The 57,671-nt window shown below is 66.8% G+C and carries 46 protein-coding genes (2 of these 46 running past the window's edge); 20 read left to right on the top strand and 26 right to left on the bottom strand.

What is annotated here, in order from left to right; translation table 11 throughout:
• Window positions 1–945 carry the 5' portion of a lipopolysaccharide biosynthesis protein gene (locus tag QE360_RS13945; protein WP_309702401.1) on the bottom strand. The gene continues 360 nt to the left of window position 1, outside the view, so 945 of the gene's 1,305 nt are visible here — the first part of the coding sequence; it begins with the start codon at window positions 943–945; its stop codon lies beyond the left edge, outside the window.
• A gap of 323 nt (window positions 946–1,268) precedes the next feature.
• On the opposite strand from QE360_RS13945, the gene QE360_RS13940 reads away from it, so the two are divergent.
• From QE360_RS13940 to QE360_RS13930, 3 genes are read left to right on the top strand one after another with little or no spacing between them, the layout of a single operon-like run.
• Window positions 1,269–2,390, top strand: coding sequence for an acyltransferase (locus QE360_RS13940; RefSeq protein WP_309702399.1), 1,122 nt, complete (start codon window positions 1,269–1,271; stop codon window positions 2,388–2,390).
• A complete protein-coding gene (locus QE360_RS13935; protein ID WP_309702396.1) occupies window positions 2,391–3,737 on the top strand; it encodes a hypothetical protein in 1,347 nt (448 codons plus the stop codon).
• A 27-nt stretch (window positions 3,738–3,764) separates the two neighbouring features.
• Window positions 3,765–4,826: an acyltransferase gene (locus tag QE360_RS13930; RefSeq protein ID WP_309702395.1), complete on the top strand. Its 1,062-nt coding sequence runs from the start codon at window positions 3,765–3,767 to the stop codon at window positions 4,824–4,826.
• A 16-nt stretch (window positions 4,827–4,842) separates the two neighbouring features.
• On the opposite strand, the gene QE360_RS13925 is transcribed toward QE360_RS13930, so the two are convergent.
• The 10 genes from QE360_RS13925 to QE360_RS13880 form a co-directional block, all read right to left on the bottom strand.
• A complete protein-coding gene (locus QE360_RS13925; RefSeq protein ID WP_309702393.1) occupies window positions 4,843–6,234 on the bottom strand; it encodes an HlyD family type I secretion periplasmic adaptor subunit in 1,392 nt (463 codons plus the stop codon).
• The gene (locus tag QE360_RS13920; RefSeq protein WP_309702391.1) at window positions 6,231–8,366 is read right to left on the bottom strand and encodes a type I secretion system permease/ATPase; all 2,136 of its coding nucleotides are present in this window, start codon (window positions 8,364–8,366) and stop codon (window positions 6,231–6,233) included. Before QE360_RS13920 ends, QE360_RS13925 begins: the two co-directional genes overlap by 4 nt.
• Window positions 8,367–8,616: 250 nt before the next feature.
• Window positions 8,617–13,668, bottom strand: a complete 5,052-nt coding sequence (locus QE360_RS13915; RefSeq protein ID WP_309702388.1) for a hypothetical protein — start codon at window positions 13,666–13,668, stop codon at window positions 8,617–8,619.
• A 294-nt stretch (window positions 13,669–13,962) separates the two neighbouring features.
• Window positions 13,963–15,132 (bottom strand): acyltransferase, encoded by a 1,170-nt coding sequence (locus QE360_RS13910; protein ID WP_309702387.1) that lies wholly within the window; start codon window positions 15,130–15,132, stop codon window positions 13,963–13,965.
• A 174-nt stretch (window positions 15,133–15,306) separates the two neighbouring features.
• Window positions 15,307–16,422 carry a glycosyltransferase gene (locus QE360_RS13905; protein WP_309702386.1) on the bottom strand — a complete coding sequence of 372 codons (1,116 nt, stop codon included), beginning with the start codon at window positions 16,420–16,422 and terminating at the stop codon, window positions 15,307–15,309.
• 8 nt (window positions 16,423–16,430) lie between these two features.
• A complete protein-coding gene (locus QE360_RS13900; RefSeq protein ID WP_307099059.1) occupies window positions 16,431–17,099 on the bottom strand; it encodes a hypothetical protein in 669 nt (222 codons plus the stop codon).
• The gene (locus tag QE360_RS13895) at window positions 17,096–18,463 is read right to left on the bottom strand and encodes a GNVR domain-containing protein (RefSeq protein WP_307099061.1); all 1,368 of its coding nucleotides are present in this window, start codon (window positions 18,461–18,463) and stop codon (window positions 17,096–17,098) included. The genes QE360_RS13900 and QE360_RS13895 overlap by 4 nt, the downstream gene beginning before the upstream one ends.
• On the bottom strand, window positions 18,460–19,827 hold the full coding sequence (locus QE360_RS13890; protein WP_309702383.1) for an ATP-binding protein: 1,368 nt from the start codon (window positions 19,825–19,827) through the stop codon (window positions 18,460–18,462). Before QE360_RS13890 ends, QE360_RS13895 begins: the two co-directional genes overlap by 4 nt.
• Window positions 19,828–19,871: 44 nt before the next feature.
• Window positions 19,872–20,702, bottom strand: a complete 831-nt coding sequence (locus QE360_RS13885; protein WP_307099065.1) for a polysaccharide biosynthesis/export family protein — start codon at window positions 20,700–20,702, stop codon at window positions 19,872–19,874.
• Between the two features lie 51 nt (window positions 20,703–20,753).
• Window positions 20,754–21,947 carry a hypothetical protein gene (locus QE360_RS13880; protein ID WP_309702380.1) on the bottom strand — a complete coding sequence of 398 codons (1,194 nt, stop codon included), beginning with the start codon at window positions 21,945–21,947 and terminating at the stop codon, window positions 20,754–20,756.
• Window positions 21,948–22,267: 320 nt separating this feature from the next.
• Between QE360_RS13880 and QE360_RS13875 the strand changes: the two genes are divergently transcribed.
• Window positions 22,268–23,728, top strand: coding sequence for a hypothetical protein (locus QE360_RS13875; RefSeq protein WP_309702378.1), 1,461 nt, complete (start codon window positions 22,268–22,270; stop codon window positions 23,726–23,728).
• Window positions 23,729–23,753: 25 nt separating this feature from the next.
• Here QE360_RS13875 and QE360_RS13870 read toward each other — a convergent pair whose 3' ends face one another.
• The gene (locus tag QE360_RS13870) at window positions 23,754–24,974 is read right to left on the bottom strand and encodes a glycosyltransferase family 4 protein (protein ID WP_309702376.1); all 1,221 of its coding nucleotides are present in this window, start codon (window positions 24,972–24,974) and stop codon (window positions 23,754–23,756) included.
• Between the two features lie 40 nt (window positions 24,975–25,014).
• Window positions 25,015–25,548, bottom strand: a complete 534-nt coding sequence (locus QE360_RS13865) for a hypothetical protein (protein WP_309702374.1) — start codon at window positions 25,546–25,548, stop codon at window positions 25,015–25,017.
• A gap of 246 nt (window positions 25,549–25,794) precedes the next feature.
• On the opposite strand from QE360_RS13865, the gene QE360_RS13860 reads away from it, so the two are divergent.
• Both QE360_RS13860 and QE360_RS13855 read left to right on the top strand, forming a co-directional pair.
• A complete protein-coding gene (locus QE360_RS13860; RefSeq protein ID WP_309702372.1) occupies window positions 25,795–26,058 on the top strand; it encodes a hypothetical protein in 264 nt (87 codons plus the stop codon).
• A 3-nt stretch (window positions 26,059–26,061) separates the two neighbouring features.
• Window positions 26,062–27,423, top strand: coding sequence for a GDSL-type esterase/lipase family protein (locus tag QE360_RS13855; protein WP_309702370.1), 1,362 nt, complete (start codon window positions 26,062–26,064; stop codon window positions 27,421–27,423).
• Here QE360_RS13855 and QE360_RS13850 read toward each other — a convergent pair.
• Entirely contained in the window at window positions 27,420–28,493 is a 1,074-nt protein-coding gene (locus QE360_RS13850) for a glycosyltransferase family 1 protein (RefSeq protein ID WP_309702369.1), read from the bottom strand. The genes QE360_RS13855 and QE360_RS13850 overlap by 4 nt on opposite strands.
• Before the next feature lie 199 nt (window positions 28,494–28,692).
• On the opposite strand from QE360_RS13850, the gene QE360_RS13845 reads away from it, so the two are divergent.
• Together QE360_RS13845 and QE360_RS13840 are read left to right on the top strand one after the other, a co-directional pair.
• Entirely contained in the window at window positions 28,693–30,081 is a 1,389-nt protein-coding gene (locus QE360_RS13845) for an exopolysaccharide biosynthesis polyprenyl glycosylphosphotransferase (RefSeq protein ID WP_309702367.1), read from the top strand.
• A 53-nt stretch (window positions 30,082–30,134) separates the two neighbouring features.
• Complete coding sequence (locus QE360_RS13840) at window positions 30,135–31,502, top strand: cellulase family glycosylhydrolase (protein WP_309702366.1); 1,368 nt, start codon at window positions 30,135–30,137, stop codon at window positions 31,500–31,502.
• 1 nt (window position 31,503) lies between these two features.
• Here QE360_RS13840 and QE360_RS13835 read toward each other — a convergent pair whose 3' ends face one another.
• From QE360_RS13835 to QE360_RS13825, 3 genes are all read right to left on the bottom strand, one after another.
• The gene (locus QE360_RS13835) at window positions 31,504–32,007 is read right to left on the bottom strand and encodes a hypothetical protein (RefSeq protein ID WP_309702364.1); all 504 of its coding nucleotides are present in this window, start codon (window positions 32,005–32,007) and stop codon (window positions 31,504–31,506) included.
• A gap of 132 nt (window positions 32,008–32,139) precedes the next feature.
• Window positions 32,140–33,123 carry an NAD-dependent epimerase/dehydratase family protein gene (locus QE360_RS13830; RefSeq protein ID WP_309702362.1) on the bottom strand — a complete coding sequence of 328 codons (984 nt, stop codon included), beginning with the start codon at window positions 33,121–33,123 and terminating at the stop codon, window positions 32,140–32,142.
• 13 nt (window positions 33,124–33,136) lie between these two features.
• Window positions 33,137–33,907, bottom strand: coding sequence for a molybdopterin-binding protein (locus QE360_RS13825; protein WP_309702360.1), 771 nt, complete (start codon window positions 33,905–33,907; stop codon window positions 33,137–33,139).
• 51 nt (window positions 33,908–33,958) lie between these two features.
• Between QE360_RS13825 and map the strand changes: the two genes are divergently transcribed.
• Both map and QE360_RS13815 read left to right on the top strand, forming a co-directional pair.
• Window positions 33,959–34,786, top strand: coding sequence for a type I methionyl aminopeptidase (map, locus tag QE360_RS13820; protein WP_307104535.1), 828 nt, complete (start codon window positions 33,959–33,961; stop codon window positions 34,784–34,786).
• A gap of 7 nt (window positions 34,787–34,793) precedes the next feature.
• Window positions 34,794–36,305, top strand: coding sequence for an AarF/UbiB family protein (locus tag QE360_RS13815; RefSeq protein WP_309702358.1), 1,512 nt, complete (start codon window positions 34,794–34,796; stop codon window positions 36,303–36,305).
• Here QE360_RS13815 and QE360_RS13810 read toward each other — a convergent pair.
• Entirely contained in the window at window positions 36,302–37,240 is a 939-nt protein-coding gene (locus QE360_RS13810; RefSeq protein WP_309702356.1) for a hypothetical protein, read from the bottom strand. The two genes, QE360_RS13815 and QE360_RS13810, sit on opposite strands and share 4 nt — an antisense overlap.
• A 98-nt stretch (window positions 37,241–37,338) precedes the next feature.
• Here QE360_RS13810 and purL point away from each other — a divergent pair, with 98 nt between their 5' ends.
• Window positions 37,339–39,564 carry a phosphoribosylformylglycinamidine synthase subunit PurL gene (gene purL, locus QE360_RS13805; RefSeq protein WP_309702353.1) on the top strand — a complete coding sequence of 742 codons (2,226 nt, stop codon included), beginning with the start codon at window positions 37,339–37,341 and terminating at the stop codon, window positions 39,562–39,564.
• Here the strand turns inward: purL and nhaA are convergent.
• The gene (gene nhaA / locus QE360_RS13800; RefSeq protein ID WP_309702351.1) at window positions 39,561–40,967 is read right to left on the bottom strand and encodes a Na+/H+ antiporter NhaA; all 1,407 of its coding nucleotides are present in this window, start codon (window positions 40,965–40,967) and stop codon (window positions 39,561–39,563) included. The genes purL and nhaA overlap by 4 nt on opposite strands.
• 82 nt (window positions 40,968–41,049) lie before the next feature.
• On the opposite strand from nhaA, the gene QE360_RS13795 reads away from it, so the two are divergent.
• From QE360_RS13795 to katG, 4 genes are all read left to right on the top strand, one after another.
• Complete coding sequence (locus QE360_RS13795) at window positions 41,050–42,288, top strand: DUF418 domain-containing protein (RefSeq protein WP_309702349.1); 1,239 nt, start codon at window positions 41,050–41,052, stop codon at window positions 42,286–42,288.
• A gap of 82 nt (window positions 42,289–42,370) precedes the next feature.
• Window positions 42,371–42,541, top strand: a complete 171-nt coding sequence (locus QE360_RS13790) for a (2Fe-2S)-binding protein (RefSeq protein ID WP_309695797.1) — start codon at window positions 42,371–42,373, stop codon at window positions 42,539–42,541.
• A gap of 132 nt (window positions 42,542–42,673) precedes the next feature.
• Window positions 42,674–43,669 (top strand): SDR family oxidoreductase, encoded by a 996-nt coding sequence (locus QE360_RS13785; RefSeq protein ID WP_309702346.1) that lies wholly within the window; start codon window positions 42,674–42,676, stop codon window positions 43,667–43,669.
• Between the two features lie 133 nt (window positions 43,670–43,802).
• Window positions 43,803–46,067 carry a catalase/peroxidase HPI gene (gene katG / locus QE360_RS13780; protein ID WP_309702343.1) on the top strand — a complete coding sequence of 755 codons (2,265 nt, stop codon included), beginning with the start codon at window positions 43,803–43,805 and terminating at the stop codon, window positions 46,065–46,067.
• Window positions 46,068–46,091: 24 nt separating this feature from the next.
• Here the strand turns inward: katG and QE360_RS13775 are convergent, their stop codons facing one another.
• The 7 genes from QE360_RS13775 to QE360_RS13745 all read right to left on the bottom strand — a co-directional run bounded on the left by QE360_RS13775 (window position 46,092) and on the right by QE360_RS13745 (window position 51,834).
• Complete coding sequence (locus QE360_RS13775; protein ID WP_309702341.1) at window positions 46,092–48,143, bottom strand: EAL domain-containing protein; 2,052 nt, start codon at window positions 48,141–48,143, stop codon at window positions 46,092–46,094.
• Window positions 48,140–48,652 (bottom strand): GAF domain-containing protein, encoded by a 513-nt coding sequence (locus QE360_RS13770; protein ID WP_309702339.1) that lies wholly within the window; start codon window positions 48,650–48,652, stop codon window positions 48,140–48,142. The genes QE360_RS13775 and QE360_RS13770 overlap by 4 nt, the downstream gene beginning before the upstream one ends.
• Window positions 48,653–48,755: 103 nt before the next feature.
• A complete protein-coding gene (lysA, locus tag QE360_RS13765) occupies window positions 48,756–49,988 on the bottom strand; it encodes a diaminopimelate decarboxylase (protein WP_309702337.1) in 1,233 nt (410 codons plus the stop codon).
• A gap of 26 nt (window positions 49,989–50,014) precedes the next feature.
• Window positions 50,015–50,281 carry a hypothetical protein gene (locus QE360_RS13760; protein WP_309702336.1) on the bottom strand — a complete coding sequence of 89 codons (267 nt, stop codon included), beginning with the start codon at window positions 50,279–50,281 and terminating at the stop codon, window positions 50,015–50,017.
• Entirely contained in the window at window positions 50,278–50,685 is a 408-nt protein-coding gene (locus QE360_RS13755; protein ID WP_309702335.1) for an SAM-dependent methyltransferase, read from the bottom strand. Before QE360_RS13755 ends, QE360_RS13760 begins: the two co-directional genes overlap by 4 nt.
• Before the next feature lie 13 nt (window positions 50,686–50,698).
• Window positions 50,699–50,959, bottom strand: coding sequence for a hypothetical protein (locus tag QE360_RS13750; protein WP_309702333.1), 261 nt, complete (start codon window positions 50,957–50,959; stop codon window positions 50,699–50,701).
• 137 nt (window positions 50,960–51,096) lie between these two features.
• A complete protein-coding gene (locus QE360_RS13745) occupies window positions 51,097–51,834 on the bottom strand; it encodes an arylesterase (protein ID WP_309702331.1) in 738 nt (245 codons plus the stop codon).
• Window positions 51,835–51,858: 24 nt separating this feature from the next.
• Here QE360_RS13745 and QE360_RS13740 point away from each other — a divergent pair, with 24 nt between their 5' ends.
• From QE360_RS13740 to QE360_RS13720, 5 genes are all read left to right on the top strand, one after another.
• Window positions 51,859–52,533 (top strand): ABC transporter ATP-binding protein, encoded by a 675-nt coding sequence (locus QE360_RS13740; RefSeq protein WP_309702330.1) that lies wholly within the window; start codon window positions 51,859–51,861, stop codon window positions 52,531–52,533.
• Window positions 52,530–55,025, top strand: coding sequence for an FtsX-like permease family protein (locus QE360_RS13735; RefSeq protein WP_309702328.1), 2,496 nt, complete (start codon window positions 52,530–52,532; stop codon window positions 55,023–55,025). Before QE360_RS13740 ends, QE360_RS13735 begins: the two co-directional genes overlap by 4 nt.
• Before the next feature lie 322 nt (window positions 55,026–55,347).
• Window positions 55,348–56,223, top strand: a complete 876-nt coding sequence (locus tag QE360_RS13730; RefSeq protein WP_309702326.1) for an alpha/beta hydrolase — start codon at window positions 55,348–55,350, stop codon at window positions 56,221–56,223.
• Between the two features lie 338 nt (window positions 56,224–56,561).
• Window positions 56,562–57,236, top strand: a complete 675-nt coding sequence (locus tag QE360_RS13725; RefSeq protein ID WP_309704182.1) for a response regulator transcription factor — start codon at window positions 56,562–56,564, stop codon at window positions 57,234–57,236.
• A 52-nt stretch (window positions 57,237–57,288) separates the two neighbouring features.
• Window positions 57,289–57,671, top strand: the start of a protein-coding gene (locus QE360_RS13720; protein WP_309702324.1) for a HAMP domain-containing sensor histidine kinase. Its footprint extends 904 nt past the window's final position; the window shows 383 of its 1,287 coding nt (coding positions 1–383); its start codon is at window positions 57,289–57,291; its stop codon lies beyond the right edge, outside the window.

The following is a 57,671-nucleotide window of genomic DNA, read 5'->3' as shown; positions in this document are numbered from 1 at the left end:
CAGGAAGATCACGACGCTCAGGACGGCCGCGAACGCCAGGACCTTGAGAACCTCGCGACGCAACGCCGCCAGCCACTCCTCCATTCCGCGCTGGCGCAGCACCAGTACCATCCGGGGCAGTGCCAGCTGGACGACCGCGGTGCTCAACAGCGTGTAGAGCGCATTGGTGATCGACCAGTAGAAGCTGTAGATGCCGGTCGCCGCGAGCCCCAGCATGGCGTTCAGGATGAAACGATCGGCATAGCTGAGGCCGACGAGCCCCAAGTCGCTGAGATAGATATACCATCCGTTACGAATGCGCAGCCACATCCCGGCGCGGTCGAGCCGCTTGGAAAGCGCGGCGCGCACCGGCCAGTGGCGCAGAAAGACGAACAGCAGGGCGATCGCCATGAAATGACTGACGATCCAGCTCGCGAACACGGTTTCCAGATTGCGGAACGTCGGCGACACCATGCCCAGCCCCACCGCCACCGGAATCCAAAGGGCGGACCGCACAAGGACCAGAATATTGGCCTGCAAGGCCATCTGAAGCCCGACCAGCGGCATATACACGTCAAGCGCCAAGGTTTCGAGCCACAGGAGCGCGAGGATCAGCATATAGACGGTCGAAACCCCGCCGGTCTGCGCGACGATCACGGGAATGGCGACGGCCGTGCCCAGGGCCAGCGACACCAAGGTCACGGTCAGGCGATCGCGCACCAGCGGCGCGGCCCCATCCGGGGTCATGCCGACGACATCGCGCGACACGAAATAGTTCAGTCCCCAGCCCAGCAAGGCCGGCACGATGCCGATCGCACCGATCGCCAGGCCATAGACGCCGGCCGCCTCCAGTCCGAGATAGCTGACCACGTAGAAGGACAGCGCAAAGCGGAAGAACAGCGTTGCCGCACGGATTCCCATGCTGACGAAACCGCTGCGCATCAGGCGAGAAAGGAGTGCGGCCATTCGTTCGGGACCTATCCTGTTTCTGCCGTCCTGACCACGGGCATTGCACTCCGGGACATGACGTTCGGGCGTGAAGGGCCACCGTCTCGCAGACGGGCCGCTGGCCGGACCGGGACGTTGATGCAGCGCAGCATGATGTCCCAATGCGGGAAGAGGGTGCCGCTGCGCAAGGGTTAAAAAAGGGACAATCTGTCCCTCAAATAATGGCGATCGGCATATACCCCGGCATATTGCATGCGCTAAGGCATTTGACGGAATGGGTTTCGTCGCACAGCGGAGGCAGGCCCGTCTTGTGGTGTTACGAAGCGGGAGAGTGAACTCTGATGCGTTCCCAACGGGTCGATTCACTACAGGTCCTGCGCTTCGTCGCAGCATTCCTGGTCTTGTGCGGTCACGCGCAGCAGGCGCTGGTCAAGCTGACCGGCGGCGCCCCCCGCCCCTGGTCGATCATTCCCCTCGATTGGGGTCTGGGCGTCGACATCTTCTTTGTCATCTCGGGTTTCGTCATGTATTATATGATGCATGATCGGTTCGGGGTGCCGGGCGTCGCCGCCGACTTCTTGCGCCGCCGGGTCATTCGGGTGGTGCCGCTCTATTATCTGTTCACCACGCTGACCCTGGTCATGGGTCTGGTGCTGCACGTGCCGCTGCCCAGCACAATACGGATCGTCTTCTCCTATCTGTTCCTGCCGGGGCCGACCTGCGACCTCTATTGCACGCCGCTGCTGACGCTGGGCTGGACGCTCAATTACGAGATGATGTTCTACCTGGTGTTTGCCGCGGGATTGCTGCTGCCCTATCGACGGGGATTGATGCTGATCGTCGGCATTCTGCTGCTGCTGATCGCAATCGCCGCGCCCACGCCGCCCGATTGGCGCATGATCCGCTTCTGGGGCCTGCCGATCACCCTGGAGTTCGTGGCGGGCATGGGAGTGGCGCATATGTTCCTGCGCGGCATGACGATTCCGCGCGCCTTGGCATGGACGATCGTCGGCGCCGGATTTGCACTGGCGGTGCTGTTCTACCAGATCGGGGCCTATGACACGATCGGCCGCCCCTTTACCGGGGGGCTGCCCGCCGTGATGATCGTCACCGCTTCGGTCCTGGGGCTCGAGCCACGGCGGCGGACGCGTTGGATAGGCTGGCTGATCGCGGGCGGGAACGCGTCCTATGCGCTGTATCTTTCCCACCCGTTCGCGATCCATGCCGGCGAGATCCTGGACGCGCGGCTGGGACTGTCGGCGCGGTCGCCGGCGCTGTTCCTGGCGATGGTCATTCTCGGCGCCTTGATCGGATCGGCGATCGTTCATGTCGGTATCGAAAAACCGATGCTGCGATGGCTGAACCGTCGGTGGAGCCGCGAAGGCAGCACCGGGCGCGGCGACGGCCAGCCTGCCCCCGGCCGATCGGGCATCATCGTAAAAGCTGAAACGGGAGTTCGGTAAATGGCGACGACCATCGGCGAAATCCTGCCAGTACGGCGCTGGCGTTCCGCCCCATCGCGCAAGACGACCGAAGCGCCGACCATCGGCGAGCGCGCCTATCTGCTGATCCTGGCGGTGGCGTTCATGTTCTTCTTCCGGGATACGCTGACCAGCTCGCTACGCTATTACCTGTCGCTGGTTCACCTGAGCGCGGCCTGGTTCATCCCCGACCTGTTAAGCCTGTTCATCTTCTTCTATTTCGCATGGCGTGTCGCATGGCAGCGCCGGTCGTCCTATGCGATCCTGCTCACCTGCTCCTTCCTGTTCTCGACGATCGTCGGCCTCGTGTTCATGCAGTCGACGGTGTTCGCCTTTGTGTCGTCGATCAAGCTGTTCCTGCCCTTCTTCGTGGGGGCGGTCATGGTCGATCGATCGCTGACGGCAACATGGCCCGCGCGGTGGGCGCTGACCGCCCTGTTCGTCGCGTCCACCATCGGCCTGCTGATATCCCCCTATGTGGATTTTCCCTGGCTGGGACAGAATCTCGACAATTTCGGCGCGGTCAAACAGGTCGGCAAAATCTGGTGGACGGGCGGCAAAATCCGGTACGGGGGATTCGCCGGAGAATCGACCATGGCCGCCTATATGGCGGTGATCCCCTATATCGTCATGCACCGCCATTTTCCGCGGATGGTCAACTTCGCGCTGTGGATCCCGCTCTATATCGCGGTGGAGCTTTCGACGAGCAAAACCGCTCTGTTGACCCTCATCGCTTTCTCTGCGATTTATATTGCGGTAGAAATTCAAAGGGATCGCGAACTGCGGGTCGCCCAGTTTCTGGCTCGCGCCTCCTATCTGACCATTCCAATCCCGTTCATCCTGATGCCGCTGATGGGCGGCATGGACCTGACGAAGATCAGCCCCGTCCTTTTCAGCATGCAGGACCGGATCAGCCGCACATGGATCTTCCCCTTCACCTGGCTGGCGGAAAACGCACCGGCGGCGATCTTCGCCGGGTGCGGCCTGGGCTGTTTCACCTATCCGATGGAATATACCAAATTAGGTTATCTTATTGTTCCAGTTGACAATTTCTACGTAGCAACCTTTATCATGATGGGGCTGCCGTTTTTGGTTTTCGTCATCGGGTCCTATTTCACGATCGGCAAGAACCAAAGTATCGAAAAGCTTTTGTTGCTCACCACGCTGAATTTTTATGCGGTCACGGTGCAATGTTACGGCCCTTCGACTGCAACCTTGTTCCTGGGATATGCGTTTAGCAATATGTTCATCAGCGGTGACAGATGGAAAAGGAGTTGGCGTGGTTCTGGTAAGGCTGATACCTCTTCGGATTTTGCCGGACAGACGTAGTATGTATTTCCGGCAGAGAACCGATTGATGCAAAAGCCGCGACTTGACTGGATCGACGCCGGGCGTGGATTTTGCGGCGTGGGCGTGGTTTTATACCATGTCTGTGACTGGTTTTCCGAATTCTCGCCCGACCGTTTCCTGCTGCAAGATGTCGCGCTGGCATTGGCGCCTCTTCGGATGCCCTTGTTCTTCCTGATCTCGGGCATCCTGTCGCAGAACATCCACAAGGCTCCGGTCGAGAAGCGCGACGCCCGCATCGTCGGCCTGTTGTTCATCTACCTCTTCTGGTCCTGCATATTATTCTCGCGCAGCTTCCTGATCACGCTGGCGACCGGGGAGACGGCCCCGACGGTCGGTGAGTTCCTCACCGCCCTGGCCATTCCGACCATCTACTGGTTTCTGCTGTGCCTGCCGCTGTTCAACGTGCTGATCATCCTGTGCAAGAACCGGATCGGGCCTCATCCCTGGCCGGTGCTCCTCGTCGCCCTGGCGATGGCGCTGCTATCCAATGTCGCGCAACAGCGTGTCGAGCCGATGGTGACGAACACGTTCGGCCACGTCCAGGTCGGACCGATCCTGTTCAATTTCATCTGGTTCGCGCTGGGGGCCTATTTCGGCGAGATCTACAAGCGGATCGTTCAGCAGGCGAACGGGATGCGGTTGCTCGTGACGGGCCTGTTGTGCGCGCTCGTCATCTGGGCGAGCTGGGGGTCCGACGCCGCCGGCGTTCGGCTTATCAAGTCCGTACTATTGCTGTGGTTCTTCGCCAATTTGCTGGGCATGATCCCCGGCCGACTGGCGATCATGCGGATTTTCAAATCGGTCGGCAAACAGACCCTGCCGCTCTACATCTTCCACATTCTGATCATCGCCGGGGTCGGCGGACTGATCCGCATCATGGCGCCGCCGCTGGACGCGATCCATCAATCGTCGATCGTGGCGAATGGAGTCATCCTCGGGGTCACCGTCTTCCTCACGGTGATATGCGTCGTGGCTGGCCAGTGGTTGAGCAACAGCCGATTTTCCTGGCTGATCGTGCCGCGCTATTGGGGGCGGGCGCCGCGAGCGGAAAGGCGGGAAGCCGTTTAGGCCCCCGCCCCATCCCCTACCGCTCCCGCGCCGCTTCGGATACGTCGCGGCTGACCGGGTCGATCAGATATTCGATCAGGCGCCGCTGACCGGTGCGAATGTCCGCCGTGGCGCTCAGGCCCGGGGTCAGCGGCACCTGCCGCCCGTCCACCCCGATCGTCCGCCGGTCGAGCGCGATGCGGGCCAGATAATAGGGCGCGCTTTTCTCCTCGGTCACCGCATCGCGGCTGACCGACAGGATATGGCCCGGCACCGTGCCGTAGCGGGTGAAGGGATAGGCCTCCAGCTTCACCGCGACCGACTGGCCCGCCCGGACGAAGCCGATGTCGCGGTTGAGGAGCTTGGCCTCCACCGTGACCTGTCCGTTGGGCACCACGACCATTAATGGCCGGACCGATTCGACCACGCCGCCCAGCGTATGGACGCTCAGCTGCTGCACCGTGCCGTCGACCGGCGCGGTCAGCCGCTGCATCCGGCTGTGCTGGCGCGCCTTGGTCAGTTCCTCACGGCGCTGCATCGCCTCGGTCTGCGCCTTGGACAGGTCGGACAGCGCGATCTGGCGCGCCTGCTCGCGCGAACGGGCCAGTTCCTCGGCATAGCGCCCGGCTTCCGACAGGCCGCGCGTGCGCTGGGCGGCGGCGACGTTGCGGTTGCCCGCCTCGGCCCGCTGCTGGCGTTGCATCTCCAGCACGCGCATGCCCGACGCATAGCCGCGCTGGGCCAGCGTCTCGACCGCCTGGACCTGTCGGTCGAGCAGCGGTTGGTTGGCGGCATAGGTGCGCATCTGTTGCGCCGCCGCCTCGGCATCCGACAAAGCGGAGCGCCGCGCCGCCGCCAGGCCCGCCTCGGTCGCGCGGGCACCGGCGATCTGCGCGGCGACCAGGCGGCGCTGGGTCGCCGCGACATCGGCGGGCGTCCCCTCGGGCGCGGTGAAGGCCCCTGCCCCGCCGCTCAGGCCGTCGACGATCGCGGCGTTGCGCGCGACATCGATCTCGGCCGCGAGCAGCGCCTGACGCGCCTGTGCCTCGTCGGCGCTCGACAGGGTCGGGTCCAGATCGACGAGCGGCTGGCCGCGCCGGACCACATCGCCCTCATGCACCCAGATGCGCCGGACGATGCCACCGGTCGCCGACTGAACGAGCTTGACCGACTCCGCCGGGACCGTCCGCCCCTGTGCCGAGGCGACGACATCGACCTTGCCCAGCACCAGCCAGCCGCCGGTCAGCGCCAGACCGCCCATCAGCAGCCAGGCGGTGATCCGGGCGGTCGGCGATACCGGCCGCTCGATCACCTCCAGCGCGGCGGGAAGGAAGCTGTGTTCGAGAGGACGGGCCGCCCCGCGCCGCTCGGCGCGGTCCTCGGACCATGCGGTGCGAAAGAGCGCCCAGTTCTGCGCCAGCGTGCTCATGATGCAATTCCATACAGGACGCCCATCTGGCGTCGGTGAAGATCGGCATAGCGCCCGCCGGTGGCGAGCAGTTCGTCATGCGAGCCCGTCTCGACCAGCCGCCCGCGTTCCAGCGCGACGATGCGGTCGCATTGGCGGATCGCGGACAGGCGGTGGGCGATGATGATGACGGTACGCCCCGCCGCCATGCGCTTGAGATTGGTCTGGATGATCTCCTCGCTCTCGGCGTCGAGCGCTGAGGTCGCCTCGTCGAAGATCAGGATGCGCGGGCGGTTGATGAGCGCGCGGGCGATGGCGAGCCGCTGACGCTGGCCGCCCGACAGGTTGGCGCCGCGTTCCTCGATCATCGTGTCATAGCCTTGCGGCAGCCGCGTGATGAACTCATGCGCCCCCGCCAGCTCGGCGGCCTCCATCACCCGCTCCATCGGCAGCGCGGGATTGGCGAGCGCGATATTCTCGCGCACCGTACGGTTGAACAGGATATTCTCCTGCAACACCACGCCGATCTGCCGCCGCAACCAGGCCGGATCGATCTGCGCGACGTCGGTGCCGTCGATCAGGACGCGCCCCCCCGCCGGGACATAGAGGCGCTGGAGCAGCTTGGTCAGCGTCGACTTGCCCGACCCCGACGACCCGACGATGCCCAGCGTCGAGCCCGCCGGAATGGCAAGGTCAATATCCTCCAGCGTCCAGGGGCCGTCATCGCCATAGCGGAAGCGAACCCGCTCGAACCGGACATCGCCACGGATCGACGGAAGCGCGGTCTGGCTGCCGCTGCCCGGCTCGACCCGGTGGTTGAGCACGTCGCCCAGCCGGTCGACCGCGATGCGGACCTGCTGGAACTCCTGCCACAGCTGCGCCATGCGGATGACCGGACCCGACACGCGCTGCGCGAACATGTTGAAGGCGACGAGCGCGCCGACCGTCATGTCCTGCGCAATCACCGCCTGCGCCCCGAAATAGAGGATGGCGGCCAGGTTCAGCTTGGAGATCAGCTGGATCGCCTGCGACCCGCTATTGCCCAGGTCGATGACGCGCTGGTTGGCGGCGGAATAGCCCGCCAGCTTGCGTTCCCAATTGTCCTGCCATTGCGGCTCGACCGCAGCGGCCTTGACCGTCTGGATGCCCGCGATCGTCTCGACCAGAAGGGCGTTGTTCGCCGCGCCGCGCTCGAACTTATCGTCCAGCCGGTTGCGCAGCGGACCCGTGACCAGCACCGCGACCGCGATATAGGCGGGGATGGCGATGATGCTGATCAGGAACAGCTTGATCGAATAGAGCGCCATCACCGCCAGGAAAACCAGCGCAAAGGCCGGGTCGATCAGCACGGTCAACGAGGCGTTGGTCAGGAATTCGCGGATCGTCTCCAGCTGGCGGACGCGCGCGGCGGTGTCGCCGACCCGGCGCTGCTCGAAATAGCCGAGCGGCAGGCGCAGCAGATGGCGGAACAGCCGCGCGCCCAGCTCGACATCGATCTTTTGGCTGGTTTCGGAATAGAGGCGGGTGCGCAGCCAGCCGAACGCGGTTTCCCAGAAGGATACCGCGACGAATCCGATCGCCAGCACCGCCAGCGTCGACATGGTGCCATGGACCAGCACCTTGTCCACCACCGTCTGGAAGAACAAGGGCGCCGCCAGGCCCAGCAGGTTGAGCGCCAGCGTCAGCAGCAGCACCTCGCCGATCAGCCGACGATAGCGGACGATCTGCGGGATGAACCAGGAAATGTCGAAACCGCGCTGGTTGAGGCGTGCGCTCTCACGCGTGGCGATCAGGACCAGTTCGCCCGACCACATCGCCTCGAACTCGGCGCGGCCGATCTTCACGACCGGAGCCCCGGCCCGCTGGACCAACAGCTCGTCGCCCTGCATCCGGCCGATCAGGAACCAGCCCTCCGGGCCGTTGCCCAGCACGGGCAAGGGCATGCGACCCAGTTCCGCCCAGTCGGCATGGCGCGTCTTGGCGCGAACCCCGTCCATGCCATTGGCCAGACGGACCAGATCGTCCCCGGTCAGGCTGTGGAAATGCCCCAGGCCGTGGCGAAGCTGCTCGGGCTCGACCGCGATGCGATGGATGGCCAATAGCGCGGCGAGCGCCGTCAGCCCGCTATCGTCACGAATAGTTTTGAAATCCACTGTCGACCGTCCACCCGCTCATGGCTTGCCGGAACCGGCGGGCGGCGGGGTGCCGCCCTGTCCGGGCTTCCGACGGTCGGATCGTGGCGGCCTGCACCCCGCTCGGCACCACCATCCGATGCGACCGCAATAGCGTGAAATCCCTACATTTTCGTTGTCACGACAGCAGTTGGTCGATGGGCCGAACAAAAATAAGGCCCGGACGACGGAACTTCGTCGTCCGGGCCTCGTTCTGGCCGCCCAGCCGCGATCAGCCGAGCTGGAACAGCCCCGATGCCGCCTGATTCGTGTTCAGCTTGTCCGGCGTGACACCGACCAGCGTGACCGATTCCCCTCCGGCATAACGGAGCAGCGTATTGCCGCCCTCCAGCGAGATCATCGGCTGATAACCCGACTTGGCAAAGGCGCTGAGGTCGAGCAGGTCATGGCCCGCGCCGAAGTCGCGGATCGTGGCACTGGCCCCCAGCGTGACCAGGAACCGGTCGCTGCCGCTGCCGCCCGTCAGCACCATGTCCCTCCGGTCGGCGAGCAGGATATCGTCGGTCGCGCCGCCGTTGATCCACCCCTTCGAGTCCGAAACCATCACACCGAAACCGGGCTGGGCCGCGACCCTCGTCGTATCGTGACCGCTGGCCGAGAAGGTCTCGGTCGTCGCGCTGCCGCCCGCCGGCTGGGTCACGCGGCGGACCAGAACGCCGCCCGTATAGGTCGACACGACGCTCGTCCCATCGGCCAGCTTCGCGGTGGCCGACAACGGCGTGCCGGTGGCGGCATCGAGCTGCGTCTCGATCCGGTCGCCATTGGTTCGGACCTGCAACTGGGTCGTCGCTCGCCCCTGCGCATCGCGGTACAGCTCGGTCCGGCCATCGGTGCCCGTCTGGCTGGTGAAGGACAGGGTGCCGTCGCTGCGATAGCGGAACACTGCCACAGTCTTGCCGTTCGCATCGACCACCTGCCGCTGCTCGGCATAAGGTTGACCCGAGGCATAATATTGGGTGTTCTCGCCCGTACCGTCGGCATGGGTCACATACTTGGTCGTCAGCGTGCCGCCGGCATCATATTTCAGCGTGGTCCATTCCCCGGCCGCCGTCTTGGTGACGTCGGAGACCAAGACGCCGGTCACGCCATAGTCGCGGACCCGCTTAGCTCCGTCGGTGCCCGTGAAGTCGATCCTGTTGACCTTGCCGCCGGCATAGGTGGTAGCAGTCACGCCATCGGCCTGCTCGGACACCATGTTCAGCAGCGCGCCGGTCCCCGCGTCATAGTTGCGCGTGTCGCGCGCGCCCGACGTCGCGATCGTGACGTCCGAGGTCTTGCGCCCCTTTCCGTCATAATAGGAGGCATCGATGCCGCCATCGGCGCGACGCTGCTCGGTGTAGCGCAACGATCCATCGGACCCCAGACGCGTCACCCCCACGACCACGCCCTTGGCGTCGACCTTCTGGACCTGGGTCGTGTAATTCTGACCCGTGACATTATAGACGGTGTTCTCCGAGGTGCCGTCCGCCTGCTGGACGAACAGCATCGTCAGCCGCCCGGTCGCCGCATCGACCAGCGTCGTGCGCCAGGTGTTCGATGCGTCGCGGCTCTGGGACTGGATCTTCGAGCCTGCGCTGTTGAGCGTATCCGCCGACCACGACCCGTCGGCGTTGAAGGTTTCGAGCACGATATTGCCGGTCGCCAGCTGGCTGCGACGACTGACCATCACGCCCTGGTCGAACTGGCTTACGATGACATCGCCCGACGCCGGCCGGTCCAGCTGACGCTTCACCTTGCCGCTGGCGACGTCATAGTCCTTGACGACCTCGCCACCGTCGGCGGCGATGACGATATCCTGCGTCATCCGGCCGCTCTGGTCGAAGCTGGTCATCTGACGCCCGCCATTGTCGAGACGCCGGTCGAGATAGGCCAGGCTGTCATCGGCGTTGCGCCGCTCGACGCCGATCACCTTGCCCTGCGCATCCAGCGTCTGATGCTCGCTGACATAGGTCTGGCCGGTGATGCCATAGGCGTAATTGTCGCCCGAACCATCGGCCCGCTTGACATAGCGGCGGCTGACATTGCCGTTCGCATCGTAATTCGTCGTGGTCCATGTGTTGGCGGCATCGACCAGCTGCTCGCTCAGCTTCACGCCCTTCGCGTCATATTTGGTCGTCGTGCGTGCCCCATCGGGCGCGACCGTCAACAGCGAGGTCACGATGCCCGACGAGATCGTGGCCGTGGTCGAACCGCCCGCTACGGGCTTGGTCACGCGCTGGGTCAGCTGGCCATCGGATGCGTAGGTGAGGATCGTCTGGCCGCCATCGCTCGCGGTCATCGTCTCAACCTGCTTGCCACCCTTGGCGTCATAGGTCGTCACGGTCAGGCCGTTGCCGTCGCGCCGTTCGGTATAGACCGCGCTGCCATCGGCGCGGGTGCGGGTCAGCGCGATCACCTTGCCGGCCGTGTTCGTGACCTGAACCTCGGTCGTCCAGTTCTTGCCCGTAATCCCATAGAGCCGCGTCTCGCCGCTGCCATCGGCATAGGCGGCATAGACCGCCGTCACCGCGCCCGTGGCGGTATCATAGGTGGTGGTCGTCTTGTTGCCCGCGGCGTCCACCGCCAGCTGCGACTTGCGCACGCCGTTGGCGTCATAGGCATAGGTGATGCTGGTTCCCGAACCGGCAGGCGCCGCGTCCGTCGAGGTGCCGCCATTGGTCGTGGTCTTGTTGCTCTCCACGAGCTGCGGGGTCTGCCCGGTCTGCGAAGCCGCGGACATGTCATAGGTCTTGGTCGTGCGGCTGCCGTCCGGCGCGATGATCGTCGTGCTCGTGCGCTGTCCGCTTGCGTTGTAATAGGTCAGCGTATGGCTGCCGTCGCTTCCGGTGACGTCGGTATAGTCATAGGTTCCATCGGCATGGGTGCGCACGACGGACATGACCTTGCCAGCCTTCGAGACGATCTGGACTTCGGTCACATAGCTCTTGCCGGTGATGCCGAAGGTCGTGTTCGTATTGGTGCCGTCGGGGCTGGTGACATAGATTTTCGTCGGCTTGCCCGACACCGGGTCGAATAGCCGCGTGGTAAAGGTCGCGTCGGCCGCCACTTCGACCAGGCGGATGCAGACGCCATTCGAGAAGGTCTCCGACTGGCGGCTGCCGTCCGTGCGGACCAGCGTGCGGTCGGTCATCGAGCCGCCGCTATAGGTGATCGTGGTGGTCCCGGCCGTCGTCTGGTCGACACGGGTCTTCACATTGCCGCTGGCCGTATCATAGACCAGCGTCGTCCGATCCCCCTTGGCCGAGACGCTGACCTCCTGCTGCCTGACGCCACGGCTGTCGAAGCTGGTCACGACGCTGCTGCCGTCGCCCGGATAACGTTCGGTGCTGACGAAACTGCCATCGGCGCGGATACGCTCGACAAGCGTGACCCGTCCGCCCGCGGCCGTCACCTGGCGCTGGGTGGTCCAGGCCTGGCCGGTGATACCATAGGTGGTGTTCTCGCCGGTACCGTCCGGCCGTTCGATGAAGACGCGCGTCGCCTTGCCAGCGGCATCCAGGTTCGTCGTCGTCCAGACACCGGCCGTATCGACACGGACGGTCGTGGTCAGCCTGCCGGTCGAGTCGTAGCTGTCCACTTCGCTGCTCTTGTCGGCGGCATTGATCGTCCGGGTCGACAAAATCCCGTTCTTGTAGACGCTGTACGTCGTCGACGACGAGGTAACCTCGGACATTGCGGTGGGCTTGCCCGTCGCCACGTCATAGGTGATCGTCGTGCGCAGCCCACCAGGCGCCAGCGTGGTTACCTGCGCCAGCTTGCCGCCATTATAGGTCCGATCGCTGACCGTCCCGTCGGCCAGTTCGCTGTGGACATTGGCGAGGACACCGGCCGAATAGCCATAATCCACCGTGCCGGTGAGCTTGCCCGCGCTGTCGAAGCTGCGCTCTTCCTTCCAATTGTCTCCGGTCTGCGTGACCTGGAAGGAATAGCTGCCCTTCACCTTGGACAGGACCGAGCCGTAATTGGCGACCATGTACTTCATCGTCGCGTCCGACGCGACCTGCAGCACCGAGGAGCCGGTCAGCGTGACGCTGTTGAGGCCGGTTGACACCGCAAGCTTGTCGATCTGCGCGACAAAGGCTTCCGCCGTCAGGGTCAGGTCGGGCGCGACGCTGGGCTTGACCTCGGTATAGGCGCCCTTGGCACCGACCTCGACGATCAGCGGCCGGTCGCCCATGGCGACGGTGATCGAGCTGACATTCGTATAGGTCGCGATCGGCGTCGTGCCGTTCAGCGGATCATAGACATAGACGGTCTTCTGCACCCCGCCGAGATCGATGGTCATCGAACGCGGCGCGGTCGTCGTCTCGGTCTGGCTGGCGCTGTCCCACATCTTCACGTCGCGCCACAGCACCAGGTCGTAGGCGCCATTACCCTTGGTCATCGCCATCGAATGCCCATCGGTGGGCATATCCTTCAGCGTATAGGCGCTCGCGGCGCTGGCCGCCGTGCCGGTCCCGGCATCGGTATAGGCCAGGATGCTGGTCAGGTTGTGCAGGGCAACGGCCGCCTGCTTGGGCGTGCCGTCCGTCTTGAACAGGCCGAAGTTGAATTCCCGCGCCGGACCCGTCGGCTCCAGGCTGCTGTCAAAAAGTTCGTAAAGAAATGTCTTGCTCGAGCCGTTCTCATACGCATGCAGAACCGCGTTCAACGTCAATTTGGCCTGCGCACTCTCGTTGACGCCCAGACCGGTGTCGCTCTTGAGGGTCGTATAGCCCGTTTCGGTGACGATGACCGGATCGCCCTTGGCCGCGCCCGCCGCGCGCGCCATCGACGCCTCCATGACCTTGTCCGACTGCCACCCCGTCGCGGTATAGGCATGGGCGTTGCCGTAATCGGCATAGGAGCCCAGATTGCCGATGGCGGCATAGGCGGAGCTGCTCTCCAGACCGATCGACAGGTTGATGACCGGAATGCCGGACAGGGCGGAGTCGCCCTTCACGGCGCCGTACAACGCCTTTTGATAGGCCGCCGCAGCCGCGAGATCGCCGCTGCCCTTGTAGTTGAACGCCTGAATGTTGACTTCATTCAGCCCTTCGATCGCAAAGATGCTGCCCGCATATTTGCTCTGGAAAGCCTTCAGTCCGGCGACATAGTCCGCCATCCCCGCATCGCCCTTGGCAGGCAGATCGGACGACGCCACGAAATCGAACTTGATACCGGCCGCGGCCATCGCGCCGACCGCGGCACCGCCGGTGCCCAGGTTCGTGAAATGATCACGGACCGTGCTGATCCCCAGGTAATTCAGCGCGCTTAGCACCATGCTGGAATTCGCATAGGCACCGTTCGCGCTGCCCGCATGGGCGTTTACGCCCAGCGTCGAAAGAAAGGCAGAAACGGAAGCAGGTTGAGCAGCCACGGGCTTGGAACTCCGATTAGGTTCGGTCCCCAATATCGGAGTCCATCCGTGGCCGAATCTCTAATCGGAATAGCTAAACCAATTTTAAGTAAATTGGATCAGCGACATAACTCATTGCGCAAACGTTACGTCGCAAAGACCAACAAATGATTAATGCTGCGGAAAGCCTGTTCCCGGTGGCTGACCGCCCTGAACGTATCAGGCCTGGGTTGGTTCAACCCCGGTCGGAATTTCGGGCTGGGCGCGGCTCCGGGACAGGCGGTTGAAAAAGCGGCGACCGGGAACCTCGACGAACCGATAGGTCAGGGTCGCACAGATGACGACCGTGATCAGATAGCCCAGGGCGACCAGGTCCATAAGCCAGGACGGGCCGAAATCCATCACCTCGATCCCGCCGATCGCGCCGATCAGCGGCACGTGCAACTTCGCCTGTGCCAGACGCACGATGACGAACATCACGGCAAAGATGATGAAGTGCACGAGATAGATCGAATAGGACAATTCCCCCAGTCGCTGGAGCGCCGGAGCACGCATCACACGCGCCACGGCACCGCCCTCATAGGAAAACAGCAGGATGACCAGGCCGAACACCAGAATATCGAATGAGATGAAGGGCGGCTTGAACCAGAACAACAGAACCATCAGAATGGTCGCCAGTATCTCCGGCCGTGTTCCCTGAAATACGGGATTGTCACGCAGACGCAGATACAGCTCGTATGTCAGATTGCCCGTGAAGAAACCGAACACGCACTGCGCCATGCCCATGCCTTGCACGATGCCCAGTTGCGGGTGGAATATCTCGATATTCAACAACACCAGCCCGGATGCGACAAAGGCCAAGGCGCATCCCAGCAGGCGATGACGGGCCCCGGACAGCAGATAGACCAGCAGAAACACGAGATAGGTGTAGAATTCCGTGCTGATCGACCAGCTCGCTGCGTTCCAGCTCAGGTCGGGGAATGGAATGATGGCATGCAGCAGGAAGATGTTGGCGATCAGCGACGATATGTTGTTCGTACCCTGAAACGCGCCCTCGGCGGCGGAAAACCCGAACTGCATCGCGGCCAGCTTTGCAAGTTCCAGCACGACAAGCACCATCAATGTGACGAAGTGCAGCGGATACAGACGTCCAAAACGTCGGATCATAAACCGCCAGCCATCCCCCGCATCATGCAGCTTGGATCGATAGGCATGGGTAATGACGAAGCCGCTCAGGACAAAAAAGAACGGCACGGCCAGGTTGCCATGCCGCACCAGCGGAACCGCGTAAAAATATCCGGCTGCCTGAAAATGAAACAAGGCGACGATCAGCGCCGCAATGCCCCGCCACGCGTCCAGCGCATCGAACCTGATTTGTCGTTCCGCCATCCAAAAGCCAACCCCGTTCGTTCCCCATGCGGAACAGTGTAACGGGTTCACAACATGAGCTTCTTTAAGGATTACTCAATAGGCCAACAGGCGAATCTGTCCCATGGCGGTGCCACACGGCGTGTCTGGAGACCAATTTGGCCGAAAAGATTGCCGCAGATTACCGGAACAAAATCATTTGGTCATCAAATCGCGATAAACATCGTCAACTTGGCTCACCATACGGTCCGCGGAATACTCTGCCAGAAAACGTTTGCGACCAATTTCTCCAAATGATGGCAATTGATCTTTATCAAGATTGGTCAGCAGAGTGCGAAGTGCTTGCACGTCACCGGCCGGAAAACTGAAACCATAGCGGCCATGATCCAGAATGTCGTTCAGCCCGCCTGCGTCGGATGCGATTACCGGGCGGCCGAGCCGCATCGCCTCGATCGCGACCAGGCCGAAACCTTCCCAGCGTGACGGCACGATCACCGCGTCCGCAGCCTTCATTTCGGCAGACACCCCGTCCCGATCGCGCCACCCGACGAAATCCACGAAATCCAGCGGCGCTCCGAAATCGGTGCCACCGCCGACCACCGGCCGCCCAACCACGCGAACGCTATACTTCTCGCCGAGCGGACGGATCGCATCGATCAAGAGATCCAGGCCCTTCTGCCGATCGAACCGCCCGACGAACAGCAATTTGATGCGCGGATCGTTCCAAGGGACCGCAGAAACGGGCGGAGGATCGGTCGCGATCGCGTTGGGAATCGTGACCAGCTTGGTCGCCGCCATGCCGACCTCTTCGGCCGATTCGCGTTCATGCTCGGAAATCAGGAGAATCCGGTCGGCACGCAAAGCCAAAAGCCGTTCGACCAGGATGATGCAGCGCCGGACCAGCGGCTTGACCTGCATGTTGAAGGCCCAGCCATGCGGGCAAAAGGCAATGCGGGGCCGACCGAAGATCGGCAGAAGCCGCGTGCAGACACCAGCCCCGAAGGAGTGGGCATGGACGATGTCGGGCCGGAAGCGCCTCAGGCATGCCAGATAGGCGAACAGCAATATCGCCATCCCCGCCAACCGATTGGGTCGATTGAAATAGGCGAAGGCAATACCGCTGTCGCGCAATCGGGGCTCGACATCGTCACGATGCTGGCGCGGGATCAACAGCATCAATTGCCCCGGCCCGTAACGCTCCGCCTGGGGTGGCAGCAGTTCAGCCAGGTAACTGCCCGTGCCCCCCACGATGCTGTCGCAAACGTGCAGCACCCGGGGTGCCGCACGCGCAGGACCGTGCTCCGACGCCATGGCGTGGCTCAAACCAGGACCGTACCGACGATCGGCACGCGGTGCTGGTCCAGAACGTCGATCAGCGCACGGGTCGGCCGGACTTGCGTCACGTTCTTGCGCGCGACGATCACCGCCGCGTCGAAGCCATGCAGCGCGTTGGCGATGCTGGCGGCGCTATGCGCCTCGTTCAGCGCGATCGCGACGATGACCTGATCGACCCGCGCATTCCATTCGTCGCGCTGCTCGATCAGCGGGCGACGCTCGACCGGGTCGGCCACGCCGCCCTCGCCGCGCCCCGTCCCGATCACCGTCAGCCCGACCAGCGGCGTCGACTGGACCACCGGCGAATCCGAACAGCCGAACAGTTCGGCGACGCGCGGATGCGCATGGTTGGTGTCGACCACCAGCGTTGACGATCCCATATGCGTCGTCACCACCGCCAGATTGGCGGCCATCACCGCCAGCGCCTCGTTGCAATCGAGACCAATCAGCGCGCAGTAACGCGTGTCGCGCGACACGTCTTCATAACGCTGGACGATCGAGCTGCGGATGCTGCGGATCGCGACGACATAGGGGTCGTCCATCGTGAAGGCCGCGACCAGCAGGGGATCGATTCCCTGCCCTGTCGCCCGCCCCTGCAGCGCCTCAGCCTCGGCATAGGACTGCGCGGAATTCGCGCTCGAACGGAGCCTCACGCCATTACCTCCCGGTTTGCGGCCCAGCCGCTATTTTGCGTCGACCGCAAGTCGGTCATATCCGCCAGCACGTCCAGATCGAGCGACTGCGACGTGCCCGCCGGCGTGCGCAGCCGCGGCCGGAGCATTTCGGAGCCCAGTGCCGCCGCCAGTCCGGTGCCGGCGCCCAGGATGATGGCGGCGATCAGCCACAGCACCAGATTGGGCTTGGACGGCAGCAGCGGCGGTTCGGCCGGATCGAGGCTGCTGGCATTGGCCCGCGAAATCTCGCTCTGAAGCGTGGCTTCGTTGAAGCGCTGGCGCACCGTGTCATAGGTCTGGCGCGCGGCGTCGACGTCACGCTGGAGCACGTTCAGATCGTCCTGCACGCTCGACAAGGCGACCATCCGGGCCTGCTGCTGCGCCAGATCGGAACGAAGCGTGGCTTCGCGCTGGGCCGCTGCCGAACTGGCGGCGGTCAGGGCCTGGGCCTGTACAGACCGTGCATTGCCCAGCTGGCTGCGCAGCGCGGCGAGTTGCGCGTTCGCCGCGACCATGTCCGGGTGGTTCGGACCCAGCGTCTTCGACAGTTCGGCCACACGACCGGCCTGGACGCCGATTTCGCGCTGGAGATCCTGAACGATGGTCGACTGCGCGACCTCCGGCTGCGCGGCCGAGCCCGACTTGGAACGGGCGGCGGCAGCGGCGGCCTGGGCCGCGACGAGCTCGGTCGACAGGCTGCGGGCCTTGTCGGCCTCGAGATCCATGCGGTTCACGCCGACGATGCCATGCTGGCGCTGGAAGTCCGACAGGCGGCGCTGCGCCTGCTCCAGTCGGCTGCGAACCTCCGCGGTCCGGGCGTCATACCATTTGGCATTCTCACGCGCAGCGACGCTACGCAGCGCCACCTGCTTGCCCAGAAACACCTCGGTGATGATATTCAGCGTCTTGGCCGCTTCCTGCGGGGTGGGTGCCGTATAGCTGAGCTGAATGACATTGCTGCCCTTGTCGGCATCGGCCTTCAGATTGCGGCGAAGGATGCCGACCGCACGCTGCATGCGCGATTCCGCCGTGCCTTCCCCCGCCTTGGCGAGGACCGATGGCGGCGCACGACGCGCCACCTCTTCGAGCACGGCACCGCTGCGGATGATGTCGAGCTGGGTCCCGATGATCGTGTCGATCACCGAGGCGGCGGTCTCGCTGGCCTGACGTTCGGTCGTCGGATCGCGCTGGGTCAGGTCGATCAGGATCGACGAACTGGCGGTGTAGGCGCGCGGCTGGAGAAAGCCGAGCACTGCGATGAGCGCGAAGACCACGCCGCCCACGACGATCGCCAGTCGGCTGCGATGGCGCAGCGCCATCAAGAGATCGGAAAAACTGGTCATGCCATGGGCCCTCCCTGCTCCAGGAACGCTCGCAGGTCGGAGCGCAGGCCCTGGTCGGCCGGTTGCGGATCAATCCTGCCGCTGTGCAGCAGGAGGTAGAATTGTGGCGCAAGCGCATCGTCGAACAGATATTGGCCGTCGATCGCGCTGGGCCGCAAGATGGGACGGAGCATGTCGAACGCGGCCTGGACGACCGCCGGGTCGAGCGAGCCGTCGCCGATCGCCAGCGCGGTGATCTCGGCCTGGTCGACCCGCGTGCGCATCGCCGCCGCATAGGCGATGAGCGCGATCACGAAGCGGTGCCCGGTTGGCAGCTGGGCGCATCGCACCAGCAGGTCCGCCGTCGTGGCGCTGAGCAGCCGCCAGTCCGCAAAGGCCTTGCCGAACCCGATGCGCACGATCTCACGATCGATCCGGCTCACGCCCGCCTTCTCGGCGGCCAGCGCGCAATTCAGGCCGAAAAGCCGCAGGTGATAGGGCGACCCATAGGCCGCCGACGCGACCTCGGTCGCCGCGCCGTCCTCCACCGTCAAGCCAGCCTGCGTGCAACAGCGTACGAACAAGTCCTTAAGCGATTCCGCGCCGATCCCACCGACCGGCACCGACACCATGTGGCGGCGCAGCGAGGGATGGCCCTGGATCAGATCCTCGACATTGGCGGCGATGCCAACCGTCACGACCCGCGTCGTGGCGCGCATATCGGTCAACAGCTTCATCAGCGCCGCGACCTCCGACTTGGTCGCCGCCGACTCCACGCGATCGAACTCGTCGAGCACCAGAATAATCGGCCGACGCACCCGCTCCGCCAGGATGCTGGCCAGCGCGCGCGCGTCGAACGGCGCATCGAGCAGCGACGCGATGTCGCCGCGCCGCAATCCGCCGCCGGGAATGGTCGCCAATTCGGTAAGATAGGGGCGATACAGCTCGGAGAAGCTCAGGTCACCGCTGGCGAGATTATAGAGGACCACCGCCCCCTTCTCGTCCGCCAGATCGCCGAACACGCGTGACAGCGACGTCTTGCCCGAACCGCGCGCGCCGAAGACGATGCCGTGCTTGCCATTTTCGATGACCGCCTCGACCAGACGGTTCAGCTCTTCCGACCGCCCCGCCAGTCCGGCGCGACTTTCGACCGGCATGCCGGTGTCGAACGCGGCATGGATCCGCGCACGCGCCGACCCCGACGGAGCGGGCGCAGGCGCGGCAAAGGCCGGGGCGACCGGCACCGGCGACCGCACCGGGCCGTCGACCGGCACGCGGCCCATCGGCCGCTCACCCGTTACCGGGCGCGGCAAGCCGGTGGCCGCTTCCGCCGTGCCCCCCATCAGCCAGGCCTTGATCGCGGCCAGCCATGTCTTGAACCCCATCTACGCCACTCCCAACGCCATTACCGGGTTCCACGGCCCCAGGATCAGAACCATTTTTCCTTGATGACCAGCACATCCTCGGGCTGGACCACGTCGTCGAGCGTCGCCTTGGGCAGAACCTTGCCGCCGCGGCGCACCTCGATCCGCTTGGTCGAGCCCGCCAGCGTCGGGCCGCCAGCGAGCGCCAGGGCCTGACGGAAGGTCATGCCCGGCTGGACCGGGAAGCCGCCGCCCTTCTCGACCTGGCCATAGACATAGACCTGCTCGGCGACCGGCACGAACAGCGTGTCGCCCGGCTGGACCAGCCGCGCCGCGCCGCCGCTGACATCGGCCAGCGAGATGCGCTCGGGTTGGCCGCCCATCGGGGTCAGGATCACCGTATTGGCCCCGTCCGCGCGCGGACCGCCCGCACGCGCGACCATCGCCGCCACCGTATAGGGGCGATCGAGCGGATACAGGCCCGCCTGCCCGACCGAGCCGAGCACCGTCGCGCTCTTGCTGGCATAGTTGGTGACTTCGATGTTGATCGACGGACGGCTGAGATAGCCGCCGCGCAGATAGGCCTCGCTCAGCTGCTGGGCGAGCTGCGCGGTGGTCCGCCCGGCCGCCTGGATATTGCCCAGGAACGGCGCGGTGATCGTGCCGTCGGCGCGGATGCGGGTCTTGAGCGACATATTGTCCTGCCCGAAGACCTTCATCTCGATCTCGTCGTCCGGGCCCAGCACATAGGCGCTGGCGGCGGTATCGACCGGGCGCACGCCCGGGGTCGGCAGCGGGGCCGTCCGCACGGGGGCGGGCGCGACACCCTGCTGGGCCGACGCCATGCCCGGCGTCAGCACGACCATGGCCAGCAATAGCTTATGCTTACGGCGCATTTTTCGTCCTCATGCTATTCGCGCGATATCCGGCCGGTCCGGGGGGACCGATCAGAAACGATAGGAAACTCCGGCAACAAGGCGGGTGAAGTGATATTCGTTCACACCCGTATCCGTGTTGCGATTGCTATACTGCCCGTCCAGATTCAGATTCAGACGCTCGCCGAGCTGGCGTGTCACGCCCAGCGAGTAGGACTGAAAATCGTCCTTCGCGAAGGGCGAGGCAATGACGAGCGGGTCGCCCCGAAAGTTGCGATGCCCCAATATGGCACCGGCCCGAAAGCGCGTCCGCTCGGCAAAGCGCAGCTCGCTCGCCAGCTGGACATCGGTCTGCACGGCGAAACCGGCCGGGACCAGGGAGTCGTTGACGATCCGGCGCTCCGTCTCGACCGAGAAGGAGGCGGCGGGAACCGGCTTGAGTTCGAGCTTGGCGTCCCAGCCCGGCCCGCGATAGGGCCGCACATTCGCCCCGCGCGACGTCACGTCGAGATAGCTGAGGTCCAGGTCCAGCGTCACGCGGCTGACCACCGCCCGGTGGAAGGTCACCCCGACCTGCTCGGCCCGGTTGGTGACGTTGATCGTCGGACGCTCGCTGTTCAGATGGCGATAATAGAGCACCGCCTGACCGATGCTCGGGCGACTATAGCCGATGCCGCCGAGCAGCGAGACGCTGCGCAGGTCGGCAAAATCGAACGCGGTGCTGTTCGTCGTCGTCCGGCGGCTGATGTCCGCCACGGGATAGAAGCCGACGGTGCGCGGGCAGCTGACGCGAAGCGACAGATTGCTGACCGTCTGGAAATTGTCGCGCGCCGCGTTGATGTCGCCATAGTCCGATTGCTGCCGCAGGATGCGTGCATCGGGCTGGATCTGGCACACGCCCGCGACCCGGAACGTCCCGCTGCCATGCAGGTCGGCGCGACCCCGGCTTCGATCCGGGTTCAGCGTGAAGAAGCTATAGGCCAGATCGGCATCGACCCGCACGTCGTTCAACCCGACCTGCCGCCAATATACGCCGCGCACGCCCGGCGTCAGGATGAAGTCGTCCACCGACGGCGTCCGCCTCGAATTGGTGCGGAAGATATTGTCGTCATAGGCCGCTTCGGCCGAGGTGGTTAACGACAGGCCGGGATCGGCGACGACGGGCCGCGCGACCGGCAGGACCGGCACCAGGGGAACGCCCAGCCGCTCGTCCTGTGCATGGGCGGCGCCGCCGACGCACCATAAGGCGATCGCGGCAAATCCCATGCAGACAGGCCGTGATGGCAGCCGCAAAATGTCACCGCTTTGCAGCATCCTGCTCGTGCCCTCGTTACGTTTACCCAACCAACAACGACCTGCGGTGCCCTTTCCCCTATCACCGGTCAAGCCCGAGCACTGTCCCAAAAGGGGCGGTTTTGTTGCAACGCGGCAAAAATGGGACAGGTCGAGATTATCTCCTCGACAGGGAACCAAATCGATTTTCCCGATAACGGCAAAATCCCGGTGAATCCGGCATTAACCAGTGGACTTAACCACCCTGCATCATGCGCGGCCTACAAGGTGATGAAACCTAGCAAGGCTTTGTCATGCGTGCCCATTTTGCTCTGCTCCTCCTTCCCCTGATGGCCGCATGCGGCGGCGGGGGCGGCTCCACGTCATCGGGCGCGGTGAGCGTGGTCACGGGCCCGACACCGACACCGACCGCCACCCCGACGCCGACCGGCTCCGCCTCGGCGGATGCCACCGCGCTGGCCAGCGATCCGGGCGCCACCGCCATCATCTTCGGCGCCGGGGACCTGTCCGCCCGATCGACGCCCTATGAGATCGGGGTGGCGACCCATTTCGCCTATGCCAGCAAGTCCGGCTATGACGCGGCCACCACCACCCAGTGGATGAAGGCGGCCAATGTCACCGCGTTTCGCGACGACATCTTCTGGAACGACTTCGCGCCCGACTGGGACGTCAACGGTTCGCACCTGGCGCCCGCGATCAGCGGCTTCCTGAAGCAAACCAGCGCGCGGCCGATGTTCATCCTGACCAACGGCAATCCCTTCATCCCCGAAAGCTGGCCGCCGATCAGCGCCGCCGGTCGCGCCGCCTTCGTCGCCTTCGCCAAGCGCGCCGTTGCGGCGACGGCGGGCCGCAATGCGTTGTACGAGATCTGGAACGAGTGGAACGTCACCGCCGCGCCCGACAAGCCGATGCTGATGACCGCGGGCGAGGAAGGCGATGTCCGCGCGGCACGCTATTATGCGGCGCTGGCCAGCGACACCGTCGCCGCGATCAAGGACAGTACGCCCGATACCAAGGTGATCGTCGGCGCGGGCGGCAGCGACCCCAGCTGGGACTGGATCGCCGATGCGGTCGCACGCGGCGCGGCGAAACGGGCGGACGGGGTGTCGGTCCACCTCTACAACCAGTGCGAACGCACCGACCTGCGCACCGCGACGGCGGCGATCGCGCGCCTCTATCAGCTTCAAACCCGTCTGGCATCGGTCACCGGCGGGCAGACGCCGCCCATTTACATCTCCGAATGGGGCTGGCCGGGCGGATCGCTGTCCTGTTCGGTGGCCAGCTCGGTCGTCGCGACCAGCGTGCCGCAATTCCTGCTCCACACCGCCGCCCTGCCCTGGGTCGCGGGGAGCTGGATCTACGAATTGAAGGACTCCGGCACCAACGCCAACGATCTGGAGCATCATTTCGGGCTGTACGACGCGGCGGGCAACGCCAAGCCCGCGCTATGCGGTTTCAGCGAAGCGGCGCAGATCGTCCGCAACGCCACCGCCATGTCGGTGCAACAGGTCGGATCGGGCCTGACCGTGGTGCGCGCGGCCACGCCGCAGGGGCTTCAGGTCATTGCGTGGAGCAGCCTGGCCGGACGGACCGGCCGCCTGACCGTCGGCGGCACCGCGGCCTATACCACGCGCACGCTCTGCCAGTCGGCGACGGCGGGGACGGCCGACCGCACCGTCACGGTCGGCGAGATGCCGGTCGTCATTGACGTACCGGGCGTCAGCCGACTGGGGGTCAACGCCCGGCTGCTCTGACCCGGCGCCCCGCGCTCCTGAGCGATCAGGCTGCGCGGGCCGGTTGCGCGGCGATGTGTTCCAGCGCCGCCATGATCTGTCGGCCCAGCCGGTCATAGTCGAAACGGTCGGCCGAACGGATCGTGCTTTCGCGCAGCGCCGCCATCTTTTCGGGGTGGCGCAGCACATCGGTGATCGCCGCGCGCCACAGCGCCTCGTCGCCCGGCGGCACCAGCATGCCGTTCTCGCCCGGCTGGATCAGCTCGGGCAGGCCGCCCTTGTCGCTGCCCATCACCGGCAGGCCGTTGGCCAGCGCCTGGATCACCACGCCGGGCGAATTTTCCGCCCAGAGCGACGGCGTGATCAGCAGGTCGCTGGTCGCCATGATGTTCGACACTTCCTGCTGCGGGACATGGCCCTTCAGCTCGAGCCAGTCGTGATGGCCATATTGCTCGCGCAGGCGCGGTTCTTCCGGCCCCTTGCCCAGCACGGTCAGACGGAAATCGAAATCCTTCGACAGCGTGTCGAGGATGCCGAGCAGGAAGTTGATTCCCTTGGTTTCCTCCAGGCGCCCGACGAAGAGCAGCCGGGTCCTGGCCTGCGGCGAATGGCGCACCGTCGGGGCCGGATAGCGGTTGGGGTTGAGGATGTGGAACTTCGGGTAATCGTCGATCGGCAACAGCTCGGCCACACGGTCCAGATTGGCCTGAGACGGCGAGATGAAGCCCAGGCGGGGTAGCTGGCGCAGATAGCCCATCTTGACCTTCGCGCTGAACTTGCACGTCCCGCATTGCCCCGCGCATTCGTCGATGCCGCGGAACATCGTCGTGCGGACGCAGGCCAGCGCCAGATCATGGAGCGTGATCGCGGTCGGGATGCCGTGCCGGGCAATGACCTTCAGCCCATTATAGCCCAGCCCCTGGATCCAGTGGATATGGATGAAGTCGGGCTTGAACTCGGCGATCACCCGGTCGAAGACCGCCTCGTTGCGGGGATCGAGAATGTCCTGCATGTGCCAGATCGGCTTCTTCCAGCCCGGTTGCTGGTTGGTCGCGGCGACCGGATAGAGGTGCGGCGTGCTGACGCGATAGACCTTGTAGCCGTCCTTGTCCGCGCCCCATTGCTCGTCCGCCGGGGTCGGCGCGGCGGTCAGCACCGCCGCCTCATGCCCGTTGGCGACGAACCAGTCGGTCAGGTTCTGCGCGCACATCTCCGCGCCGCCGATGACGAAAGGGGTGTAGAAGGCCGTGATGCTCAGGATGCGCATGGGGTAATCCTCTGGAAAGTCGGCGGGCGAGGCGAAGGCGTCAGCCGCGCGTGATGATCCGGGCGGGAATGCCCACGGCGGTGGTGCGGGCGGGCACATCGGTCAGGACCACCGCATTCGCGCCGATCACCGCGCCCTCGCCCAGCGTGATGGCACCGACCAGCACCGACCCGGCCGACAGATAGCTGCCCCGCCCGATCACCGCCTGGCTGGGCGCTTCGGGCCCGCGCGCGCCGATGGTGACGTTCTGAAGGATCGCGACATCCTCGCCAATGGTGCAGACGCCGACCACGATGCCATAGGGGTGCGGGATATAGAGCCCGTCGCCCACCGTCGCACCGATCGCGATCTCCGCGCCGAAGCGGCGGCAGGTCCACCACCACAAGACCCGGCGCAGCGGCCGCCCGGCGACCGGGATCCGCACGATCAGATCCTGGATGCGGCGCGCCAGCACGAACTGGAACCCCTGGGTCAGCAGCACCATGCGCACCGCAAAGGCGAATGACGGCCGCGTCTGCTCGAAATGGGCATAGCGGTGAAGGTCGCGGCAGACCGATCGTAGAAATCCGTTCACCTTGATCCTCTTGATGGCATCGACGTGGAGACAAAGCCGCTGCGTAGCGGGTTGGATCGAAAGGGTATAGCGGTCGCGACCGGGGCAGGCTGTACCATTTTGCGGCGCAGCATGGCGAAGTCGGGCTGAAATGCACCAACACGGACGGGCGTGCCGAAAATTTCGCTGTCCTACACGAAAATTGGAACATAACTGGAACAACCATGGAGCGGACGATCCCGTCCGCCCCGATGGGAGAGTCTTTGCATGGCCGATCCACGCAGCATCATCGACACGGTGAACAGCCCCTCGCGCGCGCCCTTCCCCGTCACGCCCAGCGATACCCTGCCCCTGCCGCAGATTCCCAAGGGCATTTATGTCGGCATCGGCGGCGACGTGACGCTTCGCGGGATCGATGGCGCGGTCGACGTCACCTATCGAAACCTGCCCGACGCCAGCTACATCGCGGTGCACGCCGCCTATGTCCGCGCCACCGGCACCACCGCCGCCAACCTGATCGCGGAGGCCTGAGCGATGGGATATGCCTCTGGCAGCATCGGGGTCGGCCTGTCGCGGCTGGCCCGCCTGAATGTCAGCCCCGACCGGCGGCTGACCAAGCAACTGACCGCGCTCGGCGACAGCCGGGTGGCGATCATCTATCTCGACTTCGGCCGCCGCAACCGCTGCGCGCGGTCGCCGATCAACTGGGCCAATGCGCTGCTCGGCCACAATATGACGATCGGGGACACGTTCGGCGTCAGCGGCGACCGGACCGACCAGATGCTGGCGCGGCTGCCCGCCGCGATCGCGACTGGCGCGGGGCTGCTCTATGTGCAGGGCGGTATCAACAATATCGGCCAAGTCGCGACGGGATTTACCTATAATCACGCGGTCACCGGCGAGACGGTGACGATCGATACGGTCGCCGCCGTCACGATGCGGGACCTGAGGCTGATCGCCGATACCGCCTACGCCGCCGGAATGACCGTGGTCCTGGAGAATGAGGTAGGCGGATCGAGCCTGACCAGTGGAGAGAAGATCGCGGCGCTGGTCCAGCTGCGCCACCTGATCGCCGACTATGCCGAACGGACGCCCGGCATCCATGTCCATGACGCCTATCCCGTCGTGATGCAGGCCGGGGCGACGACGCCGACCTTTCGCTCGGGCTATTCCTATGACGGCATCCATATGAATGCGCGCGGGGCCTATTGGCACGGCAAGAGCCTGGCGGCGCTGCTCGCGCGGATCGTCCCGCCGCGCCCGGTCCTGTCGAGCGGGGTCATCGATACGCCCGCCAATGGCCGTCGCCAGATCCTGACCAACCATCTGTTCACCACGACGACCGGCGGCACGGCGGGCAACGGAGTGACGGGCGATGCGCCCTCGGGCTGGACCGCCGCGATGAGCAGCGGCGGCGGCTCGGCCAGCTTGTCGAACGTCGCCAATCCCGACGGCATCGGCAACGGGGTCCAGGCGGCGATCAGCTTTGGCGGCGCGGGTCATTTCCGGCTGGAACAGACCTTGCCCGGCACGGTCGGCGGGCAATATCACGCCAATCTGCGGCCGGGCGACGAACTGGAGGGCTTCGCGCTCGTCGAACTGGTCACCGCTCCCGCCTCGCTCCAGTCGATCACCCTGGAACTGGCGGGGGCCAGCATGGGCTCCAACGGCACGGCCTTCGGGTCGCAGGACATGAGCAATCCGGGCGGCGCCAACGATCAGGGGATCAACGACCCCGCGCTGATGACCCTGCGCACCCGCCCCGCCGTCGTCCCGGCGTCGAGCGGCCCCTATCCCTATCTGATCGCGACGCTTCGCGTCTCCGCGCTGGCGGCAGGCAATGCGACGGTGATCGTCCGGCAGATGGGGCTTCGCCGCCGGGTGACGGCGGCCTAGACCGCATTCAGCGCGCGCAGCAGGGCATCGGCGCTGGCATCCCAGCTGAACTGCCGACTGCGCGCGCTGACTTTGTCGGCCAGATCGGCATGCACGGCATCGTCGCGCAGCATCGTCTGCATCGCCGTCGCGATCGCCTCGACCGACTTCGGATCGCAATAGAGCGCGGCGTCGCCGCACACCTCGCGCACCGGGGGAATGTCGCCCGCGATCACCGGGCGGCCGAACCGCATCGCCTCCAGCGGCGGGATGCCGAACCCTTCGTAAAGGCTGGGAAAGACCAGCGCCCGCGCCGAGCGATAAAGGCTCATGAGCGCCGCATCGCTGATCCGGCCGGGCAGCACGACGCCCTCGGGCGGCACGTCGCCCAGCCCGTTCTGCGCGAAGGACCGCACCGCCGCGCCGACCAGAACCAGCCGGTCCTCGGGCCGCCGGATCCGCGCGAACGCCTCCAGCGCGCGCGGCAGATTCTTGTTGGGCGCGAAGGATCCGACGAACAGCAGATAGCGGCCGCGCTCGACATCCAGCGCGTTCAGCACCGTGTCGTCGGGCGCGATCGTATCGATATGATCAGCAGCATTGGGGATGACATGGATGGCGTCCGCCGGAACCTTGAGCACCGCCGACAATCTGTCGCGCGAGAACATCGAAACCGTCCCAAGATGGGATCGACGGGACAGAAGCCGCCCCAAACTTTGGTGAAGCAGCCGGTACGGGCGCGAAAAATTGCCCGGCATGTCATAGACAAGCGCGTCGTGAATGACGGTCAGCGACCGGCGTGGCAGGACCGGCCCCGAATTGCACAGATTGACCAGCACCCCGTCCCGCGCGGCACCCGGCAGCGTCGCCTGCTCCCAAACGTGCCCGCCCCGGCTTCCGACGTTTTTTGCCGTGAAACCAGTCCATTGCGCAGGCTTTTCAACCCCTGGCGGCAGGAGGAGCGTCCATCGCGCGGGCTCCGCCCCCGAAACGATCCGCGCATGGACGCGGTCCAGCACCATGAAGGCGAAGCGTTCGACCCCGGTCATCGTCCGGCCGAGGAACCGGCCGTTCACGTAGATCTTCGTCATGACTTGGTTCCATTTGATACGACCCGGACCGGGTTTTCAGAGAGCTGTCGGTACCCCGTGCTCATAATCTGTTGAACGGTCGTAACAGCTATGTTGCAGGTGCGAAAGCAGATTGCTGGCCCGGATGAACCGGGCTAGCCATCACATGCCTGGACAGCGGCGGAGCGTCCTTATGCCGGCTATGGGAAATCAGAATACGATGAGTTTCGCGACAGCGCTGACGGATGAAATGTCGCTCGCCGGGGCTATCCACCGGCGGAACGTCCGCATCCGGCTGTATGTCGCGCTGATGATGATCGACGTGATCGCGATCAGCCTGGGCTTTCTGGTGGCCAGCCTGTTCCGCGACGGCCAGTGGCTGTCGTTCAGCGGCATCGACCTGGCCTATCCGATCCTACCCATCTACCTGATCATCGCGTTCAACAGCGAGGCCTATGGCCGCGACGCGCTGACCAGCGGGACGATCTCGCTGCGCCGGTCGCTGACGCCGCTGGCGATCACCTTCTTCGCGGCGATGACGCTGATCTTCTTCTTCAAGGCCGGGCCCGAACTGTCGCGCGTCGCGCTGGCGATCGGCATGGCGAGCAGCGCGGTCTTCATGGCGGCGATGCGCATGACGCTGGTCATCATGGTCCGCCCGACCGCCGCGCCCAAGCTGGTCGCCGAACTGCTGATCGTCGACGACATGACGCGTGAGGAATGGTCCGAGCCGCAGCTGTGCGATACCGTCTTCTCCAAGGAGGTCGGGGTCGAGCCCGATCTCGAAAACCCCTATATGCTCCACCGCCTGGCCGAGCTGCTGGCGAAATATGAGCGCGTGGTCGTCCGCTGCGCCCCCAATCGCCAGCATGACTGGGCGCTGCTGCTGCGCGGCGCGGCGGTGGACGGCGAGATCCTGATCCCCGGCTTCGGCTCGCTCGGCGTGCTCGGGCTGACCGATTTCAAGGGCCGCCAGACGCTCGTCGTGGCGCAGGGGCCGCTCAGCTATCGCGACATGTTCAAGAAGCGCATGCTCGATCTGCTGATCACCGTGCCGCTGGTCATCGCGCTGACCCCGATGCTGCTGCTGATTGCGTTGGCGGTGAAGCTCGACTCGCCGGGTCCCGTGCTGTTCCGCCAGGAACGGATCGGGCGCGGCAACCGCATCTTCCACATCTTGAAGTTCCGCTCGATGCGGGTCGAGAGCAGCGATGCCAAGGGCAACACCTCCGCCTCGCGCGACGACAAGCGGATCACCCGCGTCGGCGGCTTCATCCGCAAGACCAGCATCGACGAGCTGCCGCAGCTGCTGAACGTCCTGCTGGGCGACATGAGCCTGGTCGGCCCACGTCCGCACGCACTGGGCTCGCTCGCCGGAGACCAGCTGTTCTGGGAGGTCGACCGCCAATATTGGCAGCGTCACGCGCTGAAGCCCGGCATCACCGGACTGGCGCAGGTGCGCGGCTTCCGGGGGGCGACGCACCGCGACGTCGACCTGAAGAACCGCCTGCGCGCCGATCTGGAATATCTGCACGGCTGGAGCCTGGCACGGGACATCTCGATCCTGTTCCGCACGGCCGCGGTTCTGGTGCACAAGAACGCCTATTGACGGGAAAGCCGGTCGCGCCGGGGGGCGCCGTTGGACAACGAGGGAGACACCACGTGAAACGACGATCATCCCCCGCATCGCTGGTTCGGCTCGGCGGCCGTGTGCTGGCCTGCGCCACCCTGCTGGTCGGGACCCAGTCCGCCTGCTCCGGACAGGCGGCGGGCACGCTGCCCGACGGCCCGCTGACCAGACGCGCCACGCCGCTGATCGTCGGGGTGGGCGTGCATTTCGGCATTGGCGGCCAATTCGGCTATGAGCCCGCCCCCACCGCCAGGGCGATCGACGAGCTGGGCGTCGCCTCGTTCCGCGACGACATCCCCTGGGTCGCCTTCAAGCAGAAGGGGCTGGCGGTTCCCGGCGACATCTCGCCCCGACAACAGGCGATGGTCGCCGCCACCCGCGCGCGGCCGCTGTGGATCCTCACCTATACCCACCCCGCCGTCGATGGCGGCAAGGCGCCGGTATCCGATACGGCGCGGCGTGCCTTTGCCGCCTTCAATCAGGACGCCGTGCGCGTCACCGAGGCGCGCCAGCCGCTTTACGAAATCTGGAACGAGTGGAATCTGAACGCCGCGCCCGAACGCGGGATGCTGCGCGGGGCGGGCACCGCCGACGATCCGCGTTCGGGCATCAACTATGCCCGGCTCGCCAATCAGGCGACGCGCGCGATCCGCGCGGTCGATCCCAAGGCCATGATCCTGGTCGGCGCGGCGGGCGAGGACAAGGGCTGGGCCTGGGTTCGCTCGGTCGCCGCCAATGGCGGGCTGGCCGGGGCGAGCGCGCTGTCGGTCCATTATTACAACCAGTGCGAGCCGGTGGCGAAGCGGACCGGCGCCGATGCGATCGGCCAGATCGAGGCGCTGCACCGCGCGCTGCCGACGACCGATGGCCATGCGCTGCCCATCTATGTCACCGAGCTGGGCTGGCCGACCACCACGGGCGGCCCCTGCGGCGATATCGCGCCCGAGCGCGCGGCGGACAATGTCGCGCAATTCCTGCTATGGTCGGCCGCGACGCCCTGGATGGGCGGCGTCTGGGTCTATCAGCTGAAGGATCAGGGACGGCGGCCAAGCGAGATGGAGGATAATTTCGGCCTCTACACCTATGACTATCGCCCGAAGCCCGCCGCCTGTGCGGTGCGCGAGGCGACGGCGCTGGCGTCCGCGGGCAAGGCGTGGCGGGTGGACCGGTCGCAGCCGGGCATCACCGCCGTGCGCGTCGACGGGGCGGAGGGTTCGAAGATGATCGTCTGGACCGACGCGCCGGACGATCGGCTCGTCCTGAAATTCTCGGGGTCGGTGCGCTATCGCCCGATCTGCGGACAAGCGGGTCAAGGCGCGGCGGTGCCGGTCGGCTATCGTCCGGTCGTGATCGCACTCGGCGCGGCGAAGGCCACCGCGCCGCGCTTCGAACGGCAATAGCTCAGCTGAGGAGCAGGTCGGCGAGCGAGACCATCATCGTGCCGCCGAGAAAGGTCATCGCGGCGAACAGCGCGAGACGGGCGCGGGGCGACCATTTTTCCTCGACCGACTCACCACGGCCGGCGATCGGCATGATTCGGACCTGGGCATGCGACACGGGCGACGGCGCCCCCGCCAGCGCATGGACATTGTCGGCGAGCGCCGAGCCGACACTGCCCGCAGGCAGCGGACGGAGGAAACAGGCGCCATATGCCCCGTCATTTTTCCATTTCACCCGCGCCTCGCGCAGGCCGATGCCGGGAATGCCGATCATCACGGTCTGGTTGACCGAAAGCTCTACCGAGCCGTCGATCCGACAGCCCTCGCGATGGAGGTTCGAGATCAGGATGGGCAGCGAATCGCCGTCGTCGGCCACGCGGACGGTGCCTTCGCGCTGGATCGGCACGCGGACTTCCTCGCGACGCTCGGTCGGGTCCTGCCACGCGATATTCTCGGGGATGCCCACGCTATCTCTTCCTCACGCTCACCGCCCCGTCGACGGTCCGTTGCGCGTATAGGACGAAATTCGTTTCCAAATGCTTTAAATCGGCACTGACATTGCCGGATTTCGGCCGGATGCTGCCGGACCGGCAATCGATCAGCCGCGGAAATAGCCGCGATACCAGTCGGCGAAGCGGCCGAGGCCCTCCTGCAATCGGACGCGCGGGGCATATCCCGTCAGCGCGTGGAGCCGCGAGACATCGGCATAGGTGGCCGTCACGTCCCCCGGCTGCATCGGCTTCATGATCTTCACCGCCTCGCGGTCCAGCGCGTGTTCCAGCGTCGCGATCATCTCCATCAGGCCGACCGGATGGCTGCCGCCGATATTCAATATGCGGTGTCCCCCCGTCTCGGGCGGACGGTCGAGCGCGCCGACGATGCCGTCGACGATGTCGTCGATATAGGTGAAGTCGCGCGCCATCCGCCCTTCCCCGTAAACCTCGATCGGCTGGCCCGCCATGATCCGGTCGGTGAACGAGAAATAGGCCATGTCGGGCCGCCCCCAGGGGCCATAGACGGTGAAGAACCGCAATCCCGTCTGCGGAAAGCCATAGAGCGCGGCATAGGACTGGCTCATCAACTCGCAGGCGCGCTTGGTCGCGGCATAGAGCGAGACGGGGCTGGCGGCGGGTTCGTCCTCGCGAAATCCCTGCCCGCCCATCGGCTTGTCGCCATAGACCGAACTGGACGAGGCATAGACCAGATGGACGAAGCCGGGTTCATGGCGACACGCCTCCATCACCGCCAGATGTCCGGCCAGGTTGGAGCGTTCATAGGCGAAGGGATTCGCGATGCTGTAGCGCACGCCCGCCTGCGCGGCGAGGTGGACGACGCGGGTGACGCCCCGTTCGCGGACCAGACCGGCGACCGCCTCGGCATCGGCCACGTCCATCCGGTGGAACGCGAAGCCCTCTCGCCCCTCGAAGGTCGCGAGCCGGGCCTGCTTCAACGCCGGGTCGTAATAGTCGTTGACGATGTCGACACCGACCACCGTCTCGCCGCGGTCGAGCAGCCGGTGTGCGGTGGCGTGACCGATGAACCCGGCCACGCCCGTGACGAGAATGGGTGCGTTCTCGCGCATTGCCGCCACCGGGTCAGATGCCGCCCGGCACCACGTCGCGCCCCGTCGCCTCCAGCGCGCGGGTCAGATCGGCCAGGCACGTTTCCATCAGCGCGGGGTCGGGACTGCGCACGACGAAATTGGCGCCGGTGCGACCTTCGCGGAAAAAGGGATAGCTGCCGATGGCGACGCCCTCATGCGCCTTTTCGGTCGTGCGGAGCAGATCGGCCACCTCGCTCTCCCCCACCCAGCAGCCGACCGTGCCCGACACCACCGGCCGCCCGCCCTCCAGCGTGCCGGTCAGCGCATCGAGCATCCCCGCCGTGATATGCGGCACGCCCGCCATGATGAAGATATTGTCGATCCGGATGCCCGGCGCGCCCGACACGCGGTTGGGGATCAGCGTGGCCCCTTCCGGCGTCCGCGCCATCCGCGCGCGGGCCGGGGTCACGCCGCCGCGCGTGGTGTAATAATCCTCCAGGATCGCCCGCGCCTCGGGATGTTCGATCACCGCCACGCCCAGCGCCGCCGCGATCGCATCGACCGTGATGTCGTCATGCGTCGGGCCGATCCCGCCGGTGGTGAAAAGATAGTCGTTGCGCGCGCGCAGCGTGTTGACCGCCTCGGCGATGGCATCCGGCTGGTCCGCGACGACCCGCACCTCGGCCAGCCTGATGCCCTGCACGTTCAGCCAGGTCGCCAGTTGCGCGATGTTGCGGTCCTGGGTGCGGCCAGAGAGGATTTCGTCGCCGATGACGATCAGCGCGGCGGTCCAGATACGCTCGGAGGCGGGGTCGGCTTGCATGGTGCCGGACATAGCCTCGCAAAAGCCGCGATGCCACGCTATATCGCGACCATGACCGAATATGTGACCGTTTCCGCCAACGCGCCCGAGGGGCGGACCGGCGCGATCAAGCTGTGGGGCCGCGAGGCGTTCGATGGCATGCACAAGGCGGGCCGCCTGGCCGCCGAGACGCTGGACATGCTCGTGCCCCATATGGTGCCGGGCGTCGCCACCGCCGAGATCGACCGGCTGATCCACCAGTTCATCCTGGAACGCGGCGGCGTGCCCGCGACGCTGGGCTATCGCGGCTATACCCATTCGACCTGCATCTCGATCAACCATGTCGTCTGCCACGGCATTCCGTCCGAAAAGACGCTGAAGTCGGGCGATATCGTCAATGTCGACGTGACTCCGATCGTCGACGGCTGGCACGGCGACACCAGCCGCATGTACCTGATCGGCGACGTGCCGCTGAAGGCGCGCAAGCTGGTCGAGGTCACCTATGAATGCCTGATGCTGGGCATCGAGCAGGCCAGGCCCGGCAACCATATGGGCGATGTGGCCAACGCCATCCAGCGCCATGCCGAGAAGCATCGTTACGGCGTGGTCCGCGATTTCTGCGGCCATGGCCTGGGCCTGTTGTTCCATGACGCGCCCGAGGTCGTCCATGTCGGTCGCCCCGGCACCGGCCCCGAGCTGAAGCCGGGCATGATCTTCACCATCGAGCCGATGATCAATATCGGCCGCCCCGACGTGAAGCTGCTCGACGATGGCTGGACGGCGGTGACGCGCGACCGCTCGCTCTCAGCGCAGTTCGAGCATTCGATCGGCATCACCGAAGACGGCTGCGAGATCTTCACGCTCAGCCCGGCGGGCTTCACCCAGCCGCCTTATAGCTGAGCCGGTCATGCTGGGCGCGATCCGGGTTGCGGCACGCGACCGCGCCCGCCTGGCCGAGGTGATCGCCACCGCCTCGCGCTTCGGGCTGGACGTGTTGCTGGCACGCATCGGGCTCGACCCGGCGCGGCGGGACCCGGATGCCCTGCCCTTCGACCTGCCCGCAAGGACGCGCGCGGCCATGGAGGCGCTGGGCCCGGTCTGGGTCAAGCTGGGCCAGATCCTCGCCACCCGCGCCGACCTGTTGCCGCCCGAATGGATCGCCGAACTCGAAAAGCTGCATAGCGAGGCGCCGCGCCTCCCCTTCGCGCAGTTGCGCGATCAGGTCGAGGCGGCGCTGGGCGAGCCGCCCGAGAGCGCCTTTGCCCGGTTCGATCCCGAACCGCTGGCCGCCGCGTCGATCGCGCAGGTTCACCGCGCGGCGCTCCACGACGGGACCGAGGTCGTCCTGAAAATTCGCCGTCCCGGCATCCGCGCCATCATGGAGGCCGACCTTCGCCTGCTGACCCAGATCGCCGCGATGGTCGAGGCGGCCAATGCCGAGGCGCGTCGATACGGCGCGATGCGGATGATCCGCGCGCTGGGCCGCGACATCCTGGAAGAGCTGGACTTCACCAACGAAGGTCGCAACGCCGACCGGCTGCGCGAGGATTTCGCGGGCGAGCCGCGCGTGGTCGTGCCGGTCATCCACTGGTCGCACAGTTCGGAAACGCTGCTGGTGATGGACTTCATCGCGGGCGTGCCGCCGCGCAATGCCGCGACGTTGGAAGCGGCGGGGATCGATCCCGCCGCCATCGCCTCGGCGGGGGCGGACATCGTGCTCGACATGACGCTGATCAACGGGCGTTTTCATGGCGACCCGCATCCGGGCAACCTCCTTTGCCTGCCGGGCAACCGCATCGCGTTGCTCGACCTGGGCCTGATCGGCCATGTCAGCCCGCGTCGCCGCGAAGAGGTGATCGCCTTTACCCAGTCGATCGCGAACAGCGACCCGACCTTGCTGGCGGAGACGCTGAGACACTGGTCGCAAACCGATGATATCGCCCCCGAACGGTTCCAGGCGGTCGCCGACCGGCTGGTCGCGCGGCATGGCGGCGGCGCGTTGCGGCTGGCGGCGATCCTGGCCGATATCTTCCCCGTACTTCGCGAGGAACGGATCGTCCTGCAACCCGACATGCTGCTGCTGTTCAAGGCGCTGATCACCATCGACGGCGTGTTGAGCGGCATCCAACCCGATTTCGACCTGTCCGCCGCGCTGCGCCGGGCAAGCGCCCGGATCGTCGAGGCGCGCCTGTCGCCCGAACGCTGGACGCGGCGCGCGGCGGCGCTGGCGCTGGAACTGGACCGGCTGGGCGACGACCTGCCCCGGCTGATCCGGGCGACGACCCGCAAGCTGGAAAGCGAGGCCCCCGCCGTCTCGACCACCGGGGTCGAGGCCGCGATCCGCACCGGCGCGGGCTGGATCGCGGGCGCGCTGGCCCTGTCGGGGGTGGCGATCGCGGTGGCGATGCGGCTGGGTTAATCCAGCCGCCGCAGTTGTTCGCCAAGCGCGAAGGGCTGGCGGCGATACGCCTGCCGCCAGTCGACACCCGAGCGTTCGAGCATCTCCGCCTCGATCGCGCCATAGACATAAAGCGCGCTGCGCTTCCACGTCTTGAAACCCTGCTCGCGAATCGCCCTCAGGCTCGTCGCCAGCCCCGCCCACCGGTCGAGCGCATCGGCGCGCATCGCGGCGTCCCCCTGCCGCGCCAGCGTCAGCTCGGTCCAGCGTGCGACGCCCTCCTGCCCGACCTGAAATTCGTAATAGAGCCGGTCATCGGCGCTGACCCGCGCCAGCGCCGTCTCGCGCGCCGCGACATAGGCCTTTCTCGCCGCAAGGCGCTGCTCGGTCGATGGGGCGGTCAGAAAGGCGAGACCCGCCTCCCCCATGGCGAGGAAGGCCTCCCCGACCTTTGGATCGGCATAGGGAAAGGGATAGTTCAGCATCCAGCCGCCATCGGAACCCAGCGATCTGCCGACAGCCCGCACGGCCTGGGCATAGCCCGGCAAATGCGATTGATAGAGGTGGAACGCCTCGTGGAGTATCGTGGCTTTCCAATAGGCTGGACTCATCTCCAGCGTCGCGGGATAGCCGATCGCGATGCTCTCACCGCCGGGAAACACGGGATATGCCGCCGCAAGATCGGGGCTCAGCCGGCGAGGCCTGACCTGTAGATGGCACTTCGTCAGCGGGTCGCGCCCGGCGGCCGTAAAGCCCTTGACCGCCGCGTGACAGAACAGGGTCTCGCGATCCGCGCCGATCAGCATCAGGTCCAGCGGCACCTTGCCGAATCCCGGCCACAGCCGATCCCCCGCCCCGCGATAGAGGCGCTGAACCTCCGCCAGCATCGCCCGCTCGGGTCGGGGCGGCATTGGCGCCCCCGCCAGCGCCGCGCCCATCAGCATCGATAGGATCATCGGATCCCGCCCCCCGCAATTGGTCCCATCGGATAGCAGCACATCATTCGACACAGCGATAGTGACGAACCCGCGACACCTCGCTAAAGGCGCGGGCCATGACCGAGATCACGCCCCAGATCGTCGCCGACCACGGCCTGTCCGAAGAAGAATATCAGCGCGTGCTGAACGCGCTGGGCCGCGAGCCCAATCTCGTGGAGCTCGGCATCTTCTCGGTCATGTGGTCCGAGCATTGCAGCTACAAGTCCAGCCGCATCCACCTGAAGAAGCTGCCCACCGAAGGGCCCCAGGTGATCTGCGGTCCCGGCGAGAATGCGGGCGTCATCGACATCGGCGACGGCCAGGCCGCCATCTTCAAGATGGAGAGCCACAACCACCCCTCGTATATCGAACCCTATCAGGGTGCGGCGACGGGCGTGGGCGGCATCCTGCGCGACGTGTTCACCATGGGCGCGCGGCCGGTCGCGAACCTGAACGCGCTGCGTTTCGGGCGGCCCGATCACCCCAAGATGCGCCACCTGATCTCGGGCGTGGTGCACGGCATCGGCGGCTATGGCAATTGCGTCGGCGTGCCGACCGTGGGCGGCGAAGTGAACTTCCACCCGGCCTATGACGGCAACATCCTGGTCAATGCGATGACCGTGGGCGTCGCCGATCAGGACAAGATCTTCTATTCGGCGGCCAGCGGCGTCGGCAATCCCATCGTCTATGTCGGGTCGAAGACCGGCCGCGACGGCATCCACGGCGCGACCATGGCCTCGGCCGATTTCGGCGAGGACGCGGAGGCCAAGCGCCCGACCGTGCAGGTCGGCGACCCCTTCACCGAAAAGCTGCTGATCGAGGCGTGCCTCGAACTCATGGCCTCGGACGCGATCGTCGCGATCCAGGACATGGGCGCGGCGGGCCTGACCTCGTCGTCGGTCGAGATGGCGTCCAAGGGCGGCGTCGGCATCGAGCTGATCATGGACGACGTGCCCCAGCGCGAAGAGGGCATGACGGCCTATGAAATGATGCTGTCGGAGAGCCAGGAGCGGATGCTCATGGTCCTGAAGCCCGGTCGCGAGGATTTCGCCGAGGCGATCTTCCGCAAATGGGAACTCGACTTCGCGGTCATCGGCCACGTCACCGAGACGGGCCGCATGGTCCTGCGCCACAAGGGCGAGATCGTCTGCAACATCCCGCTCGCGCCGCTGGCCGACGACGCGCCGCTCTACGACCGCCCGCATGTCCCGACCGAGGTTCCCGCCGCGATCGCCTCGCCCGGCTGCCAGGACCCGGCGGCGGACCTGCTCAAGCTGATGGGCTCGCCCGACATCGCCTCGCGCCGGTGGATCTGGGAGCAATATGACCATATGGTCGGCGGCGACACGGTGCAGCGCCCCGGTGGCGACGCCGCCGTGGTCCGCGTCCATGGCACGCAAAAGGGGCTCGCGATGAGCACCGACTGCACGCCGCGCTATTGCTATGCCGATCCGGTCACCGGCGGCATGCAGGCGGTGGTCGAGACGTGGCGCAACATCACCGCGGTCGGCGCCAAGCCGCTCGCCATCACCAACTGCCTCAACTTCGCCAATCCCCAGCGTCCCGAGATCATGGGCCAGATCGTCGGCTGCCTCGAGGGCATGAGCCAGGCCTGCCGCGCGCTCGACTACCCGATCGTGTCGGGCAACGTCTCGCTCTACAACGAGTCGAAGGCGACCGGCGGCGGCTCGGCGATCCTGCCGACCCCGGCGATCGGTGGCGTCGGCCTGATGGCCGACTGGTCCAAGTCGGCGACGGTGGCGTTCAAGGGCACCGGCGACGTCATCGTCCTGATCGGCACGCCCAAGGGTGAGATCGGCCAGTCGCTGTGGCTGCGCGAGGTCCATGGGCTGGAGGGCCGGGACGCGGGTCCGCCGCCGTCGATCGACCTGGATGCCGAGCGTCGTACCGGCGACCTGGTCCGCGAGTCGATCACCGCAGGCCATCTGACCGCCGTGCACGACGTGTCGGACGGCGGCATCGCGGTGACGGTCGCGGAAATGGCGCTGGCGGGCAATATCGGCGCGCTGATCCAGTTCCCGGAGACGGGCGGGGCCTGCCGCCAGCTCTTCGCCGAAGATCAGGGCCTCTATATCGCCACGGTCGAGGATACCGCGCTGGTCGACTTCCTGGCGAACGCGCATCAGGCCGGGGTCGAGGTCGAGCGGATCGGCCGCACGGCGGGCAGCCGCCTGATCTTCGAGCGCGAGGATGGCGATTTCGTCGTCGCGCTAGACGATCTGCGCCGCGCGCATGAGGGCTTCTTCCCGGCGCTGATGGGCGCCGACGCAGCCCTCGCCTAAGGTTCCGGCGGGGCCCCGGCCATGGGTCGGGGCCCCGTGCAGGAGCGAAGGATCGCATAGCCGATCGCCGCCGCCAGGATCGAGGCGATCAGCACCCCCAGCGACGCCGCCTCGCGCATCTCGCCATCGCCAAAGGCCAGCCCGGCGATGAACAGCGAGATGGTGAAGCCGATCCCGGCCAGCGCCCCTACCCCGGTCACCATACGCCACGTCACCCGATCGGGACGCCGTGCCAGGCCGATCGCGCTGGCCGCCCAGGTAAAGCCTAGAAACCCCAGCGGCTTGCCCACGACCAGCCCCAGCACCACGCCGATGACGAGCGGGCTGGCCACCATCGCCAGCAGATCGCCCGACAGATGGATGCGCACATTGGACAGCGCGAACAGCGGCAGCACGACATAATTGACCCAGGGCGTCAGCACCTCGATCAACCGGCTGCTGGCGACGCGGGTCGCCGACGCCATTTCCTGAAGATAGCCCAGCCCCTCCTCGGCGCGCTCGCGCTGTTGATGCTCCTCCTCGTCATCCTCCGCACGCTCGGCGGCGCCATGGGCATGTTTGAACTCGTCCACCCGGCGCTGGACCCGCTCGGCGAAGGCCGCCTGGGCGAGTCGCGGCGCGACCGGCACGGTCAGGCCGATCAGCACGCCCGCGATGGTCGCGTGAATCCCCGACTCGAGCACCCCGCCCCAGACGATCAGCGCGAGGAGCACGTAGGGCACCGAGGACACCCAGCCGATCCGTCGCAGCCCGACGATCCCCGCCAGCGCCGCGCCCGCCACGACCAGCCCGATCGGATCGATCGCGTCGCTATAGGCAAAGGCGATGACCAGCAGCCCGCCGACATCGTCCACCGCCGCGAATGCCAGCATCAGCGCGCGCAGGCCGACCGGCAGGCTGGTCGCGAACAGCGCGATCAGGGCCAGGCCGAAGGCGGTATCGGTCGTGATCACCGTGCCCCAGCCCGGCTGGGCGGCGCCTCCGCCCGCCACCAGCAAGTACAGGCCGATCGGCACCGCCATGCCCCCGATCGCCCCCGCCAGCGGAAAGGCCGCGCTTCGCCATTGCGACAGGGCCCCGTCGACCAGCTCGCGCTTCACATCGGCGCCGACGATGACGAAGAACAGCGGCAGCAGCGCATGGTCGATCCATTCGGCCAGCCGATGCGACACCGCCCGGTCGCCAAAGGCGATGCGGACCGGCATGTCCCAGAACCGCTCATAGGCGTGAGCGGTGCCGATATTGGTCAGGACCAGCGCCAGGATGGTGGCGATCAGCAAGGGGCCGCCCGTGACCTCGCTTCCCGCGAAGAAGGGCTCGACCCGGCGGAGGAACGCCGAGGCCAGCGGCGAATGATGCGCGCGGGCGGAGGCGCGTCCGGTCAGGCGAGGCGATAATCCCATCCCTGGCCAATGCTTCGCGGTCGCCGGCAGTTGCATCCAGCGCGCCGCCAGCTAATCCGACAGGCCGCAACGGAGCCCGTGCTTGTCCGATCCCGCCCCCCTTTCGCCCGCCATGACCACCGATCGCGGGCGGCTGTTGACCCTCGATGCGTTGCGCGGGGTGGCGGTGATGGCGATCCTGATCGCCAACATGCCGGGCTTCGCGCTGCCCGACCCGGCCTATTCCAATCCTGCGGCATGGGGCGATGCGGGACCGGGCGACATCGCCGTCTGGCTGTTGACCGAGATCTTCGTCAACGGGCGGATGCGCGGGCTGTTCTCGCTGCTGTTCGGCGCCTCCACGCTGCTGATCCTCCAGCGCGCTGACCAGGCCGGGCTGAACGGCGCGTCGCTGCACCTGCGGCGGATGGGGGTGTTGTTCGTGCTGGGCATGATCCACCGGACTTTCATCTGGACCGGCGACATATTGGTGCATTACGCGCTGGTCGGGGTCGTCGCGCTGGCCTTTGTCGGGCTGTCCGTGCGACGGCTGTGCATCGCCGCGCTGCTCATGGCGGGGCTGTCGATGCTGCTCGGCTGGCTGGACTGTGCGAGCCTGCTGGCCGCCTCGGCCCGCGATACGCCCCAGGCGGTCGCGCTGTGGAATGCTTATCAGGTCGCATTCGGCACGCCCGGCGCGGCCGCGCTGGCGCCGGAGATTGCCGCGATGCGCGGGCCATGGAGCGCCGCCACCGCATTTCGCCTGGACAATAATGGCGACCCGCTGTTCGACCTGATGACGATCGGGCCGGATACGTTGAGCGCGATGCTGATCGGCATGGCGGCGCTGAAATCGGGTTTCCTGACCGGGGCCTGGCCGCGCGCCCGCTATCGCCGCTGGACGATCGTCGCGATGGCGCTGTCGCTGCCCGCCTATGCGGCCATGGCGATCACCACCATGGCGAGCGGCTTCGACGTCCGCGCGGTGTCGCTGGCGGAGTTGTTCCTGAACGTGCCCTTCCGGCTGATCGGGACGGTCGGCTATGCCGCGCTGATCCTCCTGCTGCTGCGCCCCGGCGGGTGGTGGACGACCCGGATCGCGGCCGCCGGGCGGATGGCGTTCACCAATTATATCGCGACCAGCCTCGTGATGACCTTCATCTTTTACGGCCATGGCTTGGGGCAGTTCGCTCGCTGGGACCGGGCGGCCATCTATCTGCTGGTTCCGCCGATGTGGGGGCTGATGCTGCTCTGGTCCAAGCCCTGTCTCGACCGGTTCGGTCAGGGGCCGCTGGAAAAATTGTGGCGTCTGGCGACGCGCGGGCACCCCAAGAACAGCTGACTTTTTCTGCAAACGAGTTGCAAGAGCCTTGCGATCCACTCTCATTAGCGCTACGAAGACAGTGCTTCTCAGGGAGATGGTCTTGGTCGTCTGCGTCTGTAATGCCATTCGGGAATCCCAGGTCCGCGACGCGGCCCGTGCGGGATCGGTCACCCCCTGCCAGATGTATCGCGCGCTGGGCCGCCAGCCCAAATGCGGCCAGTGCGCCGTCCTGGCCCGCGCGATCATCGACGAGGAACGCACCGCCGCCTGACGCGCCCGGCATCCTCGCTGCCGGGTTTTACGTCCCTCCCGCCGCTCCGGGACAGGGATCATCTTCCATCCCCGCTGGTTGAGCGGGAAGATCACCCGATCTTCTCGTGGGTTAGCGCCGGAAGGATGGATTATGAGCGATATCGACACCTCTCGGCGCGGCGTGTTGGGCGGCGCGGCCTTGGGTCTTGCGGGCGCGGTCGCCCCCGGTGCGGCGCTGGCGCAGGCGGCGGCCCCCGCCTCGGTCCCCAGCCTGCGCGATCCCCGCAACGCCTATACCCGCACCCCCTTCCCCGAACAGCGCCAGCCCTGGCCCGCCTTGGCCAGCAAGATGACTCCCCGCCCCGATCATGGCGAGACCAGCTATCGCGGATCGGGCAAGCTGACCGGCCGCAAGGCGCTGCTGACCGGCGGGGACAGCGGCATCGGCCGCGCCGCCGCCATCGCCTTCGCGCGCGAGGGGGCCGATGTCGCGATCAACTATCACCCCAGCGAGGAACCCGATGCGCGCGAGGTCGCCGACCTGATCCGGCAGGCGGGGCGCAAGGCGGTGCTGCTGCCCGCCGACATCCGCACGCAAAAGGCCTGCGAGGACACGGTCCGCAAGGCGATCGCTCAGCTCGGCGGGCTCGACCTGCTCGTCAACAATGCCGCCTATCAGCAGTCGAAGGCGGACATCATGGAGATCAGCGACGAACAGTTCGTCCGCACCTATGAGACCAATGTCTATCACGTGTTCCGCTTTTCCAAGGCGGCGATCCCGTCGATGCCGCCGGGGTCGGTCATCATCAACACCATCTCGCAAAACTCCTATGACCCCGGCGAGGACCTGATCGACTATGCCTCGACCAAGGCGGCAATCCAGAACCTGACGCGCGGCATGGCCAAGCAGCTCGCCAAGAAGGGCATCCGGGTGAACGCGGTGTCCCCCGGCCCGATCTGGACGCCGCTTCAGGTCGCGGGCGGCCAGTTGCCGGGCAAGATGCACGAGTTCGGGCAGGACACTTCGCTGGGTCGGGCGGGCCAGCCCGCCGAACTGGCCTCGCTCTATGTCGCGCTGGCCTCGGGCGAGGCGAGCTATTCGACCGGCACCGCCGTCGGCGCGCATGGGGGCAAGGGTTTCCCGTAACCCCAAGGCCGCTCCCCACCCTTTCGTCAACCGCCCTGCAATCGATGACTGTAATCGGGTTATCCCGTTATGCCGCGCGCATGCGCTTTCCTAATCGGCCCCCCGCACCACGAACGACACACAAAGGGGCCTTATGTCGATTGCACCCGTTTCCCTGATCGCGATGGTCGCCGCGCTGACCAGCCCGGCGCAGCAGACCGATCGTCCGCAGCCCAAGGCGGCCACCGCCGCCAAGACCGTGACGCAGGACCCGCCCGCGCCGGTGGTCGCCAAGCCCGGCGGGATGACCAACCGCGACTGGTGGCCCAGCCGCCTCGACCTGACCGCGCTGCGCCAGCATGAGGACACGCGCGCCAATCCTTATGGCGCCGATTATGACTATGTGAAGGAATTCAACAGCCTCGACATGGCGGCGGTCAAGGCCGACATCCGCAAGGTGCTTCACACGTCGCAGCCCTGGTGGCCGTCCGACTATGGCAATTACGGCCCCTTCTTCATCCGCATGGCCTGGCACAGTGCGGGCACGTACCGCGCCGGGGACGGGCGCGGCGGCTCGGACGGCGGCGAGCAGCGCTTCGATCCGCTGAACAGCTGGCCCGACAATGTCAGCCTGGACAAGGCCCGTCGCCTCGTCTGGCCGATCAAGCAGAAATATGGCCGTCGGCTTAGCTGGGGCGACCTGATGGTGCTCAGCGGCAATGTCGCGCTGGAGGATATGGGCTTCAAGACGGTCGGCTTTGCGGGCGGGCGCGTCGATGCCTGGCAGCCCGACGTCGTCTTCTGGGGTCCCGAGACCAAGATGATGGGCACCGAGCGTTCGAACCCCGACGGCTCGCTGAAGCGGCCGCTGGCGGCGACCACCATGGGCCTCATCTACGTCAACCCGGAAGGCCCGAACGGCAATCACGACCCGATCGGCGCGGCCGCCGACATCCGCCGCGCCTTCGGCAACATGGCGATGAACGACGAGGAGACGCTGGCGCTGATCGCGGGCGGCCATACCTTCGGCAAGGCGCATGGCGCGCATCCGCAAAAGGCGTGTCTCGGCGTCGAACCCACCGCCGGTGCGATCGAGCAGCAGGGCATGGGCTGGGCCAACAAGTGCGGCAAGGGCAATGCCGAGGACACGATCACCTCGGGCCTGGAGGGCGCCTGGTCGGCCTCTCCCACCCAGTTCACCACGCAATATATCGACAATCTGCTGAACTATGACTGGGTGAAGACCAAGAGCCCGGCGGGCGCGACCCAATGGGTGCCGACCGACCCGGCGGCGGCGCAGCTGGTGCCCGACGCGCACCTGCCGAACGTGCGCCACGCCCCGATCATGTTCACCACTGACATGGCGCTGAAGGACGATCCCGCCTTCCGCAAGATCCTGGAGAGCTGGCAGAAGAACCCCGATCTGTTCGCACAGGCCTTTGCCCGCGCCTGGTTCAAGCTGACCCATCGCGACCTCGGCCCGCGCGCGCGCTATCTGGGCAGCGAGATTCCGGGCGAGACCTATAATTGGCAGGACCCGCTTCCGGCCGCCAGCTTCGCACCCATCGGGGCGGAGGATCAGGCGCGGTTGAAGGCGATGGTGCTGGCCTCGGGCCTGTCGGGTCCGGCGCTGGTCCGGACCGCCTGGGCCTCGGCCTCGACCTTCCGCAGCACCGACATGCGCGGCGGGGCGAACGGCGCGCGGCTGCGGCTCGACCCGCAACAGGGCTGGGCGGTCAACGACCCCGCCGAGCTGAAGACGGTATTGGCCAAGCTGACCGCGATCCAGAAGGACTTCGCGCGCAGCGGTCGCCAGGTGTCGATGGCCGACCTCATCGTGCTGGGCGGCAATGCGGCGGTCGAGCGGGCGGCGCAGGCTGGCGGCGTGCCGGTCAGCCTCCCCTTCACCCCCGGCCGCGTCGATGCCACCCAGGCACAGACCGACGTGACGTCCTTTGCCCATCTGGAGCCGGTCGCCGACGGCTTCCGCAACTATTACGGGCCCAAGGCGGAGGTCAGCGCGCCCGAGGCGCTGGTCGACAAGGCCGATGCGCTCGACCTGACCGTGCCGGAAATGACCGTGCTGGTCGGCGGCCTGCGCGCGCTGGACGCCAATAGCGGCGGATCGCGGAACGGCGTGCTGACGACTCGACCGGGAACGCTCAGCAACGACTTCTTCGTCAACCTGCTGACCATGGACACGGTCTGGACGAAGTCGGCGACGCCCGGTCTTTACGAGGGCAAGGACCGCGCGACGGGCACGGCTCGCTGGACCGCGACGCCGGTGGACCTGATCTTCGGCTCCAACTCCGAACTGCGCGCGGTGGCGGAGGTCTATGCCGCCGACGACGCCAAGGAGAAGTTCGTCAAGGACTTCGCCGCGGTGTGGACCAAGGTGATGGACGCGGATCGCTTCTGATCCGCAGGGAGCGAGGTCGCTGGCTCAGGCCACGGCCTCGCTTTCCACGATCTGCGGCCTTCGCGTCGCGATCCGGCGAACCTGATCGGCATCGGCCAGCATGCGCGACGGCCTGCCGATCAGATAGCCCTGAATGGCCGTACACCCCTCGCGCGCGACGATCGCCAGCTGCGCGGGTTCCTCGATCCCCTCGGCCAGCACCGGCATGTTGAGCGTCGCCCCCAGCGCGGCGACCGAGCGCAGGATCGACACGGCCTGCTCGTCCCGCTCGATCTCCGAGACGAAGGACGCATCCAGCTTGATCCGGTCGAACGGAAAGGATCGCAGCACGTCGAGCGAGGAATAGCCGACCCCGAAATCATCCAGCGCGATGGCGATGCCCATCGCCTTGAGCGCCCGCAACTGGCCCAGCGCGAAATGCCGGTCATGGATGATCGCGCTTTCGGTCAGTTCCAGCGACAACCGCTCGGGCGGCAGGCCGCTATCTTCCAGGGCCGAACGCACCGTCTCGATCAGCCGGGGATCGGCCAGATGCATGGGCGACAGGTTGACCGAAACGGGATGGCTGTTGGCCCAGCGCGCCGCCTCGAAACAGGCCTGGCGCAGGATCCAGATGCTCAGCGGCACGATGTCGCCGCTTTTTTCGGCCAGCGGGATGAACTCCGACGGCGGCACCATGCCGCGCATCGGATGGTTCCAGCGGATCAGCGCCTCATAGCCGCAAATCTCGCCCGACGGGATGGCGGCCTGCACCTGATAGTGAAGCTCGAAGGCGTTCTCGTCCAGCGCCGTGCGCAGGTCGGCGACCAGTTCGCGTCCCTGCCGGATCGCGTCGTCCATCTGCGCGTCATAGAAGCAGGGCTGGCGGGAATGGGCGGACTTGGCGCGGTACATGGCAAGGTCGGCCTTGGCGAGCAGCGCATCGGCGTCGAAGCCGTCCCGATTGGCGATCGCCACGCCGACATTCCCCCCGATCGAGGCGGTGAACCGCTCGAACAGGAAGGGCGCATCGCAGGCGGCGGTCAGGCGCGACAGGAAATCGGCCAGTTCTTCCGGCCGGTGATAGGAGATGACCGCCGAGAATTCGTCACCGCCCAGGCGCGCGACGCATTCGCCCGGCTTCAGCATCGCCGACAGCCGGGCGGACAGCGCGGCCAGCAACTGGTCGCCCGCCTGATGCCCATAGGTGTCGTTGACCACCTTGAACCGGGACAGGTCCATCATGACGACCGCCATGCACGGATATCCGCCCCGGATCAGGAAACGCTTCTCGATCTCCTCAATGAAGCTGATCCGGTTGGGCAGATCGGTCAGGCTGTCATGCATCGCCATGTGGCGCAGGCGGCGATAGGTTTCCGACTGGGTATGCCCGTCGATCAACGCGCTGATCGCGGCACAGCCGACGATGATCAGGGTCGCCACCGTCGTCGTCGTCGCCAGCGCCACCATGGTCACATCGGACAGCCCTTGCCCGAATTGCAGGACGGAGATGCGCATCGCCGTCATGCCGGTGAAGTGCAGCGCCGCGACCGCCAGGCTGAGCAGCCCCATCCCCTCCGCGGTCCGCCAGCGCCCACGCCCAGTCAGGACATGAAAGGCCAGCGCCGACAGCCCGCTGGAAAGCAGGATCGAGGCGACGACATAATGCCAGTTCCAGGTCACGACCCCGTCGACGCGATAGGCCGCCATGCCCACATAGTGCATCACGCTGATGCCCAGGCCGATCAGCGCGCCGCCGCACGCCCCGGCCTCGCGCCGTCGCCCGGCGGCGATGGCCAGGCCCGGAATGGCAAGGCCGATCACCGCCAGCAGCGACAGGAGCGTCAATATCGGATCGAGGACCACCGGCGCGGTCGTCCGGAACGCCATCATCGCGACGAAGTGGGTCGCCCATACCATCGTGCCCGCCCCGACCGCGCCCAGCACGACCCAGCCGAAGCAGCGATAGCCCGAGGACGCGCGCACCCGGCTGAACAGCTGGACGGTCGCCGCCGATCCGATCAGGCAGATCATCAGCGCGAGCGCGACGAGGCGCAGATCATGCTGCGTGAAGATACAGAGCGCGACCGCGATCATGCCGACCCCCGCATATCGAGCAGATCCGCCCGTGCCTCCAGCGCGGCCGATGCCTGCCGCGCGAGCGCCGCGAGATAGGCCTTCTGGTCGACGGACGCCGGATCGCGCCGCCGGACGTCGATCACGCACAGCGCACCGACATCCACGCCCGCCCCGACCCGAAGCGGCGCGCCGATATAATATCGGATGTGCGGCGCCCCCGCCACGAACCGCAATGTCGCGAAACGGCTATCGCCGCACGGATCGCAGACCTCCAGCCCATCGGCTCGATCCAGCGCGAAGTTGCAGAAGCTGCCTTGGCGGGAATTGCAGTCAATATCCATGCCATGGGTCGCCTTGAACCATTGCCGGTCGGCATGGATCAGCGAGAGCAGGGCGATCGGAGCGTCGAACGCATGCGCCGCCGCCGAGACGAAGCGGTCAAAGCCCGGCTCGCGTGGCGATCCCGTGATGCCCAGGGCATGTACGGCGTGGGAACGTCGCCGTTCCCGGAACAGGCTCTTGAGCATCGTCTCTCATATTATGATCGTTGTTCGACCCCCTAGGTTTCACGAAAGGCTTAAGAAATCATGCTTTTCCGGGATGGTTCGGACGACTGGACCTCGCGCCCCGTCACGCCGCGCGATCGATGACGGTGCCGCGCGCGCCGACGATCCGGTACTCGTCGCCATCCACCAGCAGCTGGGGGCTGACCGCGCGGCAATTATAGGTCGACGCCATCGCCGCGCCATAGGCGCCGGTGGTATGGAACACCGCCAGGTCGCCCCGGCGCACCGCGTCGATCTCCCGCCCTCGTGCAAAGCTGTCCCCCGTCTCGCAGATCGGCCCGGCGATATGCGCCTGCATCCGACCGCCGTGCGGTGCGACCGCCGCAAAGCGGTGGAACGCGTCGTACAGGGCGGGCCGCATGAGGTCGTTCATCGCCGCATCGACGATGACATAGGGATGGGTGACGCCCGGCTTCACCCAGATCACGCGGGTCAGCAGCAACCCCGCCGCGCCCACGATCGCCCGGCCGGGCTCGACGGTCAGCGCGACGTTCCAGTCCCGGCTCACGCGACCGACCATCCGGGCATAATCCTCGAACGACGGCGCCGTCTCGCCCGGCGCATAGGCGATGCCCAGCCCGCCGCCCAGGTCGACATCGCTCACCCGGTGCCCGGCCGCGCGCAACGTCCGGACCAGTTCGCCGATGCGGGAAAAGGCCCGCTCCATCGGCGTCAGGTCGCGAAGCTGGCTGCCGATATGCACCGCGATCCCCCGCAGATCGAGCCCGTCGAGGCGCGCCAGACGCGCATATATCACCGGGGCGGCATCGATCGGCACCCCGAACTTGGTCTCGCGCTGCCCGGTGGCGATCTTCGCATGGGTGCCCGCATCGACATCCGGATTGACGCGCAGGACGACCGGCGCACGCACGCCCCGCGCGCGGGCGAGGTCGGACAGGACCTGCCCCTCCTCCTCCAGTTCCAGATTGAACTGGCCGATGCCCGCGTCGAGCGCCTGGACCATCTCCCGGTCGGTCTTGCCGACGCCGGAAAAGACGATGTCCTGCGGCTTCATGCCGGCCGCGATCGTATGGGCCAGCTCGCCCCCGGAGACGATGTCCGCGCCATAACCGCATTCCGCGAGCAGGCGCAGCACCGCGATGTTGGGATTGGCCTTCACCGCAAAGGCCCGCCGCGCGACGGGCAGCGGGGCCAGCGCCGCCGAGAAGCCATGAGCGGCATGGCGCAGCGCTGCGGCGGAATAGACATGCACCGGCGTGCCCACCGCCTCGGCGATGCGCGGCAGCGGCACGTCCTCGGCATGGAGGATGCCGTCGCGATAGTCGAAAAATGCCATGAAGGGTCTCCGTGATGGAGGGATGGTCAGTCGAGGCGGCGGCGATGGCGCCGGATACGCTCGGCATGGATCACGTCGGCGGTGAGGCCATGGCCCCGCCGCTCGGCGCGCAACGCGGTCGCCACCCGCTTGCCATGGGTCATCAGCACCAGCCCCAGGAGCGCGATCGGAAAGAAGGGGATCGCCAGCGGTGCCTCGCCCAGCCCCATCGCCGCCGCGCAGGAGCCGCCGCACAGCAGCGCGCCCATCGCCCGCCAAGCCCTGTCGCGCCCGGTCATGCCGCGCCGGGTCATGCCGCCTTCTCCAGCCATGTCCGGTCGTCCTGTGCGATGACAAGGATGGCGGCCTGCGACCCGGCGGCCGTGATCGGCCCACGCCAGAGCAGGATGTCGGCGGGCACATCGCGTTCGGCCCGCAAGGCTTCGTCCAGCGTCAGCGACACGAACTCCAGGCCGATGGCGGGGTCGCTGGCCCGCCGCGCGGCGCAGCGGGCGCGGCCGATCATCGCGGGCGAGCCGCCGATCCCCCGCCCCTCGATCGCGGTGAAGCCGAGCATGCGGGCATGCCGCACCGCACGGATCAACACCGCCCCCGCGCCGCAATCGGCATCGACGATGCGGACTGCGAAACGCCGCTGCTCGCGCAGGCGGGACAAAGCGGACCGGATGGCGGGCCAGCGCGGGTCATGGGCGATCATCGACCGTCCCCCCTCAGGCCGCACGCGGCAGCGCGCGTTCGGACGGCGCGACCGGCACGAACGCCACCAGCGGGCGGAGCGGCTCGATCGCCACCACGACGGCGGCGTGATAGGCGTGACGCTCGCCCTGCGCATACTGCATCGCGGCCGCGAAGGAGACGAAACGCCCCTCCATCCGCTTGCCGCTATCCTGGACCAGCCAATGGCCCGCGACATCCTGTCCGACATACAGGGTCGGGCCGCTTGGGTCCGCTTCGGGAAGCACTTCCGACATGACGTACGATCCTCGTCATCGACGCGGACCGACCGTGATCCGCGCCGCCCCAGCTACGGATCGGCGCATAGGGTTTCGAGATCGATTTCCGGGGATCGCATAGCATTGGCATAGCGCCGCAATGTGCGGGCGCCCGCTCAATCCTTCGGCAGTGTCTCCAGCTCCTTGCCGACCAGCGGCGCGACACGATCCGCGATCCGGGCGACCCCGGTCGCATTGGGGTGGACTCCGTCGGGCAGCATCAGCATCCGGTTACCCAGCACCCCTTGCAGAATGAACGGGTCGAGCACCGCATGATGGCTGGTCGCAAGGTCGGGCCATATCGCATTGAAACGCGACGCGAAGTCCGGTCCAAGATTGGGCGGTGCCATCATCCCGGTCAGGATCACCGGAATGTCCCGACGGGCCAGTTCGTCCAGCATCGCCGTCATGTTCGCGCGCGTCTCCGCCGGATCGACCTGGCGCAGCACGTCATTGCCCCCCAGCCCGAGCATCACCAGATCGGGCTTCGTCTTCAGCCGGTCGAGCGTATAGGCCAGCCGTCGCCGCCCGTCGGCGGTGGTGTCACCCGAAACCCCGGCATTGACGACCGTGGCATCGATCCCCTGCCCGCGCAGCCGTGCCTGGATCGCATCGGGCAGGCTCTGGCCCCGCTGGAGACCATATCCGGCATAGAGGCTGTCGCCGAATGCCAGCACCACCCGCCTGGGACCGGACACGGGGACGCTGGCGCTGGGCGACGGGCTGGACTGCGCCGGGGCGGCCGAGGCGACATTCGTCGCGGGCGGCTCGTCCTCGCGCCGGGTATCGCAGGCGGATAACAGCCATGCCGCTTGGAGAAGCGCGGCCCCGGCCACATATGGCGTCCTGGTCATCTCTGTCTTGGAATCCCCGCAACTATGGTCGCAGGCAATATGGTCATCCGGGCGACGGATGTAAGGCTGACGCTGGGCGGTGCCGCGCCGGTCGAGATCCTGAAGGGCATCGACCTGACGGTGAGAGATGGCGAGAGCCTGGCGCTGCTCGGCGCATCGGGATCGGGCAAGTCGTCGCTGATGGCGGTGCTCGCCGGGCTGGAGCGGGCGACGTCGGGCCGGGTCGAGGTGGCGGGAACCGATTTCGGCGCGCTGGACGAAGACGGACTGGCCATCGCGCGGCGCGGCCGGATCGGCATCGTGCTCCAGGCCTTTCACCTGTTGCCGACGATGACCGCGCGCGAGAATGTCGCGGTGCCGATGGAGCTGGCCGGGGAGGCCGACGCCTTTGCCCGCGCGGAGGCCGAGCTGACGGCGGTCGGGCTGGCGCACCGGCTGGATCATTATCCTGCGCAATTGTCGGGCGGCGAGCAGCAGCGCGTCGCCATCGCCCGCGCGCTCGGCCCGCGCCCGCGGATCGTCTTTGCCGACGAACCCACCGGCAATCTGGATGCGGCGACCGGCGCGCGGGTGATGGACCTGTTGTTCGACCGGCGCGCGGCGACCGGCGCGACGCTGGTTGTCATCACCCATGATCCGGCGCTGGCCCGGCGCTGCGACCGGGTGGTCGAACTCGCCGATGGCCGGATCGCCGCGTGAGCGGCTGGTCGCTGGCCTGGCGGCTTGCCCGGCGTGAGCTGTCGGTGCGGTTCCGGGGACTGCGCCTGTTGCTGCTGTGCCTGTTCCTCGGCGTCGGCGCGCTGGCCGCGATCGGCAGCCTGAGCGATGCGATCGGCGGAGAACTGGCCGCGCGGGGCCGGGTCATCCTGGGCGGCGATGTCGAATTCGCCGTCTCGCAGCGGCAGGCCGACCGGCCCGAGTTGGCGGCGATGCAGGCCTCCGGTCGGGTGTCGGAAACGATCCGGATGCAGTCGATGGCCGTCACCCCCGACGGCGCGACCGCCCCGGTCCAGCTGAAGGCGGTCGATGCCGCCTATCCGCTCTATGGCCGGTTGACGCTGGCCAACGGACGCACCGCCCGCGCACCGGGTGCAGGCGGCGTCTGGATAGGGCGTGCGCTGGCCGAGCGGCTGTCCGTGGCGCCCGGCGCCCGGCTGCGCTTCGGCACGGCATGGTTCCGGGTCGGCGGGATCATCGCGGACGAGCCCGACCGGCTGGGCGAAGGCTTCACGCTGGGCCCGGTCGCGATCGTCTCGCGAGCGGGGCTCGACCGGACCGGACTGGTCCAGCCGGGCAGCCTGTACGATAGCCGCTATCGCATCGCCACCGCGCGCGATCCGGCGCAGGTCGCCAAGGCGTTCGAACGCAGCTTCGCCACCGCGGGTTGGGAGACGCGGACCCGCGACCGCGCATCGCCCGGCGCCAGCCGCTTCGTCGCGCGCATGGGGGAGTTCCTGACGCTGGTCGGGCTCGCCGCGCTGGTGATCGCCGGGATCGGGGTCGGCAACGGCGTCGGTTCCTATCTGGAGGCGCGTCGCGGCAGCATCGCGATGCTGAAGGTGCTGGGCGCGACATCGGGTCTCGTGGCGAGGATCTATCTGCTCCAGCTGTTCGCCGTGGCCGGGGTCGGCATCCTGCTGGGCCTGGCGGCGGGGATCGTCGCGGTGCCGCTGGTCGGGCTGGCCATGGGGTCGGTGCTGCCCGTCGCGCCGGGGCTGACGATCGCGCCCGTCCCGCTGGCGTTGGCGGCGGGATATGGCCTGCTGATCGCGCTCGCCTTTTGCGCGCGACCGCTTGTCGCGGCGGGGCGCGTGCCGGCGGCGGCGCTGCTGCGCGGCGTGCTCGATGCGCGAGCGGGTGGGGGCTGGCGCGGCACCCTATGGGGCGTGGCGGCGGGCGTGCCCGTCGTGGCGCTCGCGCTGTCGACCACCGGGCGTCCGGGCTTTGCGGCCGGGTTCCTGGGCGCGACGGCGGCGACGCTGGCGCTGCTGGTCGGGATCGGCGCGGCGATCCGGGGAGCCGCGCGCCGCCTGCCCCGCCCGCGCCGCCCGCTCGCGCGGCTGGCCGTCACCGCGCTCCACCGGCCGGGATCGCGGACCGTATCGCTGGTCGTCGCACTCGGCCTGGGGCTGACGCTGTTCGTCCTGCTGGCGAGCATCCGGACCAGCATCGACGGCAATATCCGGCTTTCGGTCCCGGCGCGGGCGCCGGCGCTGTTCGCGCTCGACGTGCCGCCCGAACGCGAAGCCGAATTCCGGCGCATCGTCACGCAGGTCGCCCCGTCGGCCCGGATCGCGACCGTTCCGCTGATGCGCGGCACGATCACCGGCTATGGCACCACCCGCGTCGCCGACCTGGCCACGATCCCCGAAGGCGCCTGGGCGCTGCGGGGCGAGCGCGGGCTGACCTTCGCGGCTTCGCTGCCTCCCGGCAGTACCCTGACGGCCGGGCGATGGTGGCGTGGCGCGGAGGGTAGCCGAAGCCTCGTGTCGATCGACGAGCGGCTGGCAAAGGCGCTGAACCTGCGGATCGGCGACCCGCTGACCGTCTCGGTGCTGGGGATCGAGCGGACCGCGCGGATCGCCTCGTTCCGGCGGATCGCCTGGGACACGCTGGGGTTCAACTTCGTCATGGTCTTCTCGCCGGGGGCGTTGGCCGATGTGCCGCACAATCTGGCCGCCACCATCGACATGCCCGCCGCACAAGGGTCGGCGGTGACTCGCGCGCTGCTGCCCCATTTCCCCTCCACCTCGGTCGTGGAGGTCGGCGGCGTGCTCCAGCAGGTACAGGACGTCGTCGGCCAGATGGCGACCGCGATCACCGTCGCGGCGGGCATCGCGGTGCTCGCGGGGATCGCGGTGCTGCTGGGCGCAATCGCGGCGGCGCGCGCGGCGCGGACCTATGACGCGGTCATGCTGAAGGTGCTGGGCGCGACGCGGCGACAGGTTCTGGCGACGCAGGCGATCGAATATGCGCTGCTCGCCGGGATCGTCGGCCTGGTCGCGCTCCTGCTCGGCGTGGGCGGCGGGTGGTTCGTCGTCACCCGGCTGTTCCAGTTCGAATGGCTGCCCGACTGGACCGTCATCCTGGCGACGCTGGTGATCGGCGCCGTCGTGACGATCGGCATCGGTATCCTGGGCACGCTTCCGGTCCTGCGGGCACGGCCCTCGGCCGCGTTGCGGGCGCTCTAGGTCGGATCGCCATTCAGTATTGCGTCTTCTTCCCCTCTCCCCTGGACAGGGGAGAGGGTTAGCGAAGCTTGCCAGCCTGCTGGCTAGCGCAGCTTGGGTGAGGGGTTGAGCGAGCCCAAAGGCTCGCGCGCTCGCTTCGCGAGCGCCCACCCCTCACCCAGCTCCGACTAAGCCTTTGCTTTCGCAAAGGCCAAGTCTGCGCAACCCTCTCCCCTCTGCGAGGGGCGAGGGAAGGAAAGGTATCGCTGAATGTCGATCCGCCTTGGGTCGAGAGGCGTCCCGCACACTGGCGAGCGGTGCGATCGATATCCATCATGAAGGAATGACGACTCCCTATCATAGTCCCCAATCGCGTCGCGCCGCCCTGTGGCTGGCCCTTGGGCTGATGATCGGCGCCTGTTCGCCGCTCAAGACCTTCGACGCGCTGGTGCCCAAGGATGGCGAAGCCAGGCGGGTGGCGACGGGGCTGGCCTATGGCCGCGACGCCCGACAGGTGCTCGACATCTATGCGCCGCGCTTGGGCGCCGCCGGGTCCAAGCCGGTGATCGTCTTCTTCTATGGCGGCAGCTGGAACAGCGGGACGCGGTCGGGCTATGCCTTTGTCGGCCGGGCGCTGGCGGCGCAGGGCTTCGTGGTCGTGATCCCGGATTACCGGCTGGTGCCGAACGTCCGCTATCCCGCCTTTGTCGAGGACGGCGCGGTAGCGGTGCGCTGGGCGGAAGCAAATGTCGGGTCGTTTGGGGGCGATCCGCGGCGCATCGTGCTGATGGGCCATTCGGCGGGCGGCTATATCGCGGCGATGCTGGCGGTCGACGATCGCTGGCTCGGCCCAGATCGGAGCGCGGTCCGTGGCTTGGTCGGGCTGGCGGCCCCCTATGACTTTGCGCCCTTCGACGTCGATGTCAGTCGCGCGGCGTTCGGCGCATGGCCGCGCCCCGAGGAGACCCAGCCCGTCCACTGGGCAGGCGCAGGCGATCCCCCCGCCCTGCTGCTGGTCGGGGGCGAGGACCGGACGGTCCCGCCCCGCAACAGCGAGACGCTGGCGAACCGATTGCGCACGGGCAGCGTGCCGGTGACGCTACGCACCTATCCCAAGCTGGGGCATGTCGGGATGATCCTGTCGGTCGCACGCCCCTTTCGCGGCCGCGCCCCCGTCATCGCCGATGTCGCGGCGTTCGCCCATGCGGTGACGCGGTAGGGCCCCGCCGCTCGGCGCTTCGATTGCGGCGCGCGTGATGGTGGTCGCGGTGATGGCCGGGTTCCCAGCATGGCGTCGCTTCAGCCATGGGTGCCGCGACGTCGAAGCAATCCTCGGCCGTGTCTCCGGCGGTCGGCAAGGCATGGGCCGGGACGGCGGCCAGGCCCGAGCAAAGGGCGATCATCGACAGGAAGAGGCGGCGCATGGGGAATCCTTCGGGCGTGAGGCGCGTGATACCCCGCCGTTTCACCCGAAAGCCCGATCCCGCCGACTTAAATGAATTTCACCTGGTGCGCCGAGCCTTGGCCGTGAACGGCATGTGCGGCTATGCCGGTCGCATGGCTGCCATCCTGGTCATCGAAGACGACGACGCCACCGCCACGGCCATCATCGCCGAGCTGGAGCGGCACGGCCATGATGCCAGCCGCGCCGCCGATGGCGAGACCGGCCTGACCCTGGCCACGCGCGAGGCCTTCGATGCGATCACGCTCGACCGGATGCTGCCGGGGCTGGACGGGCTGAGCCTGGTCGCCCGGCTGCGCGAGCGTCATGTCGCCATCCCCGTCCTGATGCTGAGCGCCTTGAGCGACGTGGACGAGCGGATCGCGGGCCTGCGCGCCGGTGGCGACGATTACCTGACCAAGCCGTTCGATTTCGCCGAGATGGCGATGCGGGTCGAGGTGCTGCTCCGGCGGCGCGAACAGGCCGAGGCGGTAGTGCTGCGCGGCGGCGGGATCGAATGCGACCTCGTCCGCCGCACGGTCAGGGTGGACGGCGTGCCGACCCGGCTACTCCATATGGAATTCCGCCTGCTCGAATTCCTGATGCGCAACCGGGGCGAGGTGATGACCCGGCGGATCATCTTCGAGCGGGTCTGGGGCTATTATTTCGATCCCGGCGCCAATCTCATCAGCGTCCATATCGCCCGCCTCCGCAAGAAGATCGACCGGCCGGGCCATCCCTCCCCCATACTGACGGTGAAGGGAGAGGGCTATCTCTTCGACGCCGGTTGAGCCGCTGCACTGGCGCGAGGTCGTCCGGATCAGCACCTTCCGCCTGTCGGCGATGCTGGGGGCGGTGTTCGTCATCGGGCTGATCGCGATGCTGGGCGTGGTCTATTTCGCCGCCGCCCGCGACCTGACCGCGCGCAGCGACCGCATCCTGCACGCCGTCGCCGAGCCCCTGGCGCGGGTGCCCGCCGACCAGCTGCCCGACCGGGTCCGGTATGAACTGAGGCGGAACCGGACCGGCTTCAACTATCTGGCGCTGATCGCGGGTGACGGTACGCCGGTGCTGGGCAATGTCCGTCTCCTGCGGCCGCTGGTCCCCGGCCGTCCCGTCGACGTGGAGAGCGGGTCGCGCGGGCCGTTCCGCCTGGTCGCGTTCCGGACGCGCGACGGCGAGACGTTGCTGGTCGGTCGCGACATCAGCCTGCTGCGCGTCCTGCG

The organism is Sphingomonas sp. SORGH_AS_0789, assembly GCF_031453055.1.
Taxonomy (GTDB): Bacteria; Pseudomonadota; Alphaproteobacteria; order Sphingomonadales; family Sphingomonadaceae; genus Sphingomonas.
Note: the sequence above shows the minus strand (reverse complement) of the source record. Positions and strands in the feature narration are given on the sequence as shown.

Excerpts from the sequence above, each read along its gene's own strand:
- QE360_RS13940 (WP_309702399.1), top strand. The coding sequence starts at position 1,269 with ATGCGTTCCCAACGGGTCGATTCACTACAGGTCCTGCGCTTCGTCGCA.
- QE360_RS13935 (WP_309702396.1), top strand. The coding sequence starts at position 2,391 with ATGGCGACGACCATCGGCGAAATCCTGCCAGTACGGCGCTGGCGTTCC.
- QE360_RS13930 (WP_309702395.1), top strand. The coding sequence starts at position 3,765 with ATGCAAAAGCCGCGACTTGACTGGATCGACGCCGGGCGTGGATTTTGC.
- QE360_RS13925 (WP_309702393.1), bottom strand. The coding sequence starts at position 6,234 with ATGAGCACGCTGGCGCAGAACTGGGCGCTCTTTCGCACCGCATGGTCC.
- QE360_RS13915 (WP_309702388.1), bottom strand. The coding sequence starts at position 13,668 with ATGGTGCTAAGCGCGCTGAATTACCTGGGGATCAGCACGGTCCGTGAT.
- QE360_RS13910 (WP_309702387.1), bottom strand. The coding sequence starts at position 15,132 with ATGGCGGAACGACAAATCAGGTTCGATGCGCTGGACGCGTGGCGGGGC.
- QE360_RS13905 (WP_309702386.1), bottom strand. The coding sequence starts at position 16,422 with ATGGCGTCGGAGCACGGTCCTGCGCGTGCGGCACCCCGGGTGCTGCAC.
- QE360_RS13895 (WP_307099061.1), bottom strand. The coding sequence starts at position 18,463 with ATGACCAGTTTTTCCGATCTCTTGATGGCGCTGCGCCATCGCAGCCGA.
- QE360_RS13890 (WP_309702383.1), bottom strand. The coding sequence starts at position 19,827 with ATGGGGTTCAAGACATGGCTGGCCGCGATCAAGGCCTGGCTGATGGGG.
- QE360_RS13885 (WP_307099065.1), bottom strand. The coding sequence starts at position 20,702 with ATGCGCCGTAAGCATAAGCTATTGCTGGCCATGGTCGTGCTGACGCCG.
- QE360_RS13880 (WP_309702380.1), bottom strand. The coding sequence starts at position 21,947 with ATGGGATTTGCCGCGATCGCCTTATGGTGCGTCGGCGGCGCCGCCCAT.
- QE360_RS13875 (WP_309702378.1), top strand. The coding sequence starts at position 22,268 with ATGCGTGCCCATTTTGCTCTGCTCCTCCTTCCCCTGATGGCCGCATGC.
- QE360_RS13870 (WP_309702376.1), bottom strand. The coding sequence starts at position 24,974 with ATGCGCATCCTGAGCATCACGGCCTTCTACACCCCTTTCGTCATCGGC.
- QE360_RS13860 (WP_309702372.1), top strand. The coding sequence starts at position 25,795 with ATGGCCGATCCACGCAGCATCATCGACACGGTGAACAGCCCCTCGCGC.
- QE360_RS13855 (WP_309702370.1), top strand. The coding sequence starts at position 26,062 with ATGGGATATGCCTCTGGCAGCATCGGGGTCGGCCTGTCGCGGCTGGCC.
- QE360_RS13850 (WP_309702369.1), bottom strand. The coding sequence starts at position 28,493 with ATGACGAAGATCTACGTGAACGGCCGGTTCCTCGGCCGGACGATGACC.
- QE360_RS13845 (WP_309702367.1), top strand. The coding sequence starts at position 28,693 with ATGAGTTTCGCGACAGCGCTGACGGATGAAATGTCGCTCGCCGGGGCT.
- QE360_RS13830 (WP_309702362.1), bottom strand. The coding sequence starts at position 33,123 with ATGCGCGAGAACGCACCCATTCTCGTCACGGGCGTGGCCGGGTTCATC.
- QE360_RS13825 (WP_309702360.1), bottom strand. The coding sequence starts at position 33,907 with ATGCAAGCCGACCCCGCCTCCGAGCGTATCTGGACCGCCGCGCTGATC.
- map (WP_307104535.1), top strand. The coding sequence starts at position 33,959 with ATGACCGAATATGTGACCGTTTCCGCCAACGCGCCCGAGGGGCGGACC.
- QE360_RS13815 (WP_309702358.1), top strand. The coding sequence starts at position 34,794 with ATGCTGGGCGCGATCCGGGTTGCGGCACGCGACCGCGCCCGCCTGGCC.
- QE360_RS13810 (WP_309702356.1), bottom strand. The coding sequence starts at position 37,240 with ATGATCCTATCGATGCTGATGGGCGCGGCGCTGGCGGGGGCGCCAATG.
- purL (WP_309702353.1), top strand. The coding sequence starts at position 37,339 with ATGACCGAGATCACGCCCCAGATCGTCGCCGACCACGGCCTGTCCGAA.
- nhaA (WP_309702351.1), bottom strand. The coding sequence starts at position 40,967 with ATGGGATTATCGCCTCGCCTGACCGGACGCGCCTCCGCCCGCGCGCAT.
- QE360_RS13785 (WP_309702346.1), top strand. The coding sequence starts at position 42,674 with ATGAGCGATATCGACACCTCTCGGCGCGGCGTGTTGGGCGGCGCGGCC.
- katG (WP_309702343.1), top strand. The coding sequence starts at position 43,803 with ATGTCGATTGCACCCGTTTCCCTGATCGCGATGGTCGCCGCGCTGACC.
- QE360_RS13775 (WP_309702341.1), bottom strand. The coding sequence starts at position 48,143 with ATGATCGCGGTCGCGCTCTGTATCTTCACGCAGCATGATCTGCGCCTC.
- QE360_RS13770 (WP_309702339.1), bottom strand. The coding sequence starts at position 48,652 with ATGCTCAAGAGCCTGTTCCGGGAACGGCGACGTTCCCACGCCGTACAT.
- lysA (WP_309702337.1), bottom strand. The coding sequence starts at position 49,988 with ATGGCATTTTTCGACTATCGCGACGGCATCCTCCATGCCGAGGACGTG.
- QE360_RS13760 (WP_309702336.1), bottom strand. The coding sequence starts at position 50,281 with ATGACCCGGCGCGGCATGACCGGGCGCGACAGGGCTTGGCGGGCGATG.
- QE360_RS13755 (WP_309702335.1), bottom strand. The coding sequence starts at position 50,685 with ATGATCGCCCATGACCCGCGCTGGCCCGCCATCCGGTCCGCTTTGTCC.
- QE360_RS13750 (WP_309702333.1), bottom strand. The coding sequence starts at position 50,959 with ATGTCGGAAGTGCTTCCCGAAGCGGACCCAAGCGGCCCGACCCTGTAT.
- QE360_RS13745 (WP_309702331.1), bottom strand. The coding sequence starts at position 51,834 with ATGACCAGGACGCCATATGTGGCCGGGGCCGCGCTTCTCCAAGCGGCA.
- QE360_RS13740 (WP_309702330.1), top strand. The coding sequence starts at position 51,859 with ATGGTCGCAGGCAATATGGTCATCCGGGCGACGGATGTAAGGCTGACG.
- QE360_RS13730 (WP_309702326.1), top strand. The coding sequence starts at position 55,348 with ATGACGACTCCCTATCATAGTCCCCAATCGCGTCGCGCCGCCCTGTGG.
- QE360_RS13725 (WP_309704182.1), top strand. The coding sequence starts at position 56,562 with ATGGCTGCCATCCTGGTCATCGAAGACGACGACGCCACCGCCACGGCC.